The sequence below is a fragment of the Prevotella marseillensis genome, from assembly GCF_900625065.1.
GTDB classification, from domain to species: Bacteria; Bacteroidota; Bacteroidia; order Bacteroidales; family Bacteroidaceae; genus Prevotella; species Prevotella rara.
Map to the genome: position 1 here is coordinate 1 of NZ_UYXY01000004.1, position 57,671 is coordinate 57,671.

Genomic DNA, 57,671 nt, shown 5'->3' on the forward strand with positions numbered 1-57,671 from the left:
ATATTCCCAAAAAACTTACACCTGAAGAGCGAAGATCTATCACTTTTTGAAGATATTGACCCTTTTGTGATTTATTTTTCCTCATAATTATTTTATTTATGAGTCAACTTTTTTCAGGGTAAGACAGCGTGACGAGTTGAAAGCGCAACTCGTCACACTGTAACACCATGTGTATCAGCGCGTTATACGCCATTGTGACGAGTGACGAGTTTTTTTTATTAAAGGTTAAAAGTTATAGGAGTTAAGGAGTTAGGAAGTTAAGGAGTTAAGACAATAGCAACTCTATTTTGGTAGTTAAAGGAGTTAGAAGGAGTTATCGCCAACAAGCTGGCTAGGAGTTAAAGGACACTGTCCAAAATTTTATGCAAATGGAAACAAAGTTCTGTTGCCGGTACATCAAAAAACAAATCAGCCTGAGCAGACTGTTTAGTCCGTTCAGGCTGATTTATTATTTTATATCAGAAAGAAAATGCTTAGGCAAGCAGTTTCTTTACGATGCCGGAGATAATGCGGCCGTCGGCCTTGCCAGCCATCTGCTTTGAAGCCACACCCATAACCTTGCCCATGTCCTTCATGCCTGCGGCACCTGTCTGGGCTATAATTTCCTTTACGGCAGCCTCAATCTCTTCCTCTGTCATAGGCTTCGGCAGGTATGCCTCAATGACGCTGACCTGTGCCAGCTCGGCGTCTGCAAGATCCTGACGGTTCTGCTGCACGAATGTGGCAGCCGACTCTTTGCCCTGCTTGGCAAGCTTGGCAAGAATCTTCATGGCGTCGGCATCCTCGAGAGTGTCATTGGCTCCGGGAGCAGTCTTTGCCTCAAGAAAAACTTTCTTAATGTTGCGCAAGGTCTCAAGACGCACCTTGTCGCGGGCCTTCATGGCCTCCTTTATATCGTTGCTTATCTGATCGAATAACATTTTAATTATGAATTAAAAATTATGAATTATGAATTGTCAATCATCCAAACTTTATTGTTCCCTGTATCTTGCTGTCCTCGCTCTCGGCCTTCTTTACCTGTCCCATAGACTGGTTGCGTATTTCCTCAAGCTCCTGACGTGTGCGCTTGTATGTAGGCGTCGACTCAACAGAAGATATCACGTCGTCGTTGTCGAGGTCTTCCTGGCGGAAGATGTATATGTGCGGACGGCGCTTGTATTTAGAGCTCTTTCCGTCGGTGCCGTAGTAGTGTTCACGCTTTGCGCGGCGCTCGGCAGCCTTCTCCTCCTCCTCAGCACGGCGTTCGTTCTCCTCCTGAGAGTGCTTCTTGTAGTGCTCGTTCATGCCGTCGACATTCTCTATGCCGAATCCTGTGGCGAGGATGGTAACCTTCACCCTGTTGCCCAGCTCGGGGTCGGTGGCAAGTCCCCACTTTATCTCGAAGTCGTTGCCAAACTTTGCCATAAAGTCGTTCACGTCGTTCATCTCCTCCATCATGAGGCCGTTGTTGCTGTTCTTGTCGCTGCAGAACGATATGCTGAGCAATATCTTCTTTGCGTTGAACACGTCGTTGTCGTTGAGCAGAGGTGAGTTGAGCGCGTCCTCAATGGCACGCTTCACGCGGCCCTCGCCTTCGCCGTAGCCTGTACTCATGATGGCCACGCCGCCGTCCTTAAGCACGGTCTTCACGTCGTTGAAGTCGAGATTTATCAGTCCGTGAACGGTGATAATCTCGGCTATGCTCTTGGCAGCAATGCTCAGGGTGTCGTCGGCCTTTCCGAAGGCATCAAGGATAGACAGTTCCGGATAAATCTCGCGCAGGCGCTCGTTGTTGATTACGAGCAGGGCGTCGACGTGCTTCGACATCTCTTCAACGCCGTCGAGGGCCTGGTCGATCTTGCGTTCGCCCTCAAAGCGGAACGGTATGGTAACGATGCCGACGGTAAGGATGCCCAGATCCTTTGAAACACTGGCAATGACAGGAGCCGCACCGGTGCCGGTGCCTCCGCCCATTCCGGCTGTGATGAATGCCATCTTGGTGCCGTCGTTGAGCATTGCCTTAATGTCTTCAAGGCTCTCCTCGGCTGCCTCGCGCGCCTTTGCAGGCTTGTTGCCGGCTCCGAGTCCTTCCTTGCCGAGCTGCAGGTGCACGGGTACGGGCGAGTCGTTGAGTGCCTGGTTGTCAGTGTTGCACAGAACGAACGACACGTCGTGTATGCCCTCGCGGTACATGTGGTTAACGGCGTTGCCTCCACCGCCGCCTACTCCGATCACTTTTATTATGCTCTTCTCTTTTTCGGGCTCACCGAAATCCACTATTCTATGTGTATCAGCCATATCTCTGTCTTTATTTTTTTTCGTAGTTATAAGTTTGTAGCAGCGCAGCCATGTCAATATTATTCGTCCTCAGAGACAAGGCTTCTGAACCAGTTCTTGAGCTTTGTAACATGAGGCTTCATGCCCTTCTTTTCCTTGTCGGCATCGTCCTTCGGCTTAACTTCGGGCTCGCTCTCCTTCCTGGCAGCCTCTTCGGCAGCCTTGCGGCGCATCTCCTCAATCTTCAGCTTCTCGGCTTCGGTGAGCACTACGCCCTCGTTGTTGCGCTGCTGTACGTGAGTTCCGCCCTGCATGCCGGCAGCCGGCTTAGGCTTGTCGGCACCGAAGAGGTCGCTGTGCTCACTGTACTCTTCGCCGGCGCAGTTCATGTCGCCCTTGGCCAGGATGCCCAGCACGGTGTTCATCATGCCGTTGTGGGCGTTGATGTCGTTGTTGTTAGAGTTGATGGTCTGCGTAACAAACTTCGCAATACGTATTTTCTCTATATGCGTGTGGTTTCTGAAGGCCATGTCGATGTTCTTCATGTTAGAGCCTCCACCGGTAAGGATGATACCGCCCAGCAGCCTGTCGGCATACTCGGCAGGAACCTGATACCACACGTTCTCTATAATCTCCTGAAGTCTGCCCTCTACGATCTCGATAAACTTGCGGCTCTCTATGCTGCGGTCGGCATCGATGGGGAACATCAGGGTGTTGTCTATCTCGTTGTTGTCAGTATAAGCATTTCCGTATTTCAGCTTCATCTTCTCGGCGTTCTCATCGTCCATCTGCAGCGAAGCGATATCCTTGGTGATGTTGTTGCCGCCGAGAGGTATGACAGCAAGATGGCGAAGAATATTCTTATAGTAAACAGAAACAGTGGTGGTATCGGCACCAAGGTCAACGAGCACGCATCCTGAACGCTTCTCAGAGTCGGACAGCACGCTGTCGGCCAGCGCCAGCGGCGCCAGATACATCTCGGCAATGGCAATGCCGGCAGTGTCGAAACACTTGTTGAGGTTGCGGTAGAAGGTCTTGCGCCACAATATGTTGAGGAAGTTGCCCTCAAGGCGGCTGCACTGTATGCCCACGGGATCGAGCTGCAGCTGGTTGTCGACCTTATACTCCTGTGTGGCCGCGTCAAGAATTTCCTGTTCAGGATAAGACATGTTACGGTTGGTGTCCATAAGCTCGTTTACCATCTCCTGCGTAACGATGGTGTCGCCCAATAAGTCTTTGCCTATCACGTTCTTCTCGCTTCTGATAGACTGACCTCCCACGCCCACATACACCTGAGCTATCTCAGACTTGAGGGCGGCAGACAGTTTCTTGACGATGTTGGACACACACTGAACGGTCTGATTTATATTGTAGACGACGCCCTTGCGTATAAACGACGAAGAGTCTTCCTTCACAACGGCGAGCACAGAGATGCTGCCGTCAAGATTCTTCTTGCCCGCAATGCCCGTAACCTTTGATGAGCCTAATTCTATTGCTACTATAAAATCCTTTGCTGCCATACGTTATCAATTTGTTGTTTCTGTTTTATTTAAATATCTGCCTTTTTCTTCTTTTTGCATATTATCTGGTTGTCAAACTCCAGATCTATATAAGAATATTTGTTCCATCCGGCCTGACTGAGTCCGTATTTGTAAAACTTCTTCAGACGGTCCATCTTCTTCTGCACAAAACCTTGCACAAGAGCCTTGCGGCGGTTGACATATTTTGTCTGCGGGATGTTTCCCAGATAAACTATATGCTCGCCGACGCGCGGAACAAGCTCAACGCCAAGGTCGGGCAGTATGTTTATCTGCACTATCTGATTCTTCCAGAAGTCATCCTTCATCAGCTCGATGGCCAGATAAGAGAGATAGTTGCGGGCATACCAGCGGCTTATGTTACCTGTGGCTATTATCAGGTCTGACGTGTACTTTGAGTTGGGCATTATGCCGCCCTGATCGTCAAGATAATAGTCGTCGCCACGCGAGTTTTTCACCCTTACGATAGGCAGACGCTGCGTGATGCTTATAAAGACGTTGCCGTCCTTTGTCTTATAGCACTGTGCAGTGTTGACAAAGGGCGTGTCCTTCAGCTTGTCCTCGATGTCGCGAGGGTTGATGTCGGCAAGTTTCTTCTTAAACGGATAAAGGCGGCTCCGCTCAAGAATGCGCTTCACCTCCTTTGCACTTAGAAATCCGTTTGTACTTTCATCCTCAACATTAATGGTAACCTTAGTACACACGCTATGTGTCTCTGCCGGATGATTGAACGAGGTCATCGCCATCACCAGGTAAACCGCAAGAAACACGTCGAGCGTTATGAATATGGTTCTTTTAAGTTTCTGATGCATTTACTTATACTTGTCTTGAAGTATTTTCTCTATCTGTGGCACATAATTGTCGAGGTCGCCGGCGCCGAGCACCACGAGCACCTCGAAATCATTGTCTTTTACGAACGAGAGGACATCCTCCTTGCGTATCATCTTCTTCTCCACGCCTTCCTTCAGGTTGTCGTAGATAAGCTGCGACGTAACGCCGGGGATAGGCTCCTCGCGTGCGGGATATATGTCGCAGAGCACAACCTCGTCGAGCATGCTCAGGCTGTCGGCAAAGTCCTTATAGAAGTCGCGCGTGCGGGTGTAGAGATGGGGCTGGAAGATTACGGTTATCTTCTTGTCCCTGTAAAGCTCGCGTATGCTCCTTGCGCTCTGGTAGATTTCCTTTGGATGGTGTGCGTAGTCGCTGAGGAAGACAATCTTGTCGTTCTTTATCTTGAAGTCGAAGCGGCGGTCAACGCCACGGTATGTCTTCATGCCATACTTCAGTTCCTCGCTTGAGCATCCGTTGAGCTGTGCCATGGCCATGGCCGCAATGCCGTTCTCGATATTGATGGGCACGGGCTGACCGAGCTGCACTCCGCGTACGGTTTCTATGGGCGAGATGAAGTCGAACGAGATGTTGCCGTTCTCAATCACGATATTCTCGGCATGGAAGTCGCCGCTGTCAAGACTGTATTCATACACCTTAACACCGGGCTGCACCTGAGCTTTCATCTCGAGGCCCTTGTGTATGATGAGCGCTCCGCCGGGCTGAATCAGCGAAGAGTAATGGGCGAAGCTCTCAAGATAGGCCTCCTTGGTGCCGTATATGTCGAGATGATCGGGGTCGGTAGATGTTATGACGCTCATCCACGGACGGAGCCAATGGAAGCTGCGGTCGAACTCATCGGCCTCGATAACCACGAAGTCGCTCTCCTTGCTCAGTATGTAGTTAGAGCTGTAATTCTTTGATATGCCGCCGAGAAAGGCGTTGCAGTCGACGTGGCTCTGATGCATGATGTGGGCGCACATGGTAGACGTGGTGGTCTTGCCGTGCGTGCCGGCAAAGCAAAGGCCCTTGTGTGAGCGTGTGAGCATGCCCAGCACCTGGGCGCGCTTCTCAACGTCGAAACCGTTCTCACGGAAGTAAACCAGCTCCTTGTGGTCTGCCGGTATGGCCGGGGTGTAGATCACGAGCGAAGACTTCTGGTTTCTGCAGGCATGCGGTATCTCATCGATGTTTTCTTCATAATGAATAAGCATGCCTTCTTTCTCGAGCTGCGTTGTCAATGCAGAAGGAGTTTTGTCGTATCCGGCAACGACAACGCCTCTGTGCAGGAAGTAACGGGCTATGGCGCTCATGCCTATGCCGCCTGCTCCTACAAAATATACAGCTTTAATCTCTTTCAGTTCCATTATTTTATTATTCTCTACAGAAACGGACTTTTGTCCGCCAGGGCTGATTGCAGCCCTGCATCTGCTTTTGCAATTTATTTTAGTATTCTATATAATTATTGTCTGTGGCCTACTTACCCTCCGCATCAGTGTCCGCGGCGTGCGAGCTTAACCACTTCGTTGGCTATTATGTCGGCCGAGTCGGGAAGCGCGAGCTTCAGTATGTTCTCGCTAAGTTCTTTCAGTCTGGCATCGTCTTTCACTGTCTGCAGCGCCAGCTTAACCACCTCAGCAGGAGCGTCGGCGTCCTTTACATACAGAGCAGCGTTCTTGTTGACCAGGGCCATGGCGTTCTTTGTCTGATGGTCTTCGGCCACATTGGGCGACGGAACGAGGATAACCGGCTTGCCTATGAGGCAGAACTCTGATATGCTGCTTGCTCCGGCGCGGCTTATCACCAGGTCGGCGGCCTTGTAGGCAGCGCCCATGTCAGAGATAAAGTCGGTTACGTGAAGCGACGGAACCGTTCCGCGCTGCTTCAGTTCAGCCATTATCGACGCGTTATAGTATTTTCCGGTCTGCCATATAAACTGCACACCTGACTCTTTTATCATGTCGAGATTCTGAAGTACGCTCTCGTTGACCGTTCTCGCGCCAAGGCTTCCGCCTACGATGAGGATGGTCTTCTTGTCTTCAGACAGCCCGAAGCTCTTAAGAGCCTCAGCCTTTGTCAGCTTTGTGTCGAGCAGGGCCTGACGCACGGGATTACCGGTCTTGACTATCTTGTCTGCCGGGAAGAATCTTTCCATGCCGTCGTAGGCCACGCAGATACGGTCTACCTTCTTCGACAGTATCTTGTTGGTGACGCCAGCATAGGAGTTCTGCTCCTGAATGAGGCACGGTATGCCCATCTTCGTACACTGGTTGAGCATCGGACCGCTGGCATATCCGCCCACTCCGACGGCTGCCATTGGATTGAACTTGCGTATAATCTTCTTCGCCATCTGCTGGCTCTTCCATATCCTGTAAAGAACCACCACATTCTTAAGCATGTTCTTTCTGTTGAAGCCGCTTATAGGAAGTCCTACAATCTCATAACCGGCAGCAGGCACGCGCTGCATCTCCATGCGTCCTAACGCTCCGACAAACAGTATTTTAGCTTCGGGATACTTTGCCCTGATTGCGTTAGCTATCGAAACAGCCGGAAATATATGGCCTCCGGTGCCGCCTCCGCTTATAATTATTCTAAGTTCATCTTCCATATGTCCTTACACCTTATTATTTCGCAAAAGTAATCAAAATTTTTCTTTTCAGATAATTTTAAATAATATTTTTCTGGCTTATTAAAAAAATATCCGGACACTGCGCACGGCGGCTAGACCGACAAGCCGACACACAAACGCCAGACAGAAAATTATCTGACAAAAATGTGTCTCGGCTTTGTTGGCAGACCGTCGCAGCGGCCGTGTCTTACTAAATATTATCGCATTAGTACGATGGCTATCTTCCGAGCCATGACTCAGGATTCAGCTTTGCCGTTCCGCGCCTGAGCTGGAACTGCAGTATGTTGTCCTCGCCTACCACGCCCAAGGCCTGACGGGCGCTGACGTGCTGTCCGCGGTGTACGCTTACGGAGCGCAGGTTGCAGTAGACTGAAATATAACTGCCGTGGCGCACCATGACAACCATCGTTCCGCCGAAGCCGAACACGGCACTGACTTCTCCGTCGAATATAGAGCGTGCCGATGCTCCGGGACTTCCGAGGATATTTATACCCTTGTTGTCGAGCTTAACGTTTTTAAGTCCTTCAACATTATATTGTCCGAAATGACTCACAATGCGGTAAGAGCCCGTGATAGGCATCGGCAGGCGGCCGCGGTTGCGCTCAAAACTGCCGCTGAGCTTGCGGTCCTGCGAATCGAAGGCGACAGCCTCCTTGGCCTCCTTCTTGGCACGAGCCACCTCGTTCTCATGCCTCATCTCCTCCACCTTGGCCTTGCGTTCTGCTGCAACGCGGTCGGCCTCAGCCTCACGTGCGGCCTGTTCTGCCCTGGCTTTCTCCTCGGCGCTCTTGCGCTCGGCTGCTCTTGCTTCGGCTTTCAGGCGTTCCTCGCGTGCCTTAGCCTCAGCCACACGGCGTGCATTCTCGCGCGCAGCTGCCTCGGCGGCAGCCTTCTTGCGTGCCAGTTCCTCTGCCCTGCGCTTTGCAGCGGCTGCAGCGGCAGCGGCTTTTCTGCGGGCTTCAGCCTCAGCCCTTGCCTTGGCTTTAGCCACTTCTTCGGCTATGAGCTTGTCGATCTGCGCATTGAGGGCTGCGTCCTTCTTGCGCTGGTCGGCAATGATGGTCTGTATCGTCTTCTGCTGCTTCTGCAGTGTGTTCACCACCTGCTGCTGCTCGGCCTGCTTGCCTTGCAGCGCAGCCTGTTCCTGCTGTCCCTTATAGAGCAGGTTGTTCTTCTGTCCCCTGACCTTCTTCAGCTCGTTGTTCTTTGCCTCTATCTGGTTTTGCTTGGCTTTCACCATCTCGCCCTGGGCACGCTGATAGGCGGCATACTCTCGGACGAACCTCAGACGGCGGTACATCTGGGCAAAGTTCTTGGCGCTGAAGATGAACATCAGCTTGTCCTGTATGGTGCGGTTGCTGGCCATGTATCGCATCGACTTTATGTATTTGGCCTTACGGTCCTGCAGCTGCTGCTCGAGCGTAGAGAGCTGATTCTTGAGCAGCTGTATGTTTCCGTCGATGTGGGTAATGTCTTTCTGTATTCCGTCGATAGACTTCTGCCGCTGGTCGATTTCGCTGTTTATCATCATCAGGTTGTTGAGCCGCTTCTTTACGTCGGCCTTATTGGCACGCAAGAGGCGCTCCTGCTCCTTTATCTTGCGCTGAACGCTCGCGCGCTGGTTGCGGAGTCCCCTGATAGAGGCGTTCGAATAGTTGGCTGTCTTGGCCGACTTTTTCGTGCTGCGCTTCTTCACCACGCGCTTCGTCGTGGTCTTTTTCTTGGCTGTCTGCTTTTTCTGAGCCAGCGAAGGCGCCACCAACGACAATGCCAGCAGAAATATTAGTATTCTTCTCATTTATAACTTTAAGATTCTGTTAATTACGTCCTGCGGATCTACCTTTTTATATTTATCCGACACAGAGGTGCGCGTTTCCCAGTCGGCCGACGTGTCGAGTCCGCTCATTGATATGTTCACGGCCACGCCGTTGGCTCTCTTCACCGCGCTGCTCTTCATCATCAGGGTGATGTCCGTAGGGAATTTCTTCGTACCGAGCGGCTTGAATGTTCCATAGGTGCATTTCACTGATGTACTGCCTGTCGACGGGCTGCTGTATGTTACGTCCACAGCCTTGATCTGTCCGCTCGTCTTGTCGGCCTGCCACACATAGCTCATGCTGCCGCGCTTCAGCGTAACGAGCGTGTTGGTCACGGCATCGTTGAACGTAACGCCGAAATTCTTGAGGGCCGAGTCGGTTATCTTCTGCTGTCCGGGCACGAAGAGCTGATTCCACAGCAGTGCCTGCAGGGCGTAGAAGTCGAGCCCGTTGCGCTGCAGGAAGTCGACATCGCTGTATGAAGCCTTGATATATTCCTTGTTGATGCGGTCTACCACGAGCACGTAATCCTTTGTAAACTCAATGCGTCCGGCCTCCATCAGTCCGAGCGGAGTGAGCTGTATGCGTATCACGTCGTCTTTCTTCATCTTCAGCGAGCCCGACACCGACAGATCTTTTGAACCGGTGTTGATGCTGAACTTTATCTTAGCCGAAATGGCCTGGGCATACACTTCATTGTCGTAGACCTTGCGCAGGAAGTCTGTCTTGCGGGCCAATATGCTTTCAACATCGTTATTACCTGACGACGAAGACGAGCCGCCGGACATGGCGGCCTTCTTTGTGCCGCACGAAACCACGGCGAGGCACACAACCAAAAAGACGAGGCTGTGTAACAGCCTGCTGCTATTTCTCAACATATTTCTTCAGTTTTATTTTTCTTATAAGCACCTTATTCTCTCCGTCACTGTTCTCAAGCGCCTCGCGCCAGTATTCAAGGGCCTTGCCGGCGTCGCCGTTCATGTAGTAGATGTCGCCTGCATGCTCGAGAAGCACCGCACTGTTTGTGGTGTCGTTCTTGATGGCCATGTCGATATACGGCTGCGCGTCTTTATATTTTTTCTGCTTGAACAGTATCCATGCATAGGTGTCAAGGTATGTGCAGTTGTCAGGTTCGGCCTGCACCGTGCGATAGCTCATCTGCTCGGCCTTGTCGAGATTCTTGCCCGTTTCCGACAGATAGTAGGCATAGTTGTTCAGACAGCCGAAGTTGTCGTCCTTCCACTGCAGGCAACTGTCATAAGCGGCATAGGCTTCCTGCTCCTGCCCCTTGCTGTAAAGGATGTCGCCCATGATGGCATAAAAGTCTGACACGATGTCGGGGTTGCTCTCGTCGTCAATCTGGCTGACGCCCTTCCTGAACACTTCGAGGGCGTTGTCGTCATCGTCTTTCTGCACATAGGCAAGTCCGAGAAAATAATAGAAGGCCATCTCGTCGGGATTATAGTCGAGCGCCTGGCGCGACAGTTCTATAACCTTGTCGAAGTCTTTCTCGTTCCACACTGTCTGTATCAGCTGCAGACGGGCAGCCGCGTTGTCTGGCGAGATGGTCAGCACGGTCTCCAGCACCTTGGTGATAGAATCCTGCGGCATCTTCTTCAGCGTCATGTATGCTGCATACAGCTCGGCCATGTCGGATGTCTCCTGCGGCTGTTTCAGTATTCTCTTAAAGAGGTTGAGCACCTGTGTGCTGTCGCCTCCGTTCTTCTCGTTGTCTGCCACCACCTGCCTCATCAGTATCATCTTTGTGCTGACGGGCGTCTTGGGATTCACGAGCATTGTCTCCTGTATCGAGTCGGCCTGCGCCGTGCTGCCCGTAGTCCTGTAGTAGTCTATCATCGACATGCGTGCCATGGGGTTCTCGGGGTCTTGCTTCAGCACGTCCATATACTGGCTGTATGCCTCGTCGGGCTTGCCGTTCTGCAGAAGCCAGTTGCCCATCATCACCCTGTAGTTCATGTCGTTGGGATATTTCTCCGACATCGACTTCAGCTCATTGAACTCTTCCTCCTTCTTGCCCTGCAGCGAGTACACCTGCATCTTCGACAGGGCTGTCTGCTCACTGCTGCCTTCAAGGGCTTCGATGCGTTCAATGGTCTTTATCACATTGTCGTAGTCTTTCTTTCTGAGATACAGCTGGTTAAGGATGTCGAGCACGTCTGAGCGCTCCGGACTGTTGTGTGCCAGCTTCTCGTATGCCTTTATGGCCTCGTCGAGGTTGCCTATGCGTATGTAGCCCGTGCCGAGACGCTCAAGATAGGTGTTGTTCTCGGGGTCGAGCTCGGCAGCCTTCTTAACGTCTTCAAGTGCGGCGGTGTCGCCATAGAGCACTCCGCTGTAAGACGACATCATAAAGTAGGCCTCTGCTGCGTTGGGGTTTATGTCGAGACAGTGGCTCAGCAGGTCGTAAGCCGCGTCGTAGTTGCCGGCCACCTGCTGCTTGACGGCCTCAAAATAGAATATCTTGAAGCGCATGCTGTCGTTATGGCTTATGGGCGGAACCACGATGCCGCGCGACGCCGTGCCGCCTGCGCCTGTCTTTGTTGCCGTGCCGTGGCTGCAGCCTGTGATGACAGCCGCCGCCGAAAGCAGCACAAGGATGTATGATGTTAGTCTGTTCATCTGAATTGTTGAAATGCGAACCTTGCTGTTATTTCACTCCCGTGTGGCCGTAGCCTCCTGCGCCGCGCTCTGTCTCGTCGAGCACGCTCACCTCTACAAATTCTGCCGTCTCGTGGCGCGCTATAATCATCTGTGCTATGCGCTCGCCGTCGTTGATAACAAAGTCGGCATCCGAAAGGTTTATCAGCAGCACCATAACCTCGCCTCTGTAGTCGGCGTCTATCGTACCCGGAGAGTTAAGCACCGTTATGCCGTGCTTCAGGGCAAGTCCGCTGCGCGGGCGCACCTGTGCCTCATAGCCTTCGGGCAGTGCGATGTAGAGTCCCGTGGGTATAAGTTTCCGCTCCATGGGGCGCAGCGTTATCGGGGCGTCGATGTTTGCCCTGAGATCCATACCTGCACTCTGTGCCGTGGCGTATGCCGGAAGCGGCTGGTGCCCTTTGTTGATTACTTTTACGGGTATCATATTTTTTATTCTGTTTGTCAGGTTTAAGCGGCGCATGCCTTGGCTTTACGCCACATGCCGGCATCAGCCGGCCCACAGCTGGCATGCTGCCGGTTACGTTACTTCATTTTGTTTGCAAAAATAGCTATTTATATTTACATAATTGTATTTTTAGCGCTAAAAAGAAAGAATTTAGCCATTTTTAGATTACTTTTGCGCAGCTAACCGCCGTATTGTGCATACGGCCTTATTTTGCAGAAAGATGATGAACTGGAAACAACTTATATCGAACAAAAGACTCGGACAGGAGTCGCGCCACGCCATAAGGCACGACGACCGCTCTGAGTTTAAGCGCGACTACGACCGGCTGATATTCTCGGCGCCGTTCCGCCGCATGCAGAACAAGACTCAGGTGTTCCCGCTCCCGGGCAGCATTTTCGTACATAACCGCCTCACGCACAGTCTGGAGGTGGCAAGCGTGGGCATGTCGCTCGGCAACGACGTTGCCCACTGCGTTATGAAGACAAGGCCCGAACTTGCCGACACGCTGTTCACGCAGATCGGCACCATAGTAAGCACGGCATGTCTGGCGCACGACATGGGCAACCCTCCGTTCGGACACTCCGGCGAGAAGGCCATTCAGACGTTCTTCACCGAGGGCAAGGGGACGTATCTCAAAGACAGGCTGAGCCCCGAACTGTGGAACGACATCACTCACTTTGAGGGTAACGCCAACGCATTCCGTCTGCTCGCTCACCGCTTCAAAGGGCGCCGCGACGGCGGATTCGTGATGACTTACACCACGCTTGCGTCTATCGTGAAATATCCTTTTGCGTCGGCTCTGGCGGAAAAAGGGCACGGTAAATTCGGCTTTTTCTGCACCGAAGCCGATATTTTCAGACGTATTGCCGACGACCTCGGCATAATACGAAAGTCGGCCGACGGCTGTCCTGCGGAGTATGCGCGCCATCCGCTGGTTTATCTTGTAGAGGCTGCAGACGACATCTGCTACGAGATTATGGACATTGAGGATGCCCACAAGCTGAAGATTGTAACGTATGAGGAGACAAAGCGGCTTTTCCTGGATTTCTTCGATGAAATGGGACAAAATCATATCATGCAGAGGATTCACGACGAGGAGATAACCGACGACAACGAGAAGGTGATATACATGAGGGCTTGCGTTATCAACGCGCTCGAAAGGGCATGCGTTGACGCGTTCATGAGGCACGAAGACGAGATTATGAGGGGCGAGTTCAGCGGCAGTCTTATCGACAGCATCGACGACAGACTGGTTAAGGCTTACCACAACTGCACCGAACTTTCGAAAAAGCGAATCTACAAGAGCAAGCCTGTACTTGACGTCGAGCTGAGCGGTTTTAAGATTATGGACAGTCTGATGGAGGTCATGACCGAGGCGGCTGTCAATCCGCAGCGGTTCTACTCGCGCCAGCTCATCAGCCGCGTGAGCAGCCAGTATGACATCAGCGCGCCCGATCTTGAAACGCGCATCATGGCTGTTATCGACTATATCAGCGGCATGACCGACGTGTATGCGCTCGACATTTATCAGAAAATCAACGGAATTAGTCTGCCGATTGTCTGAAACAAGCATCGAGAGATATTCAGCAAACAGGGACGCGGTGTGCCACGTCCCTGTTATCTTCTTAAAGCTTTCCTTGCCTTGACATCAATATTTAATGGTCACTATCTCTATTTTCTCTATGTTTCTCATCTTCAGCGGTTCACAGCCTTTTTTTGTGTAAATGCTGCCGAACACAGTGTTAACCTCTTTTAGATCATCAATATACAGCTTGTCAGACATCGTCGTGTAGCAAAGAGTCTCCGTAGCTTCAGTCAGCTCGGTAATATTACCCATGAATTTTACCAATACGCTCTTACCGCTTTTATCGGTGTACTCATCCCTAACAGCTGCCATCTTGTCTATAAGTACACTCGTTTTACCATTGACTTTACTTATTTTACATGGAGCCGGCTTAATACGTCCATACATTTTTTTGTCTACAACTTTACGCGGAGCAAGCAAGGTACTTTGAAGGTCAGATGTCGTATCTAAATATTTACCAGCCAGATTTTTATCGCAAATCACTGGTATTTTATCCATCTTAAGTACCTTTCGCTTAATCGTATAGTCGTCATTATTCGCTTTTATGGTGTATTCCACATCTCTCACCTCTCGATAGACTTCTACTCCCTCATGCTCCTGTACAGATGTTTCACGAGTTAAAATAGTCAAAACCGAATGTTCTTTTCCAAGAGACGTCCTCGTGGCAAGAAAGCTTTTTTCCAACGACCCACCAAGGGATACACTATCTCCTGACACTGTGATTTGAGAATATAATGGCAAGACCGTCAACATAAAAAATAAGGCGGCAAGAATACGTTGTTTACTTCTACACATTTTTTCAAAGAAAATTATATTTAATAATTTCAATAGCATAAATATCAAACTTTTAAATTAATCAATGTGAGCCACATTCTTCAACACGACCAAAGCTTTACTTTTACAATAGCAATGACTTAGTTTTTCCTTTATTACTATTCTTCACATTTCCACAACTTTGAACTTGCATACCCTACTGTTATTCCTGCTTTCAATGATTCTTTATCACATTCTGGAAGACCTGACTTTGAAATCAATTCAATCACATCCATACAATATTGTTTCCATTGTTCATCTGTTGAGACATTTTCCATTCCTTCAAAATATGAAGACAATAAATTTAAAGTTTTATCTAGTTCTGGATATTTTACAGCAGTTACATTTATCAGATTTTTATAATCCTCACATTCTTTTGATGCCTCACCAATAAAAGAGCAGAACTCAATCGTCTCATCACTAACTACAACATCGTTATAACAACTTGCCGGAATTGTACTGATAATCTCTTCATTAAGTTTCAAAACACACGCCTCATCAGAAACATTTCTCCAGAAATTAACGCTATTATTTTTTTCAAGCGTATTATAAATAACAAGGTTGTGATAATATCCAATGCTATCATTAGGTGTTGCTGGTAAGGAATTCTGCACCAATACAAGATCATTTAAAGCCTCTTGTTTGGGACGTATATACGAGGTGACAAGAGTATCTTCCAATAAGTCCGCTTTGCTTGGAGCATTTCCAATCGCTACATTTATTCCATCAACAGCTGTTATAAACCCCTGGTTTTTAGCAGAACTAATTGATGCGCCTTGAGCAGATTGCCATATATCATCTCCCTTAATGACGCCTGTAACAGCCCCAACGACATCTGAGACAAAAACATTAAGAATGCGCTTAAAAAACCTTGACAAAAATCCTCTGGTGTTTTGTTTTTGTAGATTGGAGTTAAGTTCAAGAATATCATTATTCAATTTGACATATTCTTTTTCAACACTAACTTTTTTTTCAGCTATTTCTTCTTCACAAACATCAACAGATGTAGTACTACAAGAGACAAAAGCCATAGTTGACATAACACTTAATAATAATACAAATAGTTTTTTCATAATTATAGTTTTTAAAAGTTAAACGTTGACAAAGATACAAAAAATATTCAATATTAAAAACAAAAAACCATATTTTTTCAAAAATTTCTTAACAAAACTATTTGGTTATGTTTTTTAATACTGATTCAGATTTATTCTAATCAATAGATGAAGCCTACACATACGATATTCAACACTTTAAAAATTCAATATGACTTTTTCGCATAGAACATCATCATTTGTACACTAAGTAAAGATAAAATAATCTCTTACTTCTTATATATTAGCTTGTTGGCTCCCGAAGTAATGTTCAGAGCCTCAGGATGCCCCTTTATGAACGAGTCGATGTGGCGTATCACATCCCTGTTATCATTTTAAAGTCTTTAGTATCAATATTTATATTCTAACATACATTTAATTAACGGCACATTCCACATTATTACCTTCACGATAAAGCCTAACATACTTATTTTCTTGTATTCAGGCTTTACGTGTAGGTGTTTTTCAACGTCTCATTGTCTTTTTAAGCCATAAAAAACAGTTACCCAACCCAAATCACATACGATAGAGCGACACTACTATTTTAACAAAACAGGTACACGTATAACAGACTTGATATATTTTACAAATACCAAATCTGTGTAGACGTACAACAATTTATATCATAAATTAAAGAAAATCAATATCGGCAAGAAGAAGATATTTACATTTTCAATGATTTACGCAGAACCTTCATTCTACTAATTACATGAAACAGAAACAGCACTATTGCAACAAGCCCTATCTTATAATGAGCCAATCCCAAAGTTGAATTTCCTCCGTCAACAAACAAGAGAGAGAGCCCTGAAACAACGACAACACAAAACAAGACTGATGTTGCTACTGTTATACGGCTCTTCTTGCCCAGTCCTTGTTTCAATAGGTTTTTAAACCAACCTTTATGTACCTTTATGTGATATATGCCACAAGATAAAAACAATAGACTTACTATAATATGAAATACAGCCCAATTGTGCCATATTTCATGATCACCGCCATGACCTGCAACATGCAATTTTATACCAGAAAAACCAGAAAGGATAAACGCCGGCACCAAAATCCAATCTATTACAAGATTCCTTTTCATTATAAATTAAACTATTACAAAATATTTTGATATTTTACATCAGTATATGAAACATATAACATAAAGTTTTATTGCAAAGTTAATTATAACGACATTAAATCAGAAAGTTATAAAGACACTTTAACATCTTACAACATTCTGTTATCGTTTGGCACGATTTTATTCCTCCACTCTACATCAACCGCATTGCAAAAGGATAGCTTTCGCATCGTAAAAGGTATGCTTTTACAAGACAAAAGGCCATGTTTTGCAAGCTAAAAGGCAGCCTTTTGCAACGCATTGAATATCAAGTTGTTACATAGCATGATAAAGATTGGCAAAAAGCTGCACTACATACGGCAGACAGCCGATGAGAAGTTAGGCAAATGTTAAGTTAACATAAACATCTGTATGCGCTGCCTCTCCATGTAGCCAAGCGGCTAAAGACTTATCTGCGCGCTCAGCATTATCTCGCGAGGGCGCAGATAGTAGTATGTGGTCGACGAAGACGCACTGCCGTAATATGTAACGGCATAGTTACGTCTGTTAAAGATGTTGCGCAGCTCGGCTTGCAGCCTTATCTTCTTCAGGCGCCACACAATGCCTGCATCGGCAAGCAGCGTGTTGACGGTCTGAGCCGACTGCAGTTCGTTGCGGTAATGAACGGCCGACAAGGTTATGTCTACATTGCCTATCGTCTGCGTGTAAGACAGGTTCTGACGCCAGCAGAACAGCACATTTTGGGCGGTTTCATCGGTGATCATACCGTTCATAGTGAATTGTCCCGTGTAATAAAATGTGCCGAAAGAAGGCGAGAAAGTTATTTCGGGCGACATGATAAAGGTGTGTGCCCTGTAGCCTGTAACGGCCGACATAGACAACTGTCCGCCCTCCGAATAGACATACTGCAGGGCAAGGCGCGTCTTTAGGTGCAGACTGAAAAAGCCCTTTGACACCTGTGCTTTTAAGAAGGCAGACTGCCGGCTATTGTCTCTTTCGGCAACATAATATCTGTATCGGCCGTCGGCTATGGTCATGTCGGTCATTAGGTTGCTTCGTGTATGGCTATAAATTGCCGTAAACGACCAGAAGAGTTCTTTCACGGGGCGCTTGTAGTCGTAAGTTATGTATGCGCTCAAGGTGCGGTCTACGGGCACAACGCCGCACGTTGCGTAAGTCGTCCGGTAGTCGAAGGCGTATTCATCGAGCACAAAATTGTTCCATTCTCCCGGTTTCATCGCATATCCGCCCCACACTGTCAGTTCGCTGCGCATGCCGGTCTTGAGGCTGAGATAGAGCGACGGCGACGCATAAAGCAGGTTTCTGTTCTGCTCCGTAAGCCGCTGCCATCTTACGGGCAAGCTTAAATTGAGCCTCAGTCTGCCGCGTCGGTATTCGACTCCGGGCGTTGCGTAAACTTCCACTGAGGTATTGCGTCCGCGCAGGTTGAGGTGTTCTATGGCGAAACCCACCTTATGTTTCTGCGTGAAATATCTGCCGGGCAAAACCGTTTCAGCGCTGTTGTCGGTATGCCAAAGCAGATTTTTCAGTTCTTCCGTAGTGCCGTCAACGGTCAACGAGAACGGAGCGTAATGAAAATCTGCCGTCGAGCGCACCATAAGAGTGTTGTCGCCGAACGTAAAAAGGCGCGAAAAAACGTTCAAAAGGCGCATTTCGGGCGTTTTCACCGTCTGCGCTGTGGTGCCTTGTGCAGTTCCTTCAATGTGCGAAACGTCCTCACGCCTTGTGGCTTCTGCCAGAAAATACTCGTTGCCGTAGACTTTTTCGTCGTTCAGCGTACTTGTAAAATCCACGTAAGCATTATCGCGTTTCATGCAAGAATAGTCGGTTTCATTGGTAGTTTCAACGGTGAAACCGCCTAAATAGTATGACGATGTGTTTGAGGTTGTCTGCTCCTCGTTGCTGTGTGCGTATCCCGCCGTGATACGCCAGTCGCTTCCCTTGGCAGTCTTTGCCGTGTGCTTCACGTTCATACTGTATGAACGGTTGAAGCGCAGGCGGTCGTCGTCGATGGGTGCGGAAAGCTCCGGCTGAGCCAACCACTGCGGAACATCTGCCCCTGAACCATATCCCGTGGTGCCGCCAACGGCAAGCACGTCGTTGCTGCGGCTGAGGTCGCGGCCCGAACGGTCGTATTCGGCATCATACAGGCTCTGCCGTTTCCGCCCAATCTGCAGCACATCGGCCCCGCCCATGGGTTCTGTGCCTTTCAGCGGAAATGCCACGTCTGCGGCAGGCTGTAGCGTTGCCATCCATTTGTCGCGTACTCCGGGCTTGAGCTTTATGTTCATTGCCACGTCGTCGGTGAACACTTTGTCGCGCAGAGCCTTCACGGGCTGGTCGTGCTGTATCACCTCCGCGCGGTCAACATCTTCGGGCTTCAGCGTCTCGTTCAGTCTGTCGTAGCGTCCGCCCGTCAGGTCTAAGTCTTCAACGGTGAAACGGCTGATATCCTTTCCGTTGAAACTTATCTTGCCGTTTTTATCGATATCCACTCCGGGAAGTTTCTTCAGCACGTCCTTCAGCGAGTTGTCGCGCTTGTCGGCAAACTTCGACAGGTCGTAGCTTATGGTGTCTCTCAGTCCGGCTATGCGTCCGCTCTTCACCTGAACTTCTCTAAGTTCAAACGCTTCAGGCGACATCTGTATGCTTACATGCTGTCCCGGACTCACCATTACCGTGTGTTTGCGGTAGCCGAGAAAGCTCACCGAAAGGCAGTCGCCGGCTTTTACGGCAATGGAGAACACTCCTTTGTCGTCTGCATTGGTAAATGCCACCGGCTTTCCGCCACGCATCAGCGTTACCGCAGCCATGGGCAGAGGCTCTTGTGTGGCTGAATCGGCAACAACACCCGTAACCGACTGCTGTGCCGAAACATACAGACTGAACGGCAGCAACAGCAATGTAATAAACATTCTGATTATTCCTTTCATAACAAACAGCTTTACAACGGCTGACAGCAGACGCCCTTTGGCAACCTGACTATCGCTCTATCGGATTATACGGAACGCCCTTTGGCGGAGCAACTGACTTGCCGCTACGGTCTTGCATCTTTACCGTTACCTTGCCGCCGGCAGTCATATATCCTACAGGATCAGAATAATAACGGCGATAAAGGCCGTTCAAATCTTTACGGTTTACCTTCTCATAGCCTTCACCCTTATAGTATATGGGGCGCGGCTCATCGGCAGTCTTTATCCCTATAGCCTCAAACACATAATGGCGTTGGCTGTCGTAAGCCCGCAATATGAGTCCTGGCAGTCCGCAGAGTTTCCATGGCCCATAGTAGAGAGGTATGTCCTCGGCATACCATGCGCTCCACAGGCGCCCCTTATAGCAGGCTGTGGCAAGCCGGCAAGGATAGCCAAGAATGGTGGCGGAGCTGTCGGGGCAAAGCTGCCACTGCGGTTTTTCCACGCTTTCAACGCAGACAAAGCGGTCGAGACCAAGTTTTTCGGTGAACGACGAGCGCCCCGTTTCGGGATAATTGGCATACAACCGCCACGGTATGCGGCCGAGAACGCTGTATTGTGTGGCGCCACGGCTTAGAAGTTCGGCATTGACTGAGTCGCTTCTGAAGGCGTCGTAGCTGTAGAAAGCTGTAACCTTGCGCCCCGTTTCGAGCAGCATCGTTTCGTGAGCCGCCTTCATCGGCACTTGCAGCGTGTCCTCAACATAGGCCATGTCATAGGTTATGACGTAGCGCAGAGTGTCGCACGGCTTTCCGGGCTGAAGGTCTTCAGGCGTAAACACATTGATGTTAGTCTGTGCGCTGCCCAACATTGCGCTGACGGCGAGAAGAGATATGGATATAATTCGCTTCATAGTAACAAAAGTTTTGGTTAATGCCGCAAAATTAGCGAAGGCAGACCGATGAAAAGGCACATTTCTATTACTTGCGTATTACCGGGAATATTACTAAAATATTATCGCAGCCACGCAGTTCACCTTTATTTACTATATTTGCATACACATTGCCACGCCATGACACGGACAGCAATATGGCGCAAGGCTTGAAGACAAATCCGTAAACAAAACATAACCGCAAGATGAACCGAAGGATAAAACATGTCTGGACTATAAGCATCGTGGCGATGACTGCAATATTCGCCATGCAGGCTTACTGGCTCTACAACCAATATGAATACAGCAGCATGGTTAAGGCCGAAGAACTGAAGCAGGCTTGCACCAAGGCGCTTGAAGAAGAAAAGAACATAAGGATTGACAAACAAGAGGACGGCAAAGACGACAGCAGCTACGTAAGAATGCAGATTGTGCTGAAGATCGACCAGAGCACAAAGAAGACAAAAGAAAAAGACAGACAGGTGAAATCTACGATAAGATACACCCTGCCCGACACAAAAAAGCAGCTGAAGGTGAGGAACATTGACATGACTGAAGGTGTGGAACTTACATCGAGATACATGGCCTCTCAGGAAAAGCGGTTCGACCGCAACATATTCGACTCGCTGCTGTATGCTGACGAAGGCATAAAAACAGACAGTTTCAGGTTTGTCAAGACAAACCGGTGCATGATAAAGCCGGCATTCAGCGTGAGCGGCGGACTAAGCAAGACGCTGCACATGAGATATTCGACCAATCCGCTTGAAATGGAGGCCGTTGAAATGACCGTCCACGTACCGGCATCGCATATACTCATGCTGATGAGCCGGCAGCTTGCCGCAAGCATCGTATTGCTCGTCATACTGGGCTTCTGCATGATGTATCAGATCAAGACGATAATGATTCAGCGCCGCATAAACGCCATAAGGCACGAGTTTATGAAGAACATGATCTACGAGATGAAGCAGCCGCCCGCCAAGGCTGCCGACGACGCCACGGCAATAAAAATAGGCTCAACGTTGTTTTTCTACGAGCTCAACGAGCTTCGACACGGCAACGAGAAGGTGATTATCACCAGCCGGCAGGCAGAACTGCTGCGCATTCTTGCCGACAGCCCGAACAAGGTTGTAGGGCGCGAAGTGCTGCTGAAAGAAGTGTGGGGCGACGACTCCTACTCTAACTCCATGGCGCTCAACGTGCAGATAACATATCTGCGCAGGGCACTGAAGAGCGACGCCGCACTAAGCATAGAGGCCATTATAAGAAAGGGGTATGTGCTGAAGACCATGCAAAACCAATAATAAGACAAAGGCGTAAGCCATTATTACAAGAACGAGCCGGCACGAAAGAAAGAGCTATACGCCCAACAGCCCAAAACACAAAACAGCCAACAGGCACAGCAACGCATGCAGGCTACATAAAACAAGACATAAAAAAATTCCGCCGTCAGACTGCCTAAACACGGCTAAAGTCTCACGACAGGAATTTTAATGTGTATGTATAATATCAGATTTTATTTCTCCTTATATATTATCTTGTTGGCTCCCGAAGTAATGTTCAGAGCCTCAGGATGCTCCTTTATGAACGAGTCGATGTGGCGTATGCGCTTCTCCTCGAGTATCTCGTCGACGGCAATAAGTATGCCCGTCTCCTCAACATCGCCGAAACCATAGTTGATGGCTGTGCCAAACATCTTCATCGTAGGACTCAGACCCATGTATGCGTTCACCAGCGGCGGGATGTTATAGCCCATCTTGCGCACCTCGCGGTTGAGTATGCGGTAGTCGTCCTTGAACGATTCCTCACAGAACAGCTGCTCAAGCTCCTTCTCGTCGGTCTCTATTTTCAGCGGTTTCATCGGTATGATGAGATTGTCAGGGTCGTTGAAATGCTTCTTAAGGAAGTACAAGATCATGTCGCGTCCCTTGCGCACGTATGATGGATACATGGTCATTTTGCCGAAGAAATACTTCACGTTGGGCATCACCACGGTGAGCGCTCCCAGTCCGTCCCACAGGTTGTCGAGCGCAAAGAGGCTCTTTGCCCCCATCTTAGAGCTCTGATATTCGAGAGATACGAACGAACGTCCCAGCTCAATGGTCTGCGGCATATAGTCCTTCATGAACTTATCAGAGAAATGGAACATGTGTCCCGTAGCAAGTATGGGCTGCCCGTTTTCGTCAAGTTCAACGTCAGTTCCAAGCAGATAGCGGTATCCGCCGATAATCTCCTCAGCCTCGGGGTTCCACACGATAAGCTGCTTGTAGCAGTTGTCCATCGTGTCAAACTCATCGATGTCCATGCTCTTGCCTGTGCCGCCGCCTGCCTCGCGGAACGCAATCTCGCGCAGACGTCCTATTTCCTTCATAACGTTGGGCGAGTTGTGAGCCGTTATAACATAAATCTCATTGTTACTCTTGTTAGTCATTCTGAGTTGACGCTCAGGCGTAAGCTCACTTTTAAGCAGTTCTTTGTCAATCGGCTGGATAATCTCTTGTTCCATCTTATAAAAAATTAAGAGGTTTATTTGTTGAAGTATCTCTGTTTTAAACCTGTTTCATTATAGTTTGTAGACCTCGTCCTGCACATACTGCGCCCACTGCGCCGGTGTCCTGGACTTATCGAAAGTCTGCCAGGGAATAGGCTTTCCGATGGCTATGCGGAACGACTTGTGCACATTTTTGTACATCTCGTCGACCAGAAACAACATCGCTATGTTGAACTTTATGCCAAGGGCCTTGCAGACGTTGGCCAAAGTGTAGAAGAAGTCAGAGTTGCGCCCGCCGAAATGTATGGGCACCACGTCGCGGTGGGTCTCCACACTCTTCGTTATGAACGTCTTCTTCCATGGCAAGTCGCGTATCTCTCCGTTGATCCTGCGCGAGCAAAGGCCCGCCGGGAACATCAGCATGTGGTTGTCGCTCCTGAAGCCGGCCTCGACCATGGCCGGGAAGCTGCGGCTCTGCGAGCCGGTCTTGTTTATTGGTATGCACAGCGGAGCAAGCCCCGGAAGGTTCATCAGCAGGTCGTTTACCAAATAGCGGAAACGTCCGTCATAATGGCGGCCGATAACGGCACCCAGCGCAACACCGTCTTCTCCGCCGAGAGGGTGATTGCTCACAAAGGTGTAAAGCTTTCCGTCATCCTTGTCGGGCAGGTTCTCCTTGCCGACAATCTCGAGCGTCATGTCAAGATAACGCATGCAGTCCTCGAGCCATTCTACTCCGGTGAGATGTCTGCTGTCCCAAAGATATTTGTTGACTTCGTCCTGATGTACGATATGCTTAAGCCATTTTACCAGCGGCGAGGGCACAAACTTAGCCTTGCTGCCCATTTTACCCCTAAGAATATCGCTGATGTCAATCGTTTTCTCTGTGATACTATTCATGCTTTCGATACTAACTCAATGCAAAAATAATTCAAGTTTTTCAAAAACATACTTATTTTATGGAAAAATATTGGTTTTTTCTCACTTTTGTAACAAAAAACGTATAAAAATCAAACAAAAACAAAAACAGACATGCCAAACAATGTAATATATATGACACAAAAGACCGTGCGACCCACCCTCACAACAGGCGCACATGCCTATTAAATAATGTGGCGGAAGCAGACAAGAGCACGCACAAGCGCAACTAAGCATGGCAACGCAACCAGCCATGACACATCAAAGCCAGCGCATCGAGCGTCTGCATTTTATAAAGAAAAATTACAGAACGCATGACAGTTGACGCTCTCAGAACGGCGATGCTCTGCGCTGACACGTGATTTGGCGCAGAAAACGGCAAAAATCGCACTTTCGCGATAACACACTGATACACAGAAACTTACATCATTTAAAAGAGAAAAGACGGAGAGTTAAAATATATTACTCTGCCATTTACGGTGCAAAAGTGGGCCGTTTACGACTCAAAAGCAGTGCATCTACAACATAAAAACACTGCTTTTAGACACAAAAATCAGACTTTTCAGGCTATTCTAGCCGTCCAATTACAAACAAAAGTCAACGGACATACTTGTTTAATGCTGCAAATTTAACATCCGTTACATATTCGTTTTCTAGATTGAAAAAATATTTTGTCATGAGTTTTTACCACATTCCAAACAAAAACAGTATGACACAGGCACATCAGATAAAAAGAATAAATATGCAGCTAGAATTAAGCCACAATTATGCCGCAAGACAACAAGGGCATGCAATGCCATATAGTTCATAAGCATGAACTGCTCTGCCGCTTGACTCTCCTGACGGAAATTCCACCGCATATCATGCCATCGGCACATCCCACAGCCTCAACCGACGGCACACACAAAGGGCATGGCCCGCCATGATATGACAGAAAAAAACAATGATGCAACACTCTGCCGACAAAAGCACGAGTACTGCATCATTCACATATTTAAGATTTCTCACTGCCACGTGCGTGGCGTAAAAACATCTTTACATACTTATCTTCACTGTGCGTGAGCTGTTTTCGCCAACTACTCTCACCATCAACACCTGCTCAGAGATATTGCCCAAGAACGCGAACACATTGTCAGAAGCATTAACCTCTATATATTTTATCATCTGTCCGCTTACGGTAAATATCTGTATTGAGCGTATATAGCTGTGACTTTGATTGATAACGTTGAGCATGCGGTTGTTCACAAATATGCTCACGTCGCTGACATCCACAGCTCCTATGCCCGTTGACGTAGTGTTAAACCTGTTCTGAGTAGCCCATTTGCTTTCATTAGCCTCACACTCGGCCATAACGCTCCATATATACGTAGAGTTTGCGTCAAGTCCGGTCAACTCATAAGTTGTGGTCTGCAGTCCTTCTACAACCGTCCAGGCCGACACCGTGTTCTTACGATAATGTATGTTCCAGCGCAGGTTACCCTGGTCTGCGGTCCATGCAAGTACGGCAGAAGCTTCAGACAGACCGGATACGGTCAGGTCATACGGGGTTACACATTCAGGTATGTTCTCTGTCGTAAAGGCAATATCAGCACTCCACAAGCTAGAGTCATTAGCAGAGCAGAAGCTCATCATACGCAATCTATACGCAGTGGCAGGCTCAAGGTCTTCAATCGTATACGTTGTGCCGTCTACCGCCACTTCAGTCCACTCGTCAGCATCAGCCTTGGCATAAGCCAGTTTATAGCTTTCAGCCTCACCATTCCATGTAACCACGGCATTATTGTAGCCGGCATCCACAACTATGTCTGTCGGTGCAAAGCAGGTTTCGGGCAATGTACGCAGCACAGCCGTCTGTGTATATGCACTTGTATCACTCTCGAGCACGCTGCACATCGTCTGGATGGCATACTCATATTCGGTATCCTGCTCCAGGCCGGTTATCTCGTATACAAGTTCATTAGCAGTTCTCTTTGTCCAAGCATCGGTTCCGGCTTTTCTGTAGCGTATGTTATAGCTCTGTCCTTCGCCTGTCCAAGACAGCACTGCACTGTATTTTGCGGCCTTAGCCTCAACGTCAGTAACCTGCGGGCAGCCCTCGGCGGCAAGTGTAGTGAAGCGCACTATAGTAACCTTAGCCGTGTCTCCCGGTTCACAAACCTTCGTTATTCCTATCTCATAGTCGGTTCGCTGTTCAAGATTATCAAAGAACATCACGTTCTCCGTTGTCTCCACATAAGGCTTTATGCTCTCGCCTGCCTTTCGGATAAACACATAACTCTTGTCGGCATTGGTTTTCCATGACACGCGAACCGAAGTATCAGTGGTATCAGACAGCACGATGTCTGTAACATCAACAGGACAAGTAGCAGTCACGGCCACAGAGTCGACCTTCATGGCAACAGGACTGCCGGTAGTCGAACTGATATAGAATGCCGGGCGTATTGTGCCTGCATATCCTCGCAGCGGAACGCTGATGCTTCCACTTTCATAAAGTGCCGGAAGTTCTGCTGCCGTAAATGTCTTAACGACATCTTCCTCATTAAATGTGGCGCCGCCGTCACGTGACACGACAATGCAGTATTTGTCGTCAGTAGAAGCCGACTTGCCTATCGGAGTAAGGTGTACCGTAAGCACATAGTTGGCAGAGCCGTCTTCCATGTCAAGTTCAGGGAATGCAAGCCATTCTGCACATTCTTTACTGTTTGTCGGACTGAACATAAGGCCACGGTTATAGTATCCGGAACTGAAATACCAGCACAGGCTTTCTTCGTCGCTGAATTCAGTCGGTGTGCCAATCTGGCCTACGAGATATTCCCATCCTGAAGGAAGCTCGCTGCCATCGAACTTCTCAACAAACGGAACGGTGTATCCTGTACGGAACACAAAAGTATCAGACCATCGGCTTGTTGTAGCGGCATCACACTTGGCACGCAACTGCACTTCCATGTCAGTCTGTCCCGGCAGATCAGTCATCGTGTATGGTTTGTTGAGAACAGACAGCACATTGCCCCACTCTTCAGTACCGACAGCACGATAACGCAGTTCCCACTCATTCTCATTGCCCTGACGGTCCCAGTCGATAGAAGCCGAAGTACCCACAACAGAGCCTGCCACGGTACGGATATTAACCGGATAATCACAATCGTCTTTTTCTTCTATATTAAAGTTGGCTATGTTCATCTTTGGATTAGAGAACGTTTTCCAGTATATACGCACCTTAACGTTCTGGCCGGCAAACTCTTCAAAAGGCATTCTCAATGTGACATAGCTGTCAAGCGATGACATCTGTGGAGCTGAAGACGGTCCTGCAGAATAAACCGTAGTGAACTCCTTTCCGTCCGGCGACACCTGAACAAGCAGCGTATCTCCTGCCTCCCAGTTATTATAGACCGAATTTATTCTTCCTTCATATCGCGTCAGATTAACGTCCATAAGTATTCTGTTGGCCTTGTCAGAAAGTTTTATCCACGGAGTAGTAAGCATCGACTCCGTACCTTCGGCAACGTTCGGCTGACTAACAGAGTTTTCAATCAGAGTCGAACCATCGCGATTTACGACGAGTCTCACAGAATTGCCCTCTGACACCCAGCCTGCAGGCACCTCATAAGGCACCATGTTTGTAAAGTCAGGCGCATACGGAACAATGCCTCCTGTTGACGTCATGGCCTTGGCACAAGTGCTTGAGTAGTTGCCTGAGGCATCTATGCTCCATGCGCGCAGAAAGTAAACAGTATTTTCAGAGAGTTCATCTATCGTTATTCCGTCTTTGGCATCGCCTACGTAAACCACATCTCCGCCACCGTTAATCTGGTCGCCCGCGGCCATTTCTCCGGCAGGTTCGCCGAATATGCCGTCGGCAATGACATCACCATACGAGCTTTTTGCGGGTTCCGTCGTTAAGGCAACCAATATTCTGTCTCCATTTTCATTAGCCTTTACCGAAACTTGCAGCTTATTTATATCTGTTGCATCTGCCGTAAACTCAACCGGTGCGGCAGGTTTAGTGGCAACCGTTCCGGTGAGCGGTGAAGAAGTCTGATACTTCGGACCGTACATACAATAAGAGTTTGCACCAAATACATATACCGTATATGTCTTTGCACCGTCCAGAATCTCAGGTGTCACAAACACATTTGCCGTATCATAAGCCACCACAAGTGCATTGCCTATACTGTCGCCTGCCGAATAGGCTGTTCCGTCAGCCGGCATCTCAGACAATGTATTTTCAGCTGTAATCAGTGTCAAATAATGGTCTGCTGCGTCTGTTTTCTTAAAACTGCCCTCAATCTTCGTACTATAGCTGTTCAGAGCCAGTTCTGTCGGCTGTGCAGCAGGCTTCTCGCAATCAGCAGGGGGAGTGAACCGAAGAGTCAGTCCGTTTGCCGGATAAAGGTTATTATTCCATGGAATAGTACTACTTTCATCACTGCTTAACACAAAATCAGTATAAGAGTCTGAAAGCAGCAGCATGTCTGCGCCCTCACCCTTTGCGCCAATTTTCAATGTGAGATAAGACACCATTCCTTCGTCATTGGGATCCCAATCATTAAATACTATATCAAAACTGCTGTCTGCTTCATTCAGTCTTATCTGCAGCTGTGTACTAACATAGTTTTCATCCCAGAGCTGAGTGTTTTGGGGCAAATTCTTATACTGCACGACAAGAGTTCTGTTCGGAGCAGTTCCAATAAGCTTATAGCTTATTTCCGTATTGTCAAGCCCATATGTATCAGTTCTGGGCATCACACCAATCAGATCCTTAACTTTACTCTGACTAATGATGTTAAAGGTGTTCTGTGAGGAATTAAACACACAGACAGAGTCTTTTCCCAAAAGCAGATAACCCGTTGAACTGACGGCAAACTGGTTCATCTGTTTGTTGTCAAACTTAAAGTCGAATCCGATAGGAAAACCTTGCGTTACAGTATCAGTAGCAATGGCATGTCCATCACGGTCGAACACCTTTTCTGCATAATCAGCTCCTTTAACCCCCGCTCCGATGACAGTGCCACCAGTTATCTCTTCATATGTACCAGCTGAACTTTTCACATCATATGCCGTGGTCACTTGGGCGGCGGCACCAGCCGCTCCAAATGCAAGCATAAATATATATGACAATAATTTCTTCATAGACATAATTTTTTAGTTATTATTCCAATTCTTATTTCACAGTCATTTTTTCTGTATTACCCGTGACTTTATTTTTCACGACATAAACACCCGGACGAAGTCCGCTCATACAGTCGGCTTTATTTGCCGACTTAACATAACAGCCGTCTATGCCATAAACAGCCACCTCATCATCGGCTGAATCAGCAGAAACGCCTCCTATACCGGTATCAACATTACCCAATGTTCCGTCTGCATTGACACGCTGGGCGTACATGCCATAACTGAAGTAATCTGGAGATATACGCATGTCGCACCATGTAAGAATCCAGTATTTATCATCTATTAATGTAGAAGACAGCAAGTCATTCTTTTCACTGACAACCGTACATGGCTCAACAGCCTTTTCCCACATGTTGTTTCCGTCCTTGTCCATTCTCATGACATAAGTCTTAACGTCGCCTCCACCTTGCTTATTTGTCTGATAGAAGACAGCGACATCAGTTCCTGTTGCATTCTGGACTGTGGCATATCCAACCGAGCGTTCATCCTGCATAGCTACGACAGCCTTGCCTTCAGGCCCCCACATAAGTTCGCCATCAAGCCCGATTTTCTGCATGTATATGCCGCAATAAGTCTGTAACGCCTGATTATACTGTCTGTAAATGGCATATACACAATTGTCAGCCTCATTGCAATAAAGCATTGGCACCTGTCTTGAGAAGTCATTGGCATAGCTTATCTTGAGAGCATCTGTTCCGCCGGGGAAGCCTAACGTTCCGTCACGTTTTACATAAGAGATATAGTTAGAGAACACATTCTCGTAATTACGGTCATCGCTCCATGTAACGAACGCCCCCTCAGGAGCCTTGAATACTTTCAGCTTAGTGTATAAAGGAGTTGAGTCAAAACCTCCGATATATACCTTCAGCTCTTCGTCCCACAATGGCGTACCGTCAAAATCATACAGCTGAGCCATGATATACTCGTTTGAACTCTTGGCATAGATCAGCAACACCTGACTGTCGCCTGCATCAACCACAAACGGACAAGAATAAGGACTCTTTGAATCTTTCAGCTCTACCGGATTGTCCCAGGCCTTCTTGCCGTCGTAAGTCAGTTTCTCCATACGTATATACGACTTGCCGAGTTCATCGCTGAACACTTCGTATGTAAATACATAACCGCCATCAGCCACCTGTGTGACATTCAACATCGCACCGTCTCCGTCTGCAACATCATCACACATGCTTACGCCTGAGTCCCATAGCATTTTGCCGTCCGGTCCATATTTGTAAACAGTGTAGCTCCTGTGCATGTCACTCTTCGGAGAATATCTGCAATCGCTGACCATCACAATGCAGTTTCCGTCATTGTCTGCATACAGGACATCATTGACAACGACATACGAAAAGTTTATCTCGTTGCAAATCTGAACGCCGCCTTCAGGCAACAGGCGGTTTCCTTCCTTGTCCAATACCTGAAGATTGTATGCCAGTCTGTTTGTGCCGTCATCATCATGTCCGGGTATTCTCTGTATAGAATAAAGAATGCCGTCCTTGCTGACCACAGCGTCATTGCCGTAGTTGCTTATTGACTCTGTAACCTTAGTGTTTTCTGTAGGGTCAGAAACATACTGTGCATTTACAGCCATTGCGCAACATACAGCAAAGGCTATCGATAGTAATTTCTTTTTCATAAGCTAATTTTTTAGGGTTACACAATTATATTCATTTTATTATCTGCTTTGTCACCGTGCGTGTGTCAGCATCATAGACCACATAAACGCCTGCAGGCAAATTAACACTGTCTCGCTTTCCGGAATAAGCCACAGTGCCGTCAAGACGATAAACCTTAACATCACCATCTGCCGGATGTCCGGCAACAGTGCCGATACCAGCAGTTTCCTTTGATGTACGGAAAATACTGCGCGCGCCAAAGTCGGGTATGTCATACACCTGTTCTATCATACTTCCGTCTGACGAATAAGCCGTATAATATCCCATCGGGGTATAGATGCCGTCGCCCCACAGGTCGGTCACTTCTATATAGTATATTTTATCCGCCTCAAGGGTTACCGTCTCCGTTGCCTGACTCACCTCACCCGTAGGGTAAGGACCAAACTCTTTCACGATGTTACCGTCGGCATCCTTGATGTAGAAATGGTTTTCGTCAGCCTCTTTATTGGTGCTTAGCTTTACCGTCACTTCTGGCGTAGCCTGTATGGGAGACGTAAAAGTGCCACTGAGCGAACTTTCCTCTACACTTTGCCCGTTGATTGAGCGCAATGATATTTTATAGTCGTTCTGTCCCTCTTCCTTAATATCATAATTGCACTTTACCATAATTTCCTTTGTCTCAAACGACGGTATCATTCCGCTCCATGACGCTGTCGTTATGTTTCCGTTCACATCGATGTCGAATGTAGCCTCTGTTATGGCTTTGTCGCTCTTGTTCGCCAGTTCCATCTCGAAAAAGTTGCAGCCCCAATAACTTCCTATAGGAATTTTGGACTCTGCAAGCGTGCCACCCAAAGGCATGTCGTAATTGCTGTACACAGGTTTACAGCCCGTAACGTTCTGAACGTCGCACTTATCGCTCATAACATATGCTATGACTCTTACGTCTTCAGGCTTCACTTCCACATCCTTTATGCTCTCAGGCAATGTCAGCTTATAATCACGCGAAAAATACTTGCCTTTGGCCGGAGAGTCGAGAGCCTCGCCCCATAAATCTGTAATATATCCGCGCAGCACATGCTGATGCATATACTCATCGCCCGCGAGGCCTCCGTTTTGCGGGCCCTTGATATTGTCCTGCGTCCACAACACACAAAGAGTCTGGTTGTCGGCCTGAGTGTCGGCAGTATAATATCCTTCAACATGAACAGTGAGCTCTCTTGTCGAACCGTCGTAACCGCCCGTGACAAGAAGATTGACAGGAGCAGTTTCGCTCACTCCTAATTTAGTATAAGGTTTCCATGAACTGCGTGCACAGACAGGATTGCCTGTATCATAATAATCATGCCTGTTTACCATGCCGCTCGGATATCCGCTTCTTTCCACATTAAACTGGCTGACGATTTCCTCGCCTTCGTCTGTCCTGAAATCAGGCTCATCATACGACGGTTTTGAAAACGAACCCGCATGCACCGCCACTACATAAACTTCAGACGAAGCCTTGGCAAGCTTGGCAGCAATGGCATGCCCCTGAGGACACCAGCCACAGTTTATGCCTGTGAACTCTTCAAGCAAAACACCTTTGGAAGACGTCTCTGTTGACACACTATATTCTCCATCTGAAGAATTATTTCCTGACACTGCTCCTGGAATCAAGAGAAATGTCAAGGTTGTTAATAACATTAACACTTGTTTTGTACTCATTGCATTCTATCTGTTAAATCCGACAAAAACTTTGATTTTTTGCAAAATTAAGACAAAATGCTTTCAATTTTCAAAACAGGACATGGACAACACATGGACAAATATGTTAAAAACGTTAACACATCTGTCGCATATTTATCATTCTATAGAGTTTATAAAGGCCTCAAGTTCCTGTCCGCTGGCAAGTCCAAGTTTTTTGCGTAGACGATAACGCGACTTATGTAGGCTGTCCATAGTGATGTTGAGCATATTTGATATTTCGCTTGACGACAATCCTATTTTTATAAGGCTCATCAGACGGATGTCGTTTTTTGACAATCTTGGAAATTGCTGTTCAACCTTCTTTATAAAATTTCTGTCCATTTCTTTCAGCACGCGCTCCAGAGGTTTTATTTTGTCTGCCTCCTGGCCATTCTCAACCAGCTTCATGCTCATCACGAGATTTTCCTTATACGTATGATCCAGCATCTCTCCCTGCTTCGCTATCTTCAGTTGCAGCAGTTCTTTCTCTAGCCTTTCCATCTCCACCGTTGCATCTAAATTCTGCTTCTCCAGCAGCGCCATCTTCTGCTTGGTCTTAATGGATTTATAGATATACACAAACACAGCTATCATTGCGAGGATAAGGAAAAACATCACACACATGGTCAGCAGAAAAATCATCTTGCTCTTTTCACTTTCCTGCTTTATCATGTCTATCTTATGCTGTTCGCGCATCATCGCAACCTTATAATGTATTTCGTTGCCCTTTATTTCTTCCTTCAATTTATCATAAGCCTGCCTGTGACTGATATACAATCTCAAATTGTCCGTAAGGCTGTCCATCTTCGAAAGCATGTCCAATGTGGCCAGCTCATTGTCAAAGGCATTATACTTACGTGAATATTTCAGACTCTTGTTGAAGTAATGATATGCCGAATCCATATTCTGTCCGGAAAAATAAAGCCGGCCGATGCAGTAATACATTTCTGACAGATAAAGGTCGTACTCTACAGGCTTCTGATTTTTCAGATATTCTATCGTCAGCCATGCGCTGTCGCGCTTTCCGCTCATTATATAAAACTCGGCAAGATTGGCCATGTCCATATACATATATGCAGCATCACCGGGATACTTCTGCCGTGAAAACTCTATGGCACGGCGGGTGTACTGCTCCGCAGATACATAATCCTTGTCAAACAGCGCCTTGTAATAGCCCATAAGGCGCAGATAATACTGCGAACTGTAGTCTTTATAGTTAGGCACATCCCTAAATTCGGTCGACTTAAGTATTTTATACGACTGGTCGCGCTGCCCTATCTGATCATAGATCATTGCAAGATACACAGAAGCCTCAAAAACCCTGTCTTCATCACCCTTTTCCCTCAGTTCAACAACTGCCTGCTGCAATTCGCCGAAGGCCTTAACAATATCATTATTATTAAAACTGCGTATTCCGTTTTCAAGCAACTTCGGACCGTCCACAACTTCATCTGAGCCATTACAGCCGCCAAACAATACCGCAACAACGACACCGACGGCCAATAAAAGCGGAAGGACCATTAGTTCTCTGTATTTTTTACTTATCATAAGACTCGGGTTAATTATCGTTGCAAAAATAAGCAAATAATAACAAACCGGCATTGCATATTTTCAAAAATCTCACCCTGTGCATAATCCTTTATCCTCACATTTATTCTGTCTAGAGAATTATTCTTAATGTAATGCCAACCTTACCGCCGGCATTTTTATTCATAATTTCGCCCGTCATACTTTCTCATATTTCACTGCATAGCCTATTCTACCGGCCATTGTATTATTGTCTTCAAGAGTTTCTTTGCCAATACTCACTCATCCATTATTTTGTAAAGAAAAACTACAGAACACATTACAGTTGACGCTCTCAGAACGGCGATGCTCTACGCTGACACGTGATTTGGCGCAGAAAACGGCAAAAATTACGCTTTCACGATAACACACTGACACACAGAAACTTACATCATTTAAAAGAGAAAAGACGGAGAGTTAAAAAATATTACTCTGCCATTTACGGTGCAAAAGTGGGCCGTTTACGACTCAAAAGCAGTGCATCTACAACATAAAAGCGCTGCTTTTAGACACAAAAATCAGACTTTTCAGGCTATTCTAGCCGTCTAATTGCAAACAAAAGTTAACGCACAACTTGTTTAACGCCATAAATTTAACATCCGTTATACATTCATTTTCTAGATTGAAAAAATATTTTGTCATAAGTTTTTACCTGCCACGACAATCTTACATCGCTAAAAATTAAACCCCAATCGATCATTAGACCGCACATAGCTTTATCAATTTTGTGTATTCATGCTTTCTGCCCGCCTTTTTGTTTCTATTGGCGTCTTTTTGTTCGCTTTTTCTTGACATAGTCCGCTATGCCTGCAAAAATCCAACAAAAAGCCGCTCAACATAAAGCAAAAATACAGACCGAATCATAATAACCGACTGGGGCTCAAAGCGGAAATGAATAATTTGAGCATAATGCGCATGTCCTGCTTTTCTATAAAAACATAAAGTGCGACAAGGGCTTAAGCCACGGACATCAGCACAGATGCGGCCTTGCACCTTCTAATGCGCAAAGCCACATGAACGTTGTAACCGTCCACGGCAAATCCCAACGCCTCTATCCATATCAGAAGCCGAAGCCTATCGTCCCGAACACGCCGTTATAATTGTCGATGCCTGCCGTGCGCGAGTTGATGTGGCGATAGCCTATACTGACATTAACGTTAATCAGCTTGCATCTTTTTATCCTGAACATAAGCCGTGCGTCATAAGTTACGTTTTTCCAGTCTGTATGCCCCACAGAGGCGCCAACCTTTCCGTAAAGGTCGATATCAATATATCCTACGCGTCCAAGAGTATATCCTAAGCCGCCACCTAAATTTGTTGTGCTCAGATATGAGTTTTCCGGATTGTCGTATAGAGCGAGCATTCTTTCCGCCGTTGCAAACATATAAAACTTTTTGGTTATTTTAAATCCCAAATCAGCCCCAAACGACATAACTTGTCTTTCCTTCTGCTTGTATAATGCCGTGCCAAAGTCAAGGTTAAGCATCATTCTGTCAATAAAGCTATTATTACTGTTATCCTTTACATTCTGCATTTCAGCTTTTACATCCTGTGCCCATACTGCCGGCGCAAAAATAATTGACAGCACCAAAATAAAAATCTTTTGTTTCATAATAAAAATAATTTAAGTTTAAAATTTAGATTCGTCAACGCAAATATAATCAAAGTGCACACAGCACGTTTAAATTTTCCATTTAATCTTCATATCATGCGTTACATGTTTTTCGGGCACTTGACACATCAGAAAGTACTGATTTTCAAGATATTACACTAACTCTAAAAATTCAGACAAAGCATAAAATGTAACGTTAGAAGCCACAGCAAAACAACAAACACAAGCAATAATAAAATGAAATAACCATATTTTATTTATCTTTGCAATGCTAGAAAAACAGAAACAGACAGATGAAGAAACTTATATTTATACTGATACTTTTGCCCCTTATGATTAGTTGCACGAACAACAACAATAAGGCAGAAAAGATATTGTCAAATGCCGATTCGCTTTTACAAGCAGGAAATACAGACAAGGCAATCCTGTTATTGGAAAGAATAAACGGAAGAAGTCTAACAGGCGCTGATGCCAGAGCCAAATATTGCCTGCTGTTAACAAAGGCATATAACACATTAGGGAAAGTACTTTCTAACGACTCGTTAATAGATTTCAGTATAAAATATTTTGAAAAGACAAAAAATCATACCGATTTAGCCCGCTCGTATTACTATAAAGGGATGTGTATGTTAGACAGAGGAGACTTTGAGAACGGCGTGATTCTATTGAAAAAAGCTGAAAGCGAAGAAAAGCTCTCGTCCGACCCAAGCCTTAGACAGTATATTTATATCAACCTCTCACACGTAAATTTAGAATCCGGAAACTATAAAACAGCATTAAGATATTCACTAAAAGCACTTGAAAATGCAGAAAAGCGCAATAACACCATATGGATGTGCGTATCTTTAGACAAAACCGCTTCATGCTATTATTTCATGAACAAAAAAGACAGTGCCGAATCGTATATGTCAAGAATAATCCCGTTGCTTGAAAAAATCAACGACAAGGAAATGTCGTCAATGTTTTTGAATAACATTGGACTAATTTGGTACGAGAAAGGACTTTACGAAAAAGCCGAACCGATGTTCAGACAGGCATTCAATCTGCTTGATGTGCCCACTACCCGCATCAACCTGGCAAAGGTTTGCTATGCTAGAGGGAAAACAGAAGAATGTGACACCCTTTTAGCCAAGGCTTTAGAAGGCGCGAGCTTCGATGAAAAGGCTGAAATTTATCAGTTTATGGCGGAAAAAGCGGAAGAGGAGAACCGCCCGGAAGAAGCCAACATATTTCATAAAAAAGAAAAAATCATGCAGGACAGCGCACTGGCAAGAAAAAAGACAGAAGAAATGCTTTCGCTGCAAAACGAATACGACAACATGAAAAAGGATGAAAAAACAGGACAACGCATCGGAATGATTATCATCATCTCTGTATCTATGTTGCTGTTTTTCGCCATTTCATCGGTGTTTTTGTTCCGCAGACGTGCCAACAGAACGCGCCGTCAGATAACCGAAATACGCAAGGAGACAGACAAATATCAGCGCGAGCTTGAGAATGCGGAGCGCACGAGCCGGGGCGACAAAAAGGAAATTGAACGGCTGAGGAAGAAGCTTGAGCAGGGCGAGGCACGCCTAAGCGCGATACTAGACCGCGGAAAAGATCTGTATGACAGCGTAAAACTCGATGGAAACGTGTCAAGATGGAGCAAAGACGACTTTGAAGCCGTTGTAGAATATTTTAGAGCTAAGATGCCCGACGAGGTGAGAATGATAGAGGAAACCCACACAAAGCTAACTGCCTATGCAACATTTTTCCTGCTTCTATCAGCCATAGGTATGGACGCAGCAGACACGGCACGCATTATGGGCATATCGCAAGGAGCCGTCAGAACCATGCGCCACAGACTGAAGAAGAAGGAAAACACAGCAACATCATCATACAAGGCCAAAATGTAACGCCTTTAACAAAAAGGAGAAAGGATATTATATTGTTATGGAGTTTATTTATACATTTGCATAACACAAAAAACAAATATTATTATGAAATACATATACTTCATTTTATTGCTGATAACCGTAACAGGTTGTAAAAATTGGAATGGAGACAAAACCATTGACAAATTAAGGCGCATTGACTCATTAGCAATTTCAGAGGAATATGACACTGCGCTTGTCCTAATCAAAGAATTAAAGCCGGAAGAGATAAAAAGCGATAAAGAAAAAGCATATTATGGTATAGTGAAAGCCCATGTTTATTTAGGCAAGGACCTATATCAAAATAACGACTCTTTATTAGACTATTGTATAAAATATTATGAAAAAGAAAAATATTCAAGCGAACTTGCACGTGCTTATTACTACAAAAGTTTAATAGCCTTTGACAAAGGGGACAAAGAACAAAATCTGTACTATATGAAAAAAGCGGAAGAGATTGAAGAGAAAATAAAAATTCCTTGGCTTCGCTATCATATATACATCAACATGTCTTACGTCAACATGGAGGCGAACGCATATGATTTAAGTATGAAATATGCACGAAAAGTTCTAAGCCACGCATTAAGCAACAACGACATAAGTTGGGTGTGCTTAGCTTACAACCATATAGGGTCCATCTTTTTTTACAAAGGAGACAAGGACAGTTCATCTTATTATTTAACCAAAATTCTTCCGCATTTAAAAAAAATAAAATCAAAAACCGAACGTGTCGCATATATAAGCAACATAGTATATATATTTTATGAATACAAAGAATACGAAAAGGCGGAGCCGTTATTCAGAGAAGCTTTCAACTTACTAGACACGACGACTACCTGCATCAATCTGGCAAAGGTTTGCTATGCTAGAGGGAAAGCAGAAGAATGTGACACCCTTTTAGCCAAGGCTTTAGAAGGAGCGAACTTCGAGGAAAAGGCAGAAATCTACCAGTTTATGGCGGAAAAAGCGGAAAAAGAGAACCGCCCGGAAGAAGCCAACATATTTCATAAAAAAGAAAAAATCATGCAGGACAGCGCACTGGCAAGAAAAAAGACAGAAGAAATGCTTTCATTGCAAAACGAATACGACAACATGAAAAAGGATGAAAGAACAGACCACCGCATCGGAATGATTATCATCATTTCCGCATCAGCATTGCTGTTTTTCACCATTTCATCGGTGGTTCTGTTTCGCAGACGCGCCAATAGAACGCGCCGTCAGATAACCGAAATACGCAAGGAGACAGACAAATATCAGCGCGAGCTTGAGAACGCGGAGCGCACGAGCCGGGGCGACAAAAAGGAAATTGAACGGCTTAGGAAAAAGCTTGAGCAGGGCGAGGCACGTCTAAGCGCGATACTAGACCGCGGAAAAGATCTGTATGACAGCGTAAAACTCGATGGAAACGTGTCAAGATGGAGCAAAGACGACTTTGAGGCCGTTGTAGAATATCTTAGGGCTAAGATGCCCGACGAGGTGAGAATGATAGAGGAAACCCACACAAAGCTAACTGCCTATGCAACATTTTTCCTGCTTCTATCAGCCATAGGCATGGACGCAGCAGACACGGCACGCATTATGGGCATATCTCAAGGAGCCGTCAGAACCATGCGCCACAGGCTGAAAAAGAAGGAAAAAGGTGGAAATAACAATTAGAAATGCCACAGAAATGAACTGCCGAAACAGGCATCAGACATGCCCGAACGGCTATATCAGCTCATGCCCCTTAAAGCGCAAATAATGCCGTTATGGCAGTTGATGTGGAGGCATTATTGACTTTAACATATTAAATTTGCATTTTTGTGGTGAATTGTGGTGAATTGTGGAGGAAAATACTTACCTTTGGCACCGGATTCCTATTATAGATGTACGCATGCGATTTTTGGGAAGTATAGAAGCCAAGACCGACGTAAAGGGGCGCGCCTTTTTGCCGGCGATATTCCGCAAGGAGCTACAAGACTCTTATGAGGAATATCTCGTCATGCGCAAGGATGTGTTTCAGCCCTGCCTCGTGCTTTATCCCGCATCTGTATGGAACCGTCAGACCGAGGCCCTGCGTTCGCGTCTTAACCGTTGGGACAGCAGGCATCAGCAGATATTCCGCCAGTTTGTGGCCGACGCTGAAATCGTTTCGCTCGACGCCAACGGGCGTTTTCTTATCCCCAAGCGCTACCTTAAGATGGCAGGCATAAGTCAGGAGATAAAGTTTATCGGCATGGACGACACTATAGAGATATGGAGCCGCGACAACGCCGACAAGCCTTTCATGGAGCCGGAGGAATTTGGCGCGTCGCTCGAAGAGATAATGAAACAGGACATCAACGGCGGACAGACCGTATGATGCATGCTGCCAAGGGATCTTTTTTGTAATTCAACTAATCATCACTCAAATATAACGCAAATGGTGACCACCGCAAAGACATACCACATTCCTGTCTTGATGAAAGACAGCGTCGACGGTCTGAACATAGGTTCGGCCGGCATCTATGTTGACGTAACCTTCGGAGGCGGCGGACACAGCCGCGAAATTCTGTCGCGTCTCGACGCCGACGGACATCTGTACAGCTTCGACCAGGACGCCGACGCCGAAAAGAATATCATAAACGACAATCGTCTGACTTTCGTTAGGAGCAACTTCAGGTATCTGAAAAACTGGATGCGCTATTACGGCGTCGACCACATAGACGGCCTGCTGGCCGACCTCGGCGTGTCGAGCCACCACTTCGACGACGAGTCACGCGGATTCTCGTTCCGCTTCGACGCCCCGCTCGACATGCGCATGAACAAGCGCGACGGCACAACGGCGGCCGACGTGGTGAACACATACGACGAGGAGCGCCTGGCAGACATTTTCTACCTGTACGGCGAACTGAAAAACTCGAGAAAGATAGCCGCTGCGCTGGTGAAGGCGCGCGCTGCACACAAGATAGAGACCACACAAGACTTTATAGGCGCCGTGGAAAGCCTGTTCAGGCGTGAGCGCGAAAAGAAAGACATGGCAAAACTCTTTCAGGCCCTGCGCATAGAGGTAAACAACGAGATGACAGCCCTGAAGGAGATGCTAAGGTCGGCAACGGAGCTGCTGAGACCCGGTGGCAGACTGTCGGTGATAACATATCACAGTCTGGAAGACCGCATCGTGAAGAACGTAATGAAGACAGGCAACCCTGAGGGGAAGATGAAGCAAGACTTCTTCGGACGCATTGAGACGCCATTCACCCTCATAAACAACAAAGTGATAACGCCGGACGACGAGGAGCTGGCAAACAACCCGAGAAGCCGAAGTGCAAAACTTAGAATAGCTGAAAAGAAAGATGACTGAAAAAGAAGATTTGGAAAAGAAGATGAACGGAGTGGCCGGTGACGACGGCCCCGGAAAGAGCGAGAATGAGGAGAAACCGTCACTGTTTAAACAAGTGATGAGAGAGCAGGCCATAGAGGAAGAAAGGCCTCAGTCGGCCAACTTTACGCTGCGCAAGATTCTCGGAGGCGACTTCCTGTCTACCGAGATGCTGAAAAAACAGATTTGGGTGATAGTGCTCATAGCAGCGTTCACGCTGGTATATGTGTCCAACAGATACAGCTGCCAGAAAGACATGCTCGAGATAAACGAGCTGAACGAGCAACTTAAAGATGCAAAATTCAAGGCACTGGCAAGCTCGAGCGAGCTGACCGAGATGTGCCGCGAGAGCAATGTGCTGGAGATGCTGAAGAACAACAAAGACAGCATTCTGCACATAGCCAATCAACCACCTTACATAATAAACGTACCCGAAAATGAGCAATAAGTTCGACAGAAAAAAGATAATTCCGAGATATAAGATCATAGCCTACGTGATGGTTGTGATCGGAATAATAATCATAGGCAAGGCCATGTGCATTGCCACCGTGGAGCGCGACTACTGGCTGAAAGTGGCTTCACGACTGAAGAAAGACAGCGTTGACATGAAGCCCGTAAGAGGCAACATCCTCAGCTGCGACGGCCGCCTCATGGCAAGTTCGCTGCCCGAATACCGCCTATTTATGGACTTTAAAGCCGGCGGCGAAGAAAAAGACTCGCTGTGGCAGGTGAAACTCGACAGCATCTGCATGGGCCTGCACGAGATATTCCCCGAGAAATCGGCAGCCAAGTTTAAGGAAGACCTCGAGAAGGGACGCAAGAAGAAGAGCCAGCACTGGCCTATATGGAAATACCGCGTAAGCTACGACGTATATTCCGAGGTTAAGAAACTGCCGGTGTTCAACCTCTCTAAATATAAGAGCGGATTCCATGTAGAGACATACAACGCACGTCAGCGTCCGTTCGGCTCGCTGGCACAGAGAACAGTTGGCGACATGTATGGCGACAAGGACTCGGCACGTTGCGGACTTGAGCTATATTACGACACCATTCTGCGCGGAAAGATGGGAAAAATAAGCCGCAGGAAGGTGATGAACAAGTATCTTAGCATCACCACGCGCGAGCCTGTCAACGGTGCCGACATCGTAACCACAATAGACGTGGGCATGCAAGACCTTGCCGAGCGCGCGCTTATAGACGAGCTGAAAGAGATCAACGGCAACGTGGGCGTGGCCATTGTCATGGAGGTTAAGACGGGCGACGTGAAGGCCATCGTGAACATGACGAAATGTGCCGACGGCGAATACCGCGAGATAAAGAACAGCGCCGTGTCAGACCTGCTCGAGCCGGGCTCGGTGTTCAAGACGGCATCAATAATGGTTGCGCTCGACGACGGAGTGGTTGACACTACATACAAGGTGGACACGGGCAACGGTATATGGGACATGTACGGAGCCAAGATGCGCGACCACAACTGGCACCGCGGAGGCTATCAGATGCTGACGCTGCCGCAGACACTCGAATACAGTTCTAACATCGGCGTAAGCCGGATAATAGACAAGTTCTATCATGACAAACCGGAGAAGTTTGTTGAAGGCATCGACCGCCTCGGCCTGCGCACCGACCTGCATCTTCCGATCGTCGGATACGCAGCACCGAAAATCCGCATGCCGAAGAAGAACGGCAAGGGCCAGTATGTCAACTGGAGCAAGACGGCGCTGCCGTGGATGAGCATCGGCTACGAGACTCAGGTGCCGCCGATATCTACGCTCACATTCTATAATGCCATAGCCAACAACGGCACAATGATGCGCCCGCGCTTCGTAAAGCAGATTGTAAAAGACGGCGAGGTGATAGCCGAGTTTCCGCCAGAAGTGATAAAGGCGCGCATCTGCAAGGAGAAGACGCTGCGCGAGATACAGACCATACTTGAGCACGTGGTAAGCCAGGGCCTCGGCAAGCGTGCCGGTTCTACATCGTTCAAGGTGGCAGGCAAGACAGGTACGGCACAGATATCTAAAGGCGCCGGAGGCTACAAGTCGGGCAAGGTAAACTATCTGCTCAGCTTTGCCGGCTATTTCCCTGCCGACGATCCGCGCTACAGCTGCATCGTATGCATACAGAAATCAGGACTCCCCGCATCGGGCGGCGGCATGAGCGGTCTGGTGTTCCACAACATAGCCGAAGGCATCATGGCACAGAGCCTGAAGCTGAGCGTTGAAGACGCACGCGACTCGCTCTCTATACTCATGCCCGACGTAAAGAGCGGCAACATCCTTGCTGCCGACTATGTGCTCAGTCATCTCGGCATCAGCACCAACAAGAAATGGAGCGGAAGCTATGCTAACGGCAATCCTATATGGGGCAGCGCTAAGAGAGAGGCATCATCGGTGATGCTCACAAGAGGGCCTCACTATGAAGCCAAAATAGTGCCCGACGTAATAGGCATGGGTGCACGCGACGCCGTGTATATCCTCGAGAGCCGAGGCGTAAAAGTAAGGCTCAGCGGCCGCGGAAAGGTAACGCAGCAGAGTCTGCCTGCAGGACATATAATAAAGAAAGGTGAGGTATGCTCACTAAAACTCGAAATATAAAAACAATAAAGATATGACACTAAGTGAACTGATAAAGAACATTGATACGGTTAACATAACCGGAAGCACAGACATAGAAATAAAAGGCGTGGACATCGACTCGCGCCGCGTAGCCGAAGGCCATCTGTTCGTAGCCATGAAGGGTACACAGGTAGACGGCCATACATTCATCGGCAAAGCCGTGGCTCAGGGAGCAGCCGCAATACTCTGCGAGGACATGCCGGCAGAGGTTGCCGAAGGCGTAACCTACGTTCAGGTAAGTTCTACTGAAGACGCCGTCGGAAAGGTTGCCACACAATTCTATGGCGACCCGTCGAGAAAGCTCAAGCTGGTGGGCGTTACCGGCACCAACGGCAAGACAACCATTGCCACCCTGCTCTACAACATGTTCCGCAAACTTGGCTACAAGTGCGGACTGCTGTCTACGGTGTGCAACTATATCGAGGAAGAGAAGATTCCTGCCGACCACACCACCCCCGACCCTATCGAGCTCAACGCGCTGCTCAGCCGTATGGTTGATGCAGGATGCGAGTATGCCTTCATGGAGTGCAGCTCTCACGCAATAGCACAGAAGCGCATAGGCGGACTAAACTTCACAGGCGGTATATTCACCAACCTTACACGCGACCATCTCGACTATCACAAGACTTTCGAGAACTACCGCGACGCTAAGAAGGCCTTCTTCGACGGTCTGCCAAAGACAGCTTTCGCCATAACCAACGCCGACGACAAGAACGGCATGGTGATGGTGCAGAACACCAAGGCTAAGGTTAAGACATATTCTGTCAGAAGCATGGCCGACTTTAAGGCTAAGATACTTGAATGTCACTTCGGCGGAATGTATCTCGAGATTGACGGACGCGAGGTTGGAGTGCAGTTTATCGGCAAGTTCAACGTCAGCAACCTGCTCGCCGTTTACGGTGCAGCCGTAATGCTCGGACAGAGTCCGGAGAACATACTCATAGCCATGAGCACGCTGAAGAGCGTCAGCGGCCGTCTCGATCCGGTTCACTCACCTCTGGGATATACAGCAATAGTAGACTATGCCCACACACCAGACGCCCTTGAGAATGTATTAAAGGCAATACACGAGGTGCTCAACGGCAAGGGACACGTGATAACCGTGTGCGGAGCCGGCGGTAACCGCGACAAGGGCAAGCGCCCGATTATGGCTCAGGAGGCCGTAAAGCAGAGCGACAAGGTTATCATAACAAGCGACAATCCGCGCTTTGAGGACCCGCAGGACATCATCAACGACATGCTGGCCGGACTTACTCCGCAGCAGATGACCAAGGTGGTGAGCATAGTAGACCGCAAGGAGGCCATACGCACAGCCTGCATGCTGGCGCAAAAGGGCGACGTGATACTCGTTGCCGGCAAGGGACATGAGGACTATCAGGAGATTAAAGGTGTGAAACATCACTTCGACGACAAGGAGATAATCCGAGACATATTTGAAAATCAGAAAGCATAACCCCCAAACTTAAAGATAATGTTATACTATTTATTCCGTTTCCTTGAGCAGTTTGGCATTCCGGGAGCTCACGTGTGGGGCTACATCTCGTTCCGCGCGCTGCTGGCGCTCATCCTTGCGCTGGTAATATCAGCATGGTTCGGCGAAAAGTTTATCAAGTATCTGAAGAGCAAGCAGATAACCGAAACCCAGCGCGACGCCAAGATAGACCCCTTCGGCGTAAAGAAAATAGGTGTGCCGTCTATGGGCGGCATCATCATCATCGTGGCCATCCTCGTGCCCGTGCTGCTGCTAGGCCGCATGCGCAACATCTACATCATCCTGATGATAATAACCACGCTGTGGCTCGGATTCCTCGGCGGTCTTGACGACTACATCAAGATATTCCGCCACAACAAGGAAGGACTGCCCGGACGCTTCAAGATTATCGGACAGATAAGCATCGGCCTCATCGTGGGCCTGGTGCTGTGGTTCAGTCCTGACGCCAAGATAAACGAGAACCTGGCCATCGAGAAGCAGGACGGCAAGGAAGTCGTAGTGAAGCACAGGCCCGAGGCCACCAAGTCGTTGAAGACAACAATACCCTTCGTCAAAGGGCATAACCTCGACTACGCCAACATCATGAGCTTCTGCGGCAAGTACAAGACTGCTGCTGGATGGATACTGTTCGTGGTGATGACCATATTCGTTGTAACAGCCGTGTCAAATGGTGCCAACCTCAACGACGGAATGGACGGCATGTGTGCCGGCAACTCGGCCATAATTGGCGTGGTGCTGGGCATATTTGCCTATGTGAGCAGTCACATCGAATATGCCGCTTACCTCAACATCATGTACATCCCTGGCTCACAGGAGCTTGTGGTATTCCTATGTGCCTTCATCGGTGCGCTTATCGGTTTCCTGTGGTACAACGCCTATCCGGCGCAGATATTCATGGGCGACACCGGTTCGCTGACCATCGGCGGTATCATTGCCGTGTGTGCCATCATCATACACAAGGAGCTGATGCTGCCTATACTCTGTGGAATTTTCTTCGTCGAAAGCCTCAGCGTGATAATGCAGGTGTGGTATGCCAAGATGGGCACCCGCAAAGGCGTAAAGCAGCGCATGTTCAAGCGCGCGCCGCTGCACGACACCTTCCGCACGCAGCAGGAACAGCTCGACCCGGAGATTAAGTATCTATTCAAAAAGCCCAAAGGAGCGGTGCACGAGTCGAAGATAACCATACGCTTTTGGATTGTCACCATCATCCTTGCGGCACTCACAATCATTACACTGAAAATAAGATAAACAGACGAGTATGAAAAGAATCGTTATATTAGGAGCCGGTGAGAGCGGTGCCGGAGCCGCCGTACTGGCAAAGAAAGAAGGCTTCGACGTCTTCGTTTCTGACATGTCGTCCATCAAGGACAAATACAAGGACATGCTCAACAGCCACGGCATAGAATGGGAAGAGGGACACCACACGGAGGAACTCATCCTGAACGCCGACGAGATTATCAAGAGTCCGGGCATCCCTTCAGACGCCCCGATGATAAAGAAATGCGTGGCTAAGGGCATCCACCTCATCAGCGAGATTGAGTTTGCTGGCCGCTACACCGACTCAAAGATGATCTGCATAACGGGAAGCAACGGCAAGACAACCACTACATCACTGATATACCACATCTTCAAGAGCGCAGGCTACGACGTGGGCCTGGCCGGAAACATAGGCAACAGTCTCGCACTGCAGGTGGCCGAGACGCCGCACGACTATTATGTCATCGAGCTCAGTTCATTCCAGCTCGACAACATGTACGACTTCCGCGCCAACATAGCCATTCTGCTGAACATCACGCCCGACCATCTCGACCGCTACGACAACTGCATGCAGAACTATGTAGACGCCAAGATGCGCATCTTACAGAACCAGACAGACGAAGACTCGTTCATCTACTGGAACGACGACCCGATAATAAGCCGCGAGCTCGAGAAATATGACATAAAGGCCATACGCTATCCGTTCTCGGAATTGAAGGAGAAAGGGTCTATCGGATACATCGAGGAAGGCATGTACAAGATAGAGAAGCCCACACCCTTCAACATGGAGCAGGAGGCCCTGAGCCTTACAGGCAAGCACAACATATACAACTCTCTGGCAGCGGGCATTGCCTCTAACGTAGCTGGAATAAAGAAAGAATTTATACGCAAGAGCCTCAGCGACTTCCCCGGCGTTGAGCATCGTCTCGAAAAGGTAACTACAGTGGCTGGCGTGCTTTACGTAAACGACTCTAAGGCCACCAATGTGGATGCATGCTGGTATGCGCTCGAGAGCATGAAGACTCCCGTAATACTTATTCTCGGCGGAAAAGACAAGGGCAACGACTATAACGCAATAAAAGACCTTGTGAAGGAAAAATGTGCCGGACTGGTTTATCTCGGCGCCGACAACACCAAACTTCACAACTTCTTCGACGGCATGGGTATACCCGTTCGCGACACCCACTCAATGCGCGACTGCGTAAACGCATGCTATGAGATGGCAAAGCCCGGACAGACAGTGCTGCTTAGCCCCTGCTGCGCCAGCTTCGACCTATTTAAGAACATGGAAGACCGCGGCGAACAGTTCAAGACACTCGTAAGAGCTCTCTGACACATCGCCGCTACATCAAGGCCGTCCGTCACAGCACCGCCTCACGCCAAGCAATGACGGACAGCCTCTTCATCAACAATAGCAAACAATAATATCAACAGACAAACATGGAAGAAAAAGCCGCAACCGGCAAATTTAAGGGTGACAGAGTGATATGGACAGTGTTCTTCTTCCTCTGCATCATCAGCATCATTGAAGTGTTCAGCGCATCGAGCAACCTCTCTTTCAAGAGCGGCAACTATCTCGGACCCGTACTGAAGCACGTTATGCTGCTCGTCGTCGGCGTCATGGCCATGATAGCCACCATGAACGTAAAGTGCAAATACTTCAAGATGGTTACGCCTGGGGCCCTGATTATCTCGTTCATCGGCCTTATAGCCGTATTGTGCTTCGGCGAGAGCACCAACGGCTCGCAGCGCTGGCTGTCGGTTATGGGCATACAGTTTCAGCCCTCCGAGCTTGCCAAAGGCGCCATAATACTTGCAACGGCACAGATACTCAGCGCCATGCAGACCCCCACCGGAGCTGACAAGCGTGCCTTTAAATACATCTGCATCGTATGCGCCTTCATCGTTCCTCTCATCATGGTAGAGAACCTCTCAACAGCCGTGCTGCTCTGCACGGTGGTGTTCCTGCTCATGTTCATCGGCAAGGTGCCAAAGGCTCAGCTGGGCAGACTGCTGGGCATAGTGATGCTCTGTCTGATCTTCATCGTGTCTATGGTAATGATACTCGGACACGACAAGGAAAAAGAAAATGCCGACGGACAGAAGATGGCCATGACCGAACAGGTGGAGAAAAAAGACGAAACTGTAGTAGAAAAAGTTTTCCACCGTTTCGACACATGGAAGGCACGTATAGACAAGTTCCTCGACAACAAGGAGATAGCTCCTGAAGAAGTAGACCTTGACAAGGACGGCCAGACTGCACACGCCAACATAGCCATTGCCTCGTCAAACGTAGTAGGCAAAGGCCCGGGCAATTCCGTAGAGCGCGACTTCCTGTCGCAGGCATTCTCTGACTTCATCTACGCCATCATCATCGAAGAGATGGGCATAGCCGGCGCAGCCTTCGTGTGCCTGCTGTACATCATACTGCTCTTCCGCACGGCAACCATAGCCAACCGCTGTGTCAACACGTTTCCGGCGCTTCTCATCATGGGCTTTGCCCTGCTGCTCGTCATCCAGGCCATGTTCAACATGGCTGTAGCCGTCGGCCTTGTTCCCGTCACAGGACAGCCGTTGCCGCTGATAAGCAAGGGAGGAACGTCAACCATAGTGAACTGTGTCTACATAGGAATCATCTTGAGCGTAAGCTACTCGGCCAAGAAGAAAGACGAGGACGGCGACATGGACGAGACTAAAGCTGACAAAATAAAGCCAGCAGCAACGGACAAGAAAATAACTTCCACAACATCAGCATCACCCGTGCCCCTCGCCAAGATAGGATAAACCTGCCGCTAGGGCCTGACAGAAAAAACAAATAACTAAATCCGAATGTCTTTTGTGTAAAAAAGACATTCGGATTTAATATTTTATAGTTACGCAAAATATATAATCCCCCCTGTATAGCATTAAATCAAATATATTTTTTATCTCTAGTATGTATTCATTCTTTCAGGCACCTTTTTGTTTTTTTACTGGTATATTTTCATCAGTTTTTACTTGAATAACACACTGCACTTACGATGAATCAAACTGAACCCAACTCAATATAAAACAAAATATAAACTGAATTTTAATGTCAGAATGAGGCTTAAAACATTATATCATATAAGAACCCAGTAAGCTAATAATATAGTCAATCCGAAAAATACAGACCTATAAGGGAAACAAAGCATCAAACATTAAATCTTTATCAAAATTTGGTAAAATAAACAAAAAGCCGTACCTTTACACTCTGTAATTCTTAATATAATTTACAAGCCTTGGCTACCAGAGACAAATCAGCAAGTCTTACGATGCTTTCATAACTCGATATTAACCATAAAATCATGCTATTCCAAAAAAGAAACCACATAATCATGCAATGCTTCATTATGCTTATGGCAATAATACCATACAGTAGTATTCTATACGCACAAAAAAGCATTGATAAAAAAATCGATCAAACTATAAAATCAGGAGAAGAGGCATACAATTCTGGCGATGCAGCAAAAGCCATAAAACTCTTCATGAAAGCTAAAGAACTGTCAACAAAGGCAAATAGTCCACAAGACATATGCCTCTCAACATACAACATCGGTGTCTGCTATTTTGTTATCTCAGAAAATGGAGAAGCACTGAAAAACTTTTACGAGGCTTACAGTATATGCAAAAAAAACAAATTAGACTGGCACAAAGAAGCAAACATCCTCAATGGCATAGCAGGCGTATATTTTGAAGAAAGAAATTATAAAAAGGCAAGAGAAATAGCATATAAATGCTACACTACGGCTACAAGCAATAAAGACTCTTCCCTGTCATATACCTGCGCTTTGGACATGGCACTTATAGCCAACAAGGAGAAAAAATTCAATGAGGCAATAAAATATATAAAAGAAGCACAGACGTATGAAAAAAGAAACTACAAAAAAAGATCAAGGTCATTAGCTGTGGAGGCAGAAACTATGTTCTTGCAGAAAAAATATGAGAACGTTATCAACATTGCCGAAGAGCTGCTCAACGATAAATATGCAGACAAAGATAATAAAAGTATTGTTCTTATATACCTTATAAACATATACACCGAACGGAAAGAATACTTAAAAGCATACAACTGCATTAAACAGGCTGAAGACCAGACTGGACTAAAGAACAAGCCATATTTATTTGAGTCTGTTGCAAAATTATATAAAGCAACTGGCAACTACAGGCATGCATTAAACTACATGGACTCAGTAATAGTCTATAACGACTCCATAACAACTGTGACAAACCGTCAGCTTACAGAAAACAGCAAGATTAAAATTGAGATAATGAAATTTAAGGCAGACATGGACAAACAACTTGCCCGCATGCAACAACGCCATTATACATTAATACTTGTGATGTGCATACTTGTACTGCTTATAACAATAGCCGTAATAATGATGCGCAACCAACGTATAAAAAGCAGAAATCAACATAAAATGATGGAACTACAGCTGGAAAAAGAGCAACATGAAAAGAGACTGGCTGAGGAACAGGCTAAATCGGTAGAAATGGAAGCACACTATCGTCAGGAGATAATGAAACATTCTTTGGAACAAAAACAAAAGGAACTGTCTATAACCAATATGTTCATATCATCACGCAATGAACTCATAGGAGATCTTCTCAAACATCTCACCGACATAAAGGAGGTGCAAGGCATAACCGGCGTTCAGACACTAGTGCAACACCTTAAACAGCTGCTCAAGACAAGCAACGAGCGGGATAATTTTATCATAAACTTTGAATCTGCAAATCCAGACTTTATACGAACACTCAAGGAGATGCATCCAGACCTGTCATCATCAGACATACGCTTTCTGTCATACATACGCATGAACATGTCTACAAAAGACATAGCGTCACTGACAAACATCAATCCAGAATCATGCAAACGCAGAAAGATAAGAATAAGCAAAAAACTTGGAATTGAGAGTTCTGCAGAATTATATAACTATATCATCAAAATGTAAAATTTCATAGTAAGAAATATGTTCAGTGACAATATCTTATGACATGATTTATCGTCAGGACATGTCTGCACATACAAGGTCTAAAAAAACAGTAACATTTTAGGTATATTTCAACTACATTCTAAATATTTCTATGACATAGCAGAGCCAATTATTAAGATAAACATCAATTTTAGTTCCAGACTGTTAGTGGCCCGTTTACGTGTCGTAAACGGGCCACTTTTGCATGAAAAGTGGCCTATTTATTATACGCAAACAATAAGGATATTTTATAAAACATAATATTAATAAGTAATTAATCCACATTACAGCCATTTCAACCTTTTCATTCATGCCGTTGTTCGCTTAACGACACTCTGCAAAAGTCATTTCTCAAGTTTCTTTGCTGCCATGACCTTATGGTCTTGCAAGAAACGGACAAAGAACCAGCACATACAAAATAAAAAGATATATCAGTATTCTTATTATCTACATAATTTATAAGAGAAAGACATCACAAATTACTCACAAAAAAGAGAATGAAACAAACTTATGAACTTACAATAATGCTACAAAACAAAACAATGACATCACAGTGATTTAATAACAAAACATCACCAGCAAAGACCTTAAACTATAAAAAAAAGAACAGAATTAGGCCTAAATATCATAAAATGCAACGTTTTAACATATTTGTCACCCTTTTGTCACCTTCACAAAAAGCCCTTTCTAATATATGAATTTGTATTTTTGCAGTATGATGCATCACGAATATTAACCCATAAAATGGTAATGCTTATGAATGTGAAACTAATACAATTAATGTTGCTTAGTTCGCTGACGGCAAGCCCGACAATGGCGCAGTCGCTTAACAAGACTATGCAAAAACAAGTAGCACCAACCTCAGAAAAGGTGCAAGTAAGTAAGGCAAAAAGGGGAAGCACAACATTCAAGCTAAATCCTTCAAACAAATTCAACGTGGCACCAAATGATGTCTACAACCATCTAAAAAATGCCCGAAATATCACTACATCTATTAATAAAGCCCGAACAAAAGAGAACAAGACAGAACGTATTGCAGCTCAGGCCAACGTGGCAGACAGTCTTATTCTCTATGGTATGAATTATTCAGACGGAACTTGGCAAACGTTATCTCCATTAGCAAGCAAAGTATACTCTTTTCAGGCAGCACCTGTCATAAACTATACAGACGAATCTTCTATAGAGATACCAAGACCTATGGCAGCATTTTATGCCAAGGGCAAATTCTATGCCCTGAACAGCGCCATGGATGAAGATGGACTGACCAATACATCCATCACTACATACGATGCAGAGACATGGCAAGAATTAGGCACAAAAATGTTGGCAGAAAAAGATCCTACCATGGAGATGTATCTAAGACAGATTGGTGTCTATGATCCTACAACGGATAAAGCATACACCATGTCGTGGGGCGACGGCAAACCGCTCATCTCCATCGACCTGAACACCATGGAGACAAAGAACATAGGACAAGTCAACCTGTTTATCCAAACTCTTTTTGTCGACAATGCAGGACAGCTGTACGGAATAGCGTTCAACGACAAGAAACTGTATAAGATCAATAAGGAGAACGGTACACCAACAGAAGTCGGCGAACTGGATGTTCCACATGCACTGACAGCCGACCAGATGTCTGCCGTGTGTGACCCTGCAACAGGAAAAGTCTATTGGGTCGGAGTAAACAACAACAGCAAAGAGTCTGCACTTTACACTATTGACCTAAATACGGCACACACTACAAAAATCGCAGACCTGCCTGGAGACGAGCATTTCCTAGGACTATACATACCGTATAGTGAAGCCAAAGCACCTGGCGCTCCAACAAAGATAAGCTATGCAGACGGAAAACTGTACTTCACAGCACCTACAAAGACATACACATCAGACGAGACACTGTCAGGAGAACTGACCGCCAAGATATCTGTTGACGGAGGCGATGCGACAGAAACCAAAGTGAATGCCGGAGGCAATGCAACTATCGACCTGAATCTTTCCGAAGGGAAACATACCGTAAGTATCATATTGTCAAATGCAGCCGGCGACTCACCCGAACGTCGCTTACAGACATTCGTAGGTCAGGATGTACCGAGTGCCGTAACCAATCTTTCGCTTTCAATAGATGACGGAAAAACAGTTGTTCTGACATGGAACGCACCGACGACATCTGTAAACGGCGGTCCAGTAGACGACAACTCTATAAACTACAAAGTTGTACGCTATCCTGACGAGACTGTTGTTGCCGAAGGCCTGAAAGAAACAACGTTCAGCGAAAGCGTACCTGAGGCACATGCCCGCTACTACTACACAGTAACAGCCTGCTCAGACAACCGTGAAGGAGAGACAGCCACATCTAACAAGGTGACAGCCGGTTCAACATGGTTCACGCCATACATAGAAACATTTGACACACAGGCAGACTTCGACTCATTCAAGGTCATCGATGCCAACAACGACACACATACATGGTCGTTCATGTTCCCCTCTGGCGTAGAAAGCGGATATGCATACCTGCAGGGCAACGGCACAGCAGATGTTGATACTGGCATATATGAAGGCAACGGAAATGACGACTACCTTATTTCTCCTTCTATCAGTCTGAAGAAGAACACAGATTACAGACTCACTTTCGAAACATATGACCAATGGCTGACAATGGAGCATATGACAATACTTTTGGGCAACAAGCAGGAAGTGACAGGAGATGAAAAAGAAATAGCATCGCTCGACATCATGTACGACAAGAATAAATACGAGATAATGTTCAACGTACCTGAAGACGGACTCTATAACCTGCTGTTCCACGGTGACTCTCCCGCACAAAGCGTAAACATCAGCATGGACAACATCTCGCTCGACGTTTACTCTACATTCGAAGGTCCGGACTGCGTTACAGATGTAAAAGTTACCGCAGGAGAAAAGGGTGCACTGAACAACACTCTGACATTCGCAGCTCCTACAAAGACATACAAAGGCGAAACACTCAGCGACATAGCCTATATCAACGTATACCGCAACGGCAGCAGCAAGCCGGCACACGTGTTTGAAGCACCTAAGGCAGGCGAGACTCTCACCTGGACAGACACTGATGTTGAGCAAGGCAACGTAACATACCGCATCGTTCCGTTCAACACATCAGGCCAGGGCAAAGAGGCTGTCATAACCAACTGGGTAGGGCTCGACATGCCTGCTAATGTAGCCAACCTTAAAGTCAAGATGAACGAGAACAACAAGGCCGTTCTGACATGGGACAAGGTTACAGAAGAAGGACTCCACGGAGGCTACGTAAATCCTGACGACGTGCAATATGTATTATGCCGCTATAATGAATACAACTGGACAAACCCATGGGAACCTGTTACAGACTATACATCTGACCTGACAGTTACAGACGAGACATTCTCACCGTTGTATGGTGCACAGCAGCAGTATGTTGACTACCTGCTCGTTGCAGTAAACAGCGCCGGAACATCTGAAGGCACAGGAGTCGGCATCGTGCTCGGTGAACCTTACGAACGTCCTTACGATGAATCGTTTGCATACGGATTTGCAAGCAAGGATCCATGGACACTCTATGCAACATCATATAATTATGCATGGAATATGAGCACTGGCTCAGGCATCGCAGTTAAACCTTACGACGGAGACGAAGGTATGCTTCAGTTCTCATACGTCGCAGAAGATTCTAACGACCAGGTGATTACAGGTCCGCGTATCTCTCTTAATGGTTCAGAAAGTCCCGAACTATCATTCTTTATGTATCACGGATTTGAGGCTGAGCCTGAAGACCTTACACTCAAGGTATATACAAACTATGATGACGAGGGTTGGGAGAACTCTGCAAACGTGGCTTATAACAATGGCGCAACAGGATGGGTACGCTATTCTGTTCCTCTTCGCACTGACGCCGACAACATCCAGATTGCTTTCGGTGCCAATGCAGCTGACGCGAGTGCCTCTATCTATGTAGACGCCATCAGCATTGACGAAAGCACAGAAAACGACCTTGCATTAACGTCGATATCAATAGACGAAAAGAGGATTGAGGCAGGAGAAAGCACAACTGTCAATGTGGGCGTAGCAAACTACGGCACAAACAAGGCTGAAGGATACAAAGTTGTATTGCTGCGTGACAACGAAGTTATAGATACAAAACAGGGCGAAACTATAACTCAGAACGCCATGGCACAAGTGGCATTCGAAATAAATACCACAAAGGCCGAGGCTACAAAGACATACATATACCGTGCAGCCATTGAATATGAACCTGACACATACACAGACAATGATTCTACATCTACAGTACGCCTGTATGTTCACGGCTCTAACCTGCCGGTAGCAGAGAATCTTACAGGTTCTACAAGCGGAAACAGCGTAACCCTTAACTGGGAGAAACCTGCAAAATCAGAAATTGCAGACAAAGTAACTGACGACTTTGAAGGATACGAGTCATTCATCATTGAAGGAATAGGTGACTGGAAGACATACGACGGCGACGGAACACCTACTGTATACTTCGGAGGTCCGACCATATCACACGCATTCGAGGCTAAGGCATGGCAGGTATGGGCTCCTGTTGAGGCAGGATTCACGCTCGACAAGTTTGAGGTTCTCACTCCTCACTCTGGTGACAAGTATCTCACTTGCTGGGCTGCATCAGACGGAGTTTCGACAACATTGCCGAACGACGACTGGTTGATTTCTTCAGATGTCATAGGCGGAACAGACGTATCGTTCTACTATAAGATGCCCAACGAAGGTTCTGATCCTCAGGTATTCGAGATGATGTACTCAACAACAGACCAGGAGCCTGAAAACTTCATAGCATTCGACCGCGATTCTATCGTTTCAGGAACAGACTGGGTATTGTTCGAATACACATTACCGGCAGATGCGAAATACTTCGCCATCCGCAGCTGCAGCAAGGGTTCTTACACCGTGGCACTGCTTGACGACATCACATACACCCCGCTCTACGGTTCTACATCAGAAATAACTCTCACGGGATATAATGTATACCGCGACAACCAGCTGATAGCAAGCAATGTTACAGGACAGACTTACACCGACAGCAATCCTGGCGAAGGCACTCATGTCTACAATGTTACAGCCGTATGGAAAGAAGGTGAGTCTAACTATTCTAACAGCTATGAGAGCAGCATTGGCAGCGGCATCGATGCTTCAACTGCCGAACAGGGCATAAAGGTATATGCTATCGACAATGCCATCGTCATCAATGGAGCAAAAGGCAACACTGTAAACATATATACACTTGCCGGACTCCAGACGTTCAGCTGCAAGGCTGAGGACAGCACTACCGTCAGCATACAGCAGGGCATTTACCTTGTTAAGGTCGGCAACAAGACATTCAAGATTGTCGTAAAATAACATAGCCATTATCATCAAGGACAACTTCCGTTTCATACGGAGGCTGTCCTTGTTTTGTTGAATCTTAAAAAGATGTCTATGATCAGAAACATTATTACTTCGTTATTAGCCATGCTAGCTGTCTGCAGCACATATGGTCAGGTGGTTATGCGCTATGGCCCGGAGATTGACAACGGATGGGGTGATGCCTCAGCCGTGGTAACGCCTTACGTAACGTTTCCGGCCACATTTGTAAGCCCATACAAAGGCAACAGTATAACCAAAATACGCATAGGCGTGTGCTCTGAAGGTACAAACGTATATCTCTATATCAAGCAGAAGCCACAAGAAAATACATACATATACAGGCAAAAGCTCGACAACCTGAAGGCCGGTTGGAATGAAATTACACTTGACACTCCGTTTGCAATCAACGGAACAGACGACATTGCCATCGGATATAAAGCATCTTTTGCCAAATCAGAAGGTGTGGGATACAGCTCAGAAAAGCATACTGATGCCGACGTTGTTTATTATAACAGCAAGAACAAATGGACGACAACCGGCGGATCTATATGCATACAGGCAGTTGTTGAAGGCGAAGGCATGCCGCAAAACGAAATGCTCATTGGAAAGATGAGCGACCAGACAGCCTCCTACGGCGCCTCAACCGCTACATTCAGCGTGGCGGTGCGCAACGTTGGAGCTAATGACATCAACTCATACACAGCAATATGCAGCTATGACGGAGAACCTGAAACCATCACCGTAAACAAAAGTTTGTCAACAAACGAAAGTGACACTATATCGTTCGAGGTTCCAGCAAATATTCCGGGTACACACGACATCCGTATCACCATTGACAAAGTGAACGGACAGGCAGATGCCTATTCTGCGAACAATACAGCCACTGCGATACTTACGGTACGCGACAAGGCATTCATGAAGCGTGTGGTATGCGAGGAATATACAG

Annotated in this window: 37 protein-coding genes (1 of these 37 running past the window's edge); 15 read left to right on the forward strand and 22 right to left on the reverse strand. The window is 46.9% G+C overall.

The window, feature by feature from the left end:
* Nucleotides 1-473: 473 nt before the first annotated feature.
* The 10 genes from EJL04_RS14530 to dut all read right to left on the reverse strand — a co-directional run bounded on the left by EJL04_RS14530 (nt 474) and on the right by dut (nt 12,174).
* Nucleotides 474-920, reverse strand: coding sequence for a GatB/YqeY domain-containing protein (locus EJL04_RS14530; RefSeq protein WP_021854856.1), 447 nt, complete (start codon nt 918-920; stop codon nt 474-476).
* A gap of 40 nt (nt 921-960) precedes the next feature.
* The gene (ftsZ, locus tag EJL04_RS14535) at nt 961-2,277 is read right to left on the reverse strand and encodes a cell division protein FtsZ (RefSeq protein WP_021854857.1); all 1,317 of its coding nucleotides are present in this window, start codon (nt 2,275-2,277) and stop codon (nt 961-963) included.
* A gap of 59 nt (nt 2,278-2,336) precedes the next feature.
* Nucleotides 2,337-3,776, reverse strand: coding sequence for a cell division protein FtsA (ftsA, locus tag EJL04_RS14540; protein WP_021854858.1), 1,440 nt, complete (start codon nt 3,774-3,776; stop codon nt 2,337-2,339).
* Between the two features lie 29 nt (nt 3,777-3,805).
* A complete protein-coding gene (locus EJL04_RS14545) occupies nt 3,806-4,606 on the reverse strand; it encodes a cell division protein FtsQ/DivIB (protein WP_021854859.1) in 801 nt (266 codons plus the stop codon).
* Nucleotides 4,607-5,989, reverse strand: coding sequence for a UDP-N-acetylmuramate--L-alanine ligase (murC, locus tag EJL04_RS14550; RefSeq protein ID WP_125105489.1), 1,383 nt, complete (start codon nt 5,987-5,989; stop codon nt 4,607-4,609). It lies immediately after the preceding gene.
* A gap of 125 nt (nt 5,990-6,114) precedes the next feature.
* Nucleotides 6,115-7,230 (reverse strand): undecaprenyldiphospho-muramoylpentapeptide beta-N-acetylglucosaminyltransferase, encoded by a 1,116-nt coding sequence (gene murG, locus EJL04_RS14555; protein WP_125105490.1) that lies wholly within the window; start codon nt 7,228-7,230, stop codon nt 6,115-6,117.
* A 238-nt stretch (nt 7,231-7,468) separates the two neighbouring features.
* Nucleotides 7,469-9,049, reverse strand: a complete 1,581-nt coding sequence (locus EJL04_RS14560; RefSeq protein WP_021854862.1) for a murein hydrolase activator EnvC family protein — start codon at nt 9,047-9,049, stop codon at nt 7,469-7,471.
* The gene (gene lolB1, locus EJL04_RS14565; RefSeq protein ID WP_125105491.1) at nt 9,050-9,946 is read right to left on the reverse strand and encodes a lipoprotein insertase outer membrane protein LolB1; all 897 of its coding nucleotides are present in this window, start codon (nt 9,944-9,946) and stop codon (nt 9,050-9,052) included.
* On the reverse strand, nt 9,933-11,708 hold the full coding sequence (locus EJL04_RS14570) for a tetratricopeptide repeat protein (RefSeq protein WP_125105492.1): 1,776 nt from the start codon (nt 11,706-11,708) through the stop codon (nt 9,933-9,935). The genes lolB1 and EJL04_RS14570 overlap by 14 nt, the downstream gene beginning before the upstream one ends.
* 28 nt (nt 11,709-11,736) lie before the next feature.
* Nucleotides 11,737-12,174, reverse strand: a complete 438-nt coding sequence (gene dut / locus EJL04_RS14575) for a dUTP diphosphatase (RefSeq protein WP_125105493.1) — start codon at nt 12,172-12,174, stop codon at nt 11,737-11,739.
* 244 nt (nt 12,175-12,418) lie between these two features.
* Here dut and dgt point away from each other — a divergent pair, with 244 nt between their 5' ends.
* Nucleotides 12,419-13,759 (forward strand): dGTP triphosphohydrolase, encoded by a 1,341-nt coding sequence (dgt, locus tag EJL04_RS14580; protein ID WP_125105515.1) that lies wholly within the window; start codon nt 12,419-12,421, stop codon nt 13,757-13,759.
* 84 nt (nt 13,760-13,843) lie between these two features.
* Here the strand turns inward: dgt and EJL04_RS14585 are convergent, their stop codons facing one another.
* From EJL04_RS14585 to EJL04_RS14605, 5 genes are all read right to left on the reverse strand, one after another.
* The gene (locus EJL04_RS14585; protein ID WP_125105494.1) at nt 13,844-14,614 is read right to left on the reverse strand and encodes a hypothetical protein; all 771 of its coding nucleotides are present in this window, start codon (nt 14,612-14,614) and stop codon (nt 13,844-13,846) included.
* A gap of 98 nt (nt 14,615-14,712) precedes the next feature.
* Nucleotides 14,713-15,666 carry a hypothetical protein gene (locus EJL04_RS14590; protein ID WP_125105495.1) on the reverse strand — a complete coding sequence of 318 codons (954 nt, stop codon included), beginning with the start codon at nt 15,664-15,666 and terminating at the stop codon, nt 14,713-14,715.
* A gap of 682 nt (nt 15,667-16,348) precedes the next feature.
* Complete coding sequence (locus tag EJL04_RS14595; RefSeq protein ID WP_125105496.1) at nt 16,349-16,771, reverse strand: DUF4405 domain-containing protein; 423 nt, start codon at nt 16,769-16,771, stop codon at nt 16,349-16,351.
* 419 nt (nt 16,772-17,190) lie between these two features.
* A complete protein-coding gene (locus EJL04_RS14600) occupies nt 17,191-19,704 on the reverse strand; it encodes a carboxypeptidase-like regulatory domain-containing protein (RefSeq protein WP_125105497.1) in 2,514 nt (837 codons plus the stop codon).
* Nucleotides 19,705-19,753: 49 nt separating this feature from the next.
* Nucleotides 19,754-20,596 carry a GLPGLI family protein gene (locus tag EJL04_RS14605; protein WP_125105498.1) on the reverse strand — a complete coding sequence of 281 codons (843 nt, stop codon included), beginning with the start codon at nt 20,594-20,596 and terminating at the stop codon, nt 19,754-19,756.
* Nucleotides 20,597-20,820: 224 nt separating this feature from the next.
* On the opposite strand from EJL04_RS14605, the gene EJL04_RS16665 reads away from it, so the two are divergent.
* On the forward strand, nt 20,821-21,915 hold the full coding sequence (locus tag EJL04_RS16665) for a winged helix-turn-helix domain-containing protein (RefSeq protein WP_241210025.1): 1,095 nt from the start codon (nt 20,821-20,823) through the stop codon (nt 21,913-21,915).
* A gap of 212 nt (nt 21,916-22,127) precedes the next feature.
* Here the strand turns inward: EJL04_RS16665 and glsB are convergent, their stop codons facing one another.
* The 7 genes from glsB to EJL04_RS14645 form a co-directional block, all read right to left on the reverse strand.
* The gene (gene glsB / locus EJL04_RS14615; protein ID WP_021854873.1) at nt 22,128-23,117 is read right to left on the reverse strand and encodes a glycine N(alpha)-acyltransferase GlsB; all 990 of its coding nucleotides are present in this window, start codon (nt 23,115-23,117) and stop codon (nt 22,128-22,130) included.
* A 57-nt stretch (nt 23,118-23,174) separates the two neighbouring features.
* Nucleotides 23,175-24,002 (reverse strand): lyso-glycine lipid O-acyltransferase GlsA, encoded by an 828-nt coding sequence (gene glsA, locus EJL04_RS14620; RefSeq protein WP_125105499.1) that lies wholly within the window; start codon nt 24,000-24,002, stop codon nt 23,175-23,177.
* Between the two features lie 1,053 nt (nt 24,003-25,055).
* Nucleotides 25,056-29,150 (reverse strand): fibronectin type III domain-containing protein, encoded by a 4,095-nt coding sequence (locus tag EJL04_RS14625; RefSeq protein ID WP_164511793.1) that lies wholly within the window; start codon nt 29,148-29,150, stop codon nt 25,056-25,058.
* 31 nt (nt 29,151-29,181) lie between these two features.
* Nucleotides 29,182-30,828, reverse strand: a complete 1,647-nt coding sequence (locus EJL04_RS14630; protein ID WP_125105501.1) for a hypothetical protein — start codon at nt 30,826-30,828, stop codon at nt 29,182-29,184.
* Nucleotides 30,829-30,859: 31 nt separating this feature from the next.
* Nucleotides 30,860-32,491, reverse strand: a complete 1,632-nt coding sequence (locus EJL04_RS14635) for an Omp28-related outer membrane protein (protein ID WP_164511794.1) — start codon at nt 32,489-32,491, stop codon at nt 30,860-30,862.
* A gap of 159 nt (nt 32,492-32,650) precedes the next feature.
* Nucleotides 32,651-34,081, reverse strand: a complete 1,431-nt coding sequence (locus tag EJL04_RS14640) for a helix-turn-helix transcriptional regulator (RefSeq protein WP_125105503.1) — start codon at nt 34,079-34,081, stop codon at nt 32,651-32,653.
* 1,078 nt (nt 34,082-35,159) lie between these two features.
* Entirely contained in the window at nt 35,160-35,711 is a 552-nt protein-coding gene (locus EJL04_RS14645) for a hypothetical protein (protein ID WP_125105504.1), read from the reverse strand.
* 626 nt (nt 35,712-36,337) lie between these two features.
* Here EJL04_RS14645 and EJL04_RS14650 point away from each other — a divergent pair.
* The 13 genes from EJL04_RS14650 to EJL04_RS14710 all read left to right on the forward strand — a co-directional run.
* Nucleotides 36,338-37,609, forward strand: coding sequence for a tetratricopeptide repeat protein (locus tag EJL04_RS14650; RefSeq protein WP_125105505.1), 1,272 nt, complete (start codon nt 36,338-36,340; stop codon nt 37,607-37,609).
* Between the two features lie 84 nt (nt 37,610-37,693).
* Nucleotides 37,694-39,283: a tetratricopeptide repeat protein gene (locus tag EJL04_RS14655; protein ID WP_125105506.1), complete on the forward strand. Its 1,590-nt coding sequence runs from the start codon at nt 37,694-37,696 to the stop codon at nt 39,281-39,283.
* 217 nt (nt 39,284-39,500) lie between these two features.
* Nucleotides 39,501-39,968, forward strand: coding sequence for a division/cell wall cluster transcriptional repressor MraZ (gene mraZ / locus EJL04_RS14660; protein ID WP_021855904.1), 468 nt, complete (start codon nt 39,501-39,503; stop codon nt 39,966-39,968).
* A gap of 60 nt (nt 39,969-40,028) precedes the next feature.
* Nucleotides 40,029-40,949, forward strand: coding sequence for a 16S rRNA (cytosine(1402)-N(4))-methyltransferase RsmH (gene rsmH, locus EJL04_RS14665; RefSeq protein WP_021855905.1), 921 nt, complete (start codon nt 40,029-40,031; stop codon nt 40,947-40,949).
* Nucleotides 40,942-41,415 carry an FtsL-like putative cell division protein gene (locus EJL04_RS14670; RefSeq protein WP_420899310.1) on the forward strand — a complete coding sequence of 158 codons (474 nt, stop codon included), beginning with the start codon at nt 40,942-40,944 and terminating at the stop codon, nt 41,413-41,415. Before rsmH ends, EJL04_RS14670 begins: the two co-directional genes overlap by 8 nt.
* Entirely contained in the window at nt 41,405-43,561 is a 2,157-nt protein-coding gene (locus tag EJL04_RS14675; RefSeq protein ID WP_164511795.1) for a penicillin-binding protein, read from the forward strand. Before EJL04_RS14670 ends, EJL04_RS14675 begins: the two co-directional genes overlap by 11 nt.
* A 13-nt stretch (nt 43,562-43,574) precedes the next feature.
* Nucleotides 43,575-45,035, forward strand: a complete 1,461-nt coding sequence (locus EJL04_RS14680; RefSeq protein ID WP_125105507.1) for a UDP-N-acetylmuramoyl-L-alanyl-D-glutamate--2,6-diaminopimelate ligase — start codon at nt 43,575-43,577, stop codon at nt 45,033-45,035.
* Nucleotides 45,036-45,053: 18 nt separating this feature from the next.
* Nucleotides 45,054-46,325, forward strand: a complete 1,272-nt coding sequence (locus EJL04_RS14685) for a phospho-N-acetylmuramoyl-pentapeptide-transferase (protein WP_021855909.1) — start codon at nt 45,054-45,056, stop codon at nt 46,323-46,325.
* A 10-nt stretch (nt 46,326-46,335) separates the two neighbouring features.
* Nucleotides 46,336-47,667 carry a UDP-N-acetylmuramoyl-L-alanine--D-glutamate ligase gene (gene murD, locus EJL04_RS14690; RefSeq protein ID WP_125105508.1) on the forward strand — a complete coding sequence of 444 codons (1,332 nt, stop codon included), beginning with the start codon at nt 46,336-46,338 and terminating at the stop codon, nt 47,665-47,667.
* Between the two features lie 107 nt (nt 47,668-47,774).
* Entirely contained in the window at nt 47,775-49,118 is a 1,344-nt protein-coding gene (locus tag EJL04_RS14695; RefSeq protein ID WP_125105509.1) for an FtsW/RodA/SpoVE family cell cycle protein, read from the forward strand.
* A 722-nt stretch (nt 49,119-49,840) separates the two neighbouring features.
* Entirely contained in the window at nt 49,841-51,310 is a 1,470-nt protein-coding gene (locus EJL04_RS14700; protein ID WP_164511796.1) for a tetratricopeptide repeat protein, read from the forward strand.
* Nucleotides 51,311-52,087: 777 nt separating this feature from the next.
* Nucleotides 52,088-56,719: a DUF6383 domain-containing protein gene (locus EJL04_RS14705; protein ID WP_164511797.1), complete on the forward strand. Its 4,632-nt coding sequence runs from the start codon at nt 52,088-52,090 to the stop codon at nt 56,717-56,719.
* Between the two features lie 78 nt (nt 56,720-56,797).
* A protein-coding gene (locus EJL04_RS14710; protein WP_164511798.1) for a CARDB domain-containing protein crosses the window boundary here: on the forward strand, nt 56,798-57,671 show its beginning. The gene runs 962 nt beyond the window's last position; only the first 874 of its 1,836 coding nucleotides appear in the window; its start codon is at nt 56,798-56,800; the stop codon falls past the right edge of the window.

What these genes read in the sequence shown, in the direction of transcription:
- dut (WP_125105493.1), bottom strand. Translation starts at nt 12,174, where the DNA reads ATGATACCCGTAAAAGTAATCAACAAAGGGCACCAGCCGCTTCCGGCA.
- EJL04_RS14655 (WP_125105506.1), top strand. Translation starts at nt 37,694, where the DNA reads ATGAAATACATATACTTCATTTTATTGCTGATAACCGTAACAGGTTGT.
- EJL04_RS16665 (WP_241210025.1), top strand. Translation starts at nt 20,821, where the DNA reads ATGAACCGAAGGATAAAACATGTCTGGACTATAAGCATCGTGGCGATG.
- EJL04_RS14570 (WP_125105492.1), bottom strand. Translation starts at nt 11,708, where the DNA reads ATGAACAGACTAACATCATACATCCTTGTGCTGCTTTCGGCGGCGGCT.
- EJL04_RS14695 (WP_125105509.1), top strand. Translation starts at nt 47,775, where the DNA reads ATGGAAGAAAAAGCCGCAACCGGCAAATTTAAGGGTGACAGAGTGATA.
- EJL04_RS14675 (WP_164511795.1), top strand. Translation starts at nt 41,405, where the DNA reads ATGAGCAATAAGTTCGACAGAAAAAAGATAATTCCGAGATATAAGATC.
- EJL04_RS14595 (WP_125105496.1), bottom strand. Translation starts at nt 16,771, where the DNA reads ATGAAAAGGAATCTTGTAATAGATTGGATTTTGGTGCCGGCGTTTATC.
- EJL04_RS14625 (WP_164511793.1), bottom strand. Translation starts at nt 29,150, where the DNA reads ATGAAGAAATTATTGTCATATATATTTATGCTTGCATTTGGAGCGGCT.
- EJL04_RS14645 (WP_125105504.1), bottom strand. Translation starts at nt 35,711, where the DNA reads ATGAAACAAAAGATTTTTATTTTGGTGCTGTCAATTATTTTTGCGCCG.
- EJL04_RS14630 (WP_125105501.1), bottom strand. Translation starts at nt 30,828, where the DNA reads ATGAAAAAGAAATTACTATCGATAGCCTTTGCTGTATGTTGCGCAATG.
- lolB1 (WP_125105491.1), bottom strand. Translation starts at nt 9,946, where the DNA reads ATGTTGAGAAATAGCAGCAGGCTGTTACACAGCCTCGTCTTTTTGGTT.
- EJL04_RS14635 (WP_164511794.1), bottom strand. Translation starts at nt 32,491, where the DNA reads ATGTTATTAACAACCTTGACATTTCTCTTGATTCCAGGAGCAGTGTCA.
- EJL04_RS14700 (WP_164511796.1), top strand. Translation starts at nt 49,841, where the DNA reads ATGAAAGCTAAAGAACTGTCAACAAAGGCAAATAGTCCACAAGACATA.
- EJL04_RS14585 (WP_125105494.1), bottom strand. Translation starts at nt 14,614, where the DNA reads ATGCTATTGAAATTATTAAATATAATTTTCTTTGAAAAAATGTGTAGA.
- murG (WP_125105490.1), bottom strand. Translation starts at nt 7,230, where the DNA reads ATGGAAGATGAACTTAGAATAATTATAAGCGGAGGCGGCACCGGAGGC.
- glsB (WP_021854873.1), bottom strand. Translation starts at nt 23,117, where the DNA reads ATGGAACAAGAGATTATCCAGCCGATTGACAAAGAACTGCTTAAAAGT.
- mraZ (WP_021855904.1), top strand. Translation starts at nt 39,501, where the DNA reads ATGCGATTTTTGGGAAGTATAGAAGCCAAGACCGACGTAAAGGGGCGC.
- EJL04_RS14605 (WP_125105498.1), bottom strand. Translation starts at nt 20,596, where the DNA reads ATGAAGCGAATTATATCCATATCTCTTCTCGCCGTCAGCGCAATGTTG.
- EJL04_RS14530 (WP_021854856.1), bottom strand. Translation starts at nt 920, where the DNA reads ATGTTATTCGATCAGATAAGCAACGATATAAAGGAGGCCATGAAGGCC.
- EJL04_RS14680 (WP_125105507.1), top strand. Translation starts at nt 43,575, where the DNA reads ATGACACTAAGTGAACTGATAAAGAACATTGATACGGTTAACATAACC.
- EJL04_RS14600 (WP_125105497.1), bottom strand. Translation starts at nt 19,704, where the DNA reads ATGAAAGGAATAATCAGAATGTTTATTACATTGCTGTTGCTGCCGTTC.
- murD (WP_125105508.1), top strand. Translation starts at nt 46,336, where the DNA reads ATGAAAAGAATCGTTATATTAGGAGCCGGTGAGAGCGGTGCCGGAGCC.
- rsmH (WP_021855905.1), top strand. Translation starts at nt 40,029, where the DNA reads ATGGTGACCACCGCAAAGACATACCACATTCCTGTCTTGATGAAAGAC.
- EJL04_RS14705 (WP_164511797.1), top strand. Translation starts at nt 52,088, where the DNA reads ATGAATGTGAAACTAATACAATTAATGTTGCTTAGTTCGCTGACGGCA.
- EJL04_RS14685 (WP_021855909.1), top strand. Translation starts at nt 45,054, where the DNA reads ATGTTATACTATTTATTCCGTTTCCTTGAGCAGTTTGGCATTCCGGGA.
- EJL04_RS14650 (WP_125105505.1), top strand. Translation starts at nt 36,338, where the DNA reads ATGTTAGACAGAGGAGACTTTGAGAACGGCGTGATTCTATTGAAAAAA.
- ftsZ (WP_021854857.1), bottom strand. Translation starts at nt 2,277, where the DNA reads ATGGCTGATACACATAGAATAGTGGATTTCGGTGAGCCCGAAAAAGAG.
- EJL04_RS14640 (WP_125105503.1), bottom strand. Translation starts at nt 34,081, where the DNA reads ATGATAAGTAAAAAATACAGAGAACTAATGGTCCTTCCGCTTTTATTG.
- murC (WP_125105489.1), bottom strand. Translation starts at nt 5,989, where the DNA reads ATGGAACTGAAAGAGATTAAAGCTGTATATTTTGTAGGAGCAGGCGGC.
- EJL04_RS14560 (WP_021854862.1), bottom strand. Translation starts at nt 9,049, where the DNA reads ATGAGAAGAATACTAATATTTCTGCTGGCATTGTCGTTGGTGGCGCCT.
- EJL04_RS14590 (WP_125105495.1), bottom strand. Translation starts at nt 15,666, where the DNA reads ATGAAAAAACTATTTGTATTATTATTAAGTGTTATGTCAACTATGGCT.
- glsA (WP_125105499.1), bottom strand. Translation starts at nt 24,002, where the DNA reads ATGAATAGTATCACAGAGAAAACGATTGACATCAGCGATATTCTTAGG.
- ftsA (WP_021854858.1), bottom strand. Translation starts at nt 3,776, where the DNA reads ATGGCAGCAAAGGATTTTATAGTAGCAATAGAATTAGGCTCATCAAAG.
- EJL04_RS14670 (WP_420899310.1), top strand. Translation starts at nt 40,942, where the DNA reads ATGACTGAAAAAGAAGATTTGGAAAAGAAGATGAACGGAGTGGCCGGT.
- dgt (WP_125105515.1), top strand. Translation starts at nt 12,419, where the DNA reads ATGAACTGGAAACAACTTATATCGAACAAAAGACTCGGACAGGAGTCG.
- EJL04_RS14545 (WP_021854859.1), bottom strand. Translation starts at nt 4,606, where the DNA reads ATGCATCAGAAACTTAAAAGAACCATATTCATAACGCTCGACGTGTTT.